Source organism: Roseateles sp. P4_D2 (genome assembly GCF_056401875.1).
In genome coordinates this window covers 1-55449 of the sequence record NZ_JBFUIM010000009.1, presented here as the reverse complement: position 1 = coordinate 55449, position 55449 = coordinate 1, and the positions used below count along the sequence as shown (strand labels likewise).

The following is a 55449-nucleotide window of genomic DNA, read 5'->3' as shown; positions in this document are numbered from 1 at the left end:
CCCATCGGCAAGAGCGGCCGCGGCTACTTCAAGAACACGCGCCCCGACGAGATGCTCGTCAAGGTGATGCAGGCCGTGCTGGCGCAGGCCCCGGGCCTGGACCCGGCGGCCATTGAAGACGCCATCGTCGGCTGCTCCTTCCCCGAAGGCGAGCAGGGCATGAACATCGCCCGCGTCGCCTCGGTGCTGGCGGGCCTGGGCCCCACCATCGGCGGCGTGACGATCAACCGCTACTGCGCCTCCGGCATCACCGCCGTGCAGATGGCCGCCGATCGCATCCGCGTGGGCGAAGCCGACGTGATGTTCGCCGGCGGCGTCGAGTCCATGTCCATGATCCCGATGGGTGGCAACAAGCCCAGCCTGTCGCCGCTGATCTTCGAGAAGGACGAGAACATCGGCATCGCCTACGGCATGGGCCTGACGGCCGAGAAGGTTGCCGCGCAGTGGAAGATCAGCCGCGAAGCGCAGGACGAGTTCTCGGTGGAATCGCACCGCCGTGCCGTGGCCGCCATGGCAGCCGGCCACTTCGACGCCGAGATGACGCCCTTCGACGTCGTCGAGCGCACGCCCAATCTTGCCGACGGTACGGTCAACACCAAGACCCGCACCGTCAAGCTCGACGAAGGCGCTCGCCCCGACACGTCGCTGGAAGGCCTGGCCAAGCTCAAGCCGGTGTTCGCCGCCAAGGGCAGCGTCACCGCCGGCAACAGCTCGCAGACCTCCGACGGCTCGGGTGGTTTGCTGATCGTCAGCGAAGCGGCGCTCAAGCGCTACAACCTGACGCCGCTGGCACGCTTCGTGTCCTTCGCCGTGCGTGGCGTGCCGCCGGAGATCATGGGCATCGGTCCGATCGCCGCCATCCCCGTGGCACTGAAGGCCGCTGGCATCACCGCCGCCGACCTGGACTGGATCGAACTGAACGAGGCCTTCGCCGCGCAGTCGCTGGCCGTGCTGAACGACCTCGACAGCAAGGGTATCGTGCTCGACCGCAGCAAGGTCAACCCGAACGGCGGCGCGATCGCGCTGGGCCACCCGCTGGGCGCCACCGGCGCCATCCGTGCGGCCTCGGTCATCCACAACCTGCGCCGCACCGGTGGCAAGTACGGCATGGTGACAATGTGCGTCGGCGCCGGCCAAGGCGCAGCAGGCATCTTCGAAAGGCTGTAAACCATGGATCGTCGCCGCGCGCTCAAGACCACCACGGTGTTGCTCGCGGCGACCCCGCTGGCCGCCTGCACGGGCAAGTTGAAGACCTTTGCGACGTGGAAGGACGGTCAGCAGGCCGTGCTCGATCTGCTGTTCGCGCCCAAGGTCGTGCAGGACAACCCCTGGAACCTCAGCCAGGTCATGCAGCATCTGGCCCAGAGCATCGAGTTCTCGATGCAGGGCTTCCCGGCGCTCAAGGGCGCCTGGTTCCGCTCGTCCATCGGCTCGGCGGCCTTCGCGGTATTCAATGCGCGCGGTGCGATGAGCCACAGCCTGGACGAGCCCATTCCCGGCGCGCCGGCGCTGGACGCCTCACAGGCGCTGAAGACCTCGGTGCAGCGCCTGTTGGATGCCATGGACGCGTTCACGCAATTCAACGGCACACTGCGGCCTCATTTCGCCTACGGTGAGCTGACCAAGCCGCAGTACGAGCGAGCCCATTTGATGCACCTGGCCAATCACTGGACGCAGTTCCACGCCAAGACCGCAGTTGCGTAAGGACTCCACATGACCATCAAGAGCTACACCGTCAACGGCGTCGCGACCCTCGAGATCGCCCGCCCCGAGAAGAAGAACGCGATCACCCAGGCGATGTACCAGGCCATGGCCGACGCGCTGCGCGCGGCCGATGCCGATCCGGCCGTGCGCGCGGTGCTGATCACCGGCCAGCCGGGCATCTTCACGTCGGGCAATGACCTGGAAGACTTCATGGCCGGCCCGACGCGGGGTGAAGATGCACCGACCTTCCAGTTCATGCATGCACTGGTGGACAGCACCAAGCCCGTGATCGCTGCCGTGACCGGTGCGGCCATCGGCATCGGTACCACCATGCTGCTGCACTGCGACTTCGTCTTCGTCGCCGACGACGCCCGCCTGGCCATGCCCTTCGTGGCCTTGGGCCTGGTGCCCGAATTCGCCTCCAGCGTCGTGCTGCCCCAGCTGATCGGCAACCGTCGCGCGGCCGAGAAGCTGCTGCTGGGCGACCCCTTCACCGGTGAGCAGGCCGTCGAATGCGGCATCGCCAACCGCGTGCTGCCGGGTTCCGAAGTGCTGAACCACGCACGCCGCATCGCCGAACGGTTCAACAACCTCGCGCCGGGAGCGGTGCGCGACAGCAAGAAGCTGATCCGCGATGCCCAGCGCGACGCCGTCAAGGCCGCCATCACGCGTGAAGCCGAGATCTTCGGTGCCCGCTTGCGCAGCCCGGAGGCGATGGAGGCTTTCCAGGCCTTCTTCCAGAAACGCGTGCCGGACTTTTCCAAATTCTCCTGAAGCTTTCAAAGATCGCACTCGGCCCACTGCTGATTTGGCAGGGGCGCCGAGTCCGTGCGACGGCGCTGCGTTTGCCCGAGGCGGCCGGCCCGCGTTGGGCCGAAGGCTCGACGTTGCGACTGCTGATCGTCGGCGACTCGTCCGCCGCTGGAGTCGGTGCAGCGCATCAGGACGAAGCACTGGCCGGCCGGCTCGCTCAGGCTCTGGCAACGCGCCTCGGGCAGCCGGTGGGCTGGCAGCTCATCGCGACCAGCGGCCATCGCAGCGAGCAGGCGCTCGCGGCGTTCGAGGCGGCGGACGTGGTGCAGGCCGATGTGCTGATCACCTCCCTGGGCGTCAACGACGTTGTTGACCAGATCGCGCCTGCGCAGGCGTTGGTGGCGTTGGACCGCATCCACGCCCTTGCGACCGAGCGCGCTGGTGTGCGCCTGAGCGTGCACTGCGCAGCGCCGCCCATGCAGCGATTCCCGCTGCTGCCCCAGCCTCTGCGCTGGTTCTTCGGCCGCCAGGCAGCGCGCTTCAACGTGGCCTTGAGTTCGTCGGTCGAAGGCCAGGCATCACGCCATGTGCTGCATCTGCCCGAGGCCATGCAACGCAATGCCGTCGAGCTGATGGCCGAGGACGGCTTCCACCCCGGCCCGCGCGGCTATGCGCTCTGGGCCGAGGCGCTGGCCGATCGGGTGGTGGCGTCGTTACCTCAGCTATCGATCCACTCACCAAGTTGAGCGTTGCGGCCGCCCGGCCGTTCCTAGACTGCCCCGGCCGCAGCAACGCGGCAGCACCGGCCGCGCGAACCTGCAGACGGCGGGCTCAATAGGAGACAAAACATGCGGATCGATTTCCTCCGCCGGTGCTTGCGCCGGCTGGGCGCGGCAGCGTGCCTGCTTTTGGCGACGGCCACGGCCACGCCAGCATTGGCGGCCTTGAGCCTCACCACGCTCTACGACAGCGGCAGTTCTGCCAAGCTGCAATACCAGGTGGACACCGGCGGCGGCCTGGTGTTCAAGGTGATGGCCTACGACAACGGCGTCAGCACCCAGTCCAAGGGCGACCTTTCCAGCCTACTCTACAACGGCGTGCAGTACGCCGATGCCAGCCGTGGCTCGCAGCTGAACTCCGGCTTCGACTTCCTCTACAGCAACGTCTCGGCCGTCGACGTGCAGGCCCAGATGATCAGCAGCAGTGGTGCGGCCACCTCGGCCTCCACCGCCAACGGCGGCGTGGTCAGCGGCGGCACCTACGTCAAGATCACGGTGACCGTCTTCAGCGCCAACGGCGGCGTGCTCAAGCACTACTACATGGCCAAGAGCGGCGAGCCGCGCATCTACATGGGCACCTATTTCACCGAGGAGCCCGACACGCTGAACCTGGTGCGCTTCATCCTGCGCGTGCCCATCGCGGCGCTCTCCAAGGGAGGGCCGGCCGGCCTGCCCGGCGGCCTGGCTAGCAACGGCAGTTGGCCGCAGGACCTGCGCGGCACGGACACGACGGTCGAAGCGAGCGACGTGTTCGGTTTCTCCAGCAGCACCTCCAGCGCGGGGCAAACGCGCTCCAAGCACTACTCCAACATGCGGCTGAAGGACTGGCAGTACTTCGGCGGCCTCAACAGCGCCGGCAGCGTGGGGCTGTGGTTCTATCGGGACAACAACGAAGGCAATTCCGGCGGGCCCTTCTACCGCAGCCTGCTCAACCAGATCACCGCCACCAACAACGAGCTGACCTATATCGTCAACTATGGCGAGGGCCAGACCGAGGCCTTCCGCATGGGGGTGTTGAACAGCTACACGCTGATGTTCACCGCCGGCGGTGCGCCGTCGGCGCCGGATACGAGCTGGTTCTCGGTGATGGCGCTGGACGGTTATGTGGCTGCGTCCGGCCGCGGCACGGTGGCCGGCGTCGGTCTGTCGGGCACCGATTCGAACTACAGCTACACGGTGGGCATCTCCAGCAGCACGGCGCAGTACTGGGCCAGCGCCAACCTCGCCAACAACGGCTTCTTCAAGAGCACCGGCATGCGGCCGGGCACCTACACGCTCACGGTCTACAAGAACGAGCTGGCGGTCTACACCGGCAGCGTGACCGTCACGGCCGGCGGCACGACGACCTTGAACACGCTGGCGATCAACGCCGACCCTTCAGCCAAGGCGGCGCTGTGGCGCATCGGCAACTGGGACGGCACGCCAGCCGAGTTCCTGAACGGCGGCAGGCTCACGACCATGCACCCGACGGATGCGCGCATGAGCAGTTGGGTGCCGGCCACCTTCGTGGTGGGCACGTCGAGCGCGGCCAGCGGTTTCCCGGCCTGCCAATGGAAGGACGTCAACAACGCGCGCGTCATCCAGTTCACGCTGACCAGCGCCCAGGTGCAGAACCTGACGCTGCGCATTGGAACGACGGAAGACTTCAACGGCGCCCGGCCGCAGATCAGCGTCAACAACGGCAGCTGGACCTCCGCCATCCCGACCGCGCCGCCCAAGGGCTCGCGCAACCTGACGGTGGGCACCTACCGCGGCGTGAACCGGCTCTACAGCTTCGACATTCCGTCGACCGCGCTGGTGGCCGGCACCAACACGGTGACCGTCAATGTCGTCAGCGGTACCTCGGGCACGGCATACCTGAGCCCGGCACTGTCTTACGACGCGGTCGACCTGATCGTGACGCCGTGACCCCTGGATCGGCGCGGGCCGATCAGGGTGCCACCAGCCTCGACTTGCCTTCGCGGTCGATGGCCACGTAGGTCAGGTTGGCCTCGGTCACCTTGACCACGTGCAGGTTCTCCGGGTCGCGCTCGGCCATCACCTCCACGTGCACGGTGACGGAGGTGCGGCCCACCCGGGTGACTGTGGCGTAAAAACTCAGCAGGTCGCCGATGGACACCGGCTGCTTGAAAACGAACTCGTTGACGGCGACGGTGGCGACGCGGCCACGCGAGATGCGGGCCGGCAGCACCGAGCCGGCGATGTCGACCTGGGCCATGATCCAGCCGCCGAAGATGTCGCCGTTGGCGTTGGCGTCGGCCGGCATGGGCATGACGCGCAGGACGAGCTGGCGGTCACCGCCGTGCGGTGTCGATGGGGCGTTTTCAGTCATGGCGGGATTGTCCCGTACAAGCTGCCGTTCAGAAGCGCTACCGGTTGTCGGCGCCCGGCGTGGCGCGAGGCGCCGTGTCACCCCGCTGCGCCTTGCGCAAGTTGGCCGCGTCGGCCTCGGCCAGGCTCCTGTCCTGGTCGCTCAGGCGGAAGACACGGATGGAGTCCCGCACCCGGCTGACCTGGCCGTTCAGCGCTGTGGCCGAAGCGGCCAGCTCCTCCACCATCGCGGCGTTCTGCTGCGTGATGGCATCCATCTGCTGCACGGCCTCGCCGACCTGGGCGACGCCGGTGGCCTGCTCGCTCGCGGCGGTGTCGATCTGCACCAGCACGTCGCTGACGCGTGACACGGCGGAGGCCACCTCGTCCATGCGCAGCTGTGCGTCACCGGCCCGGTGGCTGCCGGTCTCGACGCGCCCGCGCGATTCCTCGATAAGGGCGCGGATCTCCTTGGCTGCCGTGCCGGTGCGCTGAGCGAGGGCGCGCACCTCGGCGGCCACCACCGCGAAACCGCGGCCCTGCTCGCCGGCGCGAGCCGCCTCGACGGCGGCATTCAGGGCCAGGATGTTGGTCTGGAAGGCCACGCCTTCGATGACCTGGATGATGTCGCCGATGCGCTGCGACGAGTCGGTGATCTCCTGCATGGTGTCCGTCACGCCGTGGACGGCTTGCTGGCTGCGCTGGGCCACACCGGCGGTCTCGCGCGCAAAGCGGGCACCGTCGCCGGCCAGCTCCGAGGTCTGCCGCACGGTGCCGCTGATCTCGTCCATCGCGGCGGCGGTCTGCTCCAGGCTGCTGGCTTGGGACTCGGTGCGGGAAGACAGGTCCTGGTTGCCGGCGGCGATCTCCCGGGCACCGTCCTCCAGGTGGATGACCTCCTCGCGCACATCGCGCACGACGGTGCGCACGGACACGGTCAGTTGGGCCAGCGCCAGTTGCAGCTCGCCGATCTCGCCCCGGCCGCTGACCTCGACGTGCCGCGTCAGATCGCCGCCTGCCAGCAGGTTGGCGGTGGCAATCACCTGGCGCAGCGGGGCGATCCCGCTCGCGAGCAGGCCGTAGCTGGCGGCGGCGGTGCTGGCCAGGGCAGCCAGTACCAGGCCCCAGCCTGGCGCGCCGGCCCAGGCTGCGAGCAGCGGTCCGGCCGCGGCCAGCACGGCCAGCAAAACCATCTGGCCGCGCAACTCGGGCCGCAGCCAGTCTGTCAGGCGGCCCACTGTGTCGTTGCGCTTGACCACGCCGCGCCGCAGCACATGAGTCCGGCGGCCTGCGGCCGCCTCAGCGCGCATGGTGGCGTAGAGCTGCTCGAAGCGGCGTACCTCGACGTCGCTGGGCTTGGTGCGCACCGACAGATACCCCACCGTGCGGTCGCCGTTTCGCACCGGCGTCGCGTTGGCTCGCACCCAGTAGTAGTCGCCGTTCTTGCGCCGGTTCTTGACGAGTGCGGTCCAGGGTTGTCCGCCCTCGATGGTGGCCCAGAGGTCGCGGAAGGCCTCCTCCGGCATGTCCGGGTGGCGCACGATGTTGTGCGGCTGGCCCAGCAACTCCGCCTGCGCGTAGCCGCTGACGGCCACGAAGCTGGGGTTGCAGTAGGTGATGCGCCCCTTCAGGTCCGTGATGGAAATGAGGGTCTGGTCGGAGGCCAGGGCGTACCCGTTCGGGGTCACCGGTTGGTTGTTGCGCATATTGGCCTCTCAGGTGGGACGGATAACCAGCCCTGGTTTTCGGCGCCAGGGGCCCAGCGTAGGGGTAGAAAGGTGCACCGCGATTGCGCTGCGTCAAAGGCGCAAGGGGTTCGCCGGCAGTTCCCATGCGGAACACGCCTTCCGGCGCGCGACCGGACAATGCCGGCATGCGTTCTCTTGCCGCCCGCCTCCCTGAACCCGCCTCAGCCAGCGCTCCCCGTGGCGACTGGGGCACCGTCGGCCGCCTGCTGCCCTATCTGTGGCGCTACCGCTGGCGCGTTGCACTGGCGCTGACCTTCATGGTGGGCGCCAAGCTCTGCAATGTCGGCGTGCCCCTGCTGCTCAAGCAGCTGATCGACAGCCTGAACCTCAAGCCTGGCCAGCCCGAGGCCCTGATGGTGGTGCCGCTGGGCCTGCTGCTGGCCTATGGCGCGTTGCGGCTGTCGACGTCGCTGTTCGCCGAGGCGCGTGAGCTGATCTTCGCCAAGGCCACCGAGGGCACGTCGCGCAGCATCTCGCTGCAGGTGTTCCGGCATCTGCACGACCTGTCGCTGCGCTTTCACCTCGAACGCCAGACCGGCGGCATGACGCGCGACATCGAGCGCGGCACGCGCGCTGTGCACTCGCTGATCAGCTATTCGCTCTACAGCATCGTGCCGACGCTGATCGAGGTCGTGCTGGTGCTGACGCTGCTGGGCGTCAAGTTCGACGTCTGGTTCGCCGGCATCACGGTGGCGGCGTTGGTGATCTATATCGGCTTTACCGTCGTCGTCACCGAGTGGCGCACCAAATTCCGCAAGACGCTCAACGAGCTGGACTCGGTGGCCCACAGCAAGGCCATCGACTCGCTGCTGAACTACGAGACGGTCAAGTACTTCAACAACGAGGCCTTCGAGGCCACGCGCTATGACGAGAGCCTGGAGAAGCTGCGCCGCGCGCAGCTGAAAAGCCAGCGCACGTTGTCCATGCTGAACACCGGCCAGCAGCTCATCATCGCGTCGGCGCTGGTGCTGATGCTGTGGCGAGCCACCCAGGGCGTCGTGGCGGGCCACATGAGCCTGGGCGACCTGGTCATGGTCAACGCCTTCATGATCCAGCTCTATATCCCGCTGAACTTCCTCGGCGTGATCTACCGCGAGATCAAGCAGGCGCTGACGGATATCGAGAAGCTCTTCGTGCTGCTGGACCGCGAGCGCGAGATCGCCGATGCGCCGGATGCCGCCGAGCTGGCCGTGGGTGGCGGCAGTGTCGTCTTCGACAACGTCCGCTTCGCCTACGACCCCGTGCGGCCCATCCTGCACGGCGTCAGCTTCGAGATCCCGGCGGGCAAGAAGGTCGCCGTCGTCGGCCCCAGCGGCTCAGGCAAGAGCACGCTGGCGCGGCTGCTCTACCGCTTCTACGACATCGACTCGGGCGCCATCCGCATCGACGGCCAGGACGTCCGTACGGTGACGCAGTCCAGCCTGCGCCGCGCCATCGGCATCGTGCCGCAGGACACCGTGCTCTTCAACGACACCGTGGCCTACAACATCGCCTATGGGCGGCCCGGCGCTGGCCAGGCGGAGGTCGAGGGCGCGGCGCGTGCGGCGCATATCCATGCCTTCATCGCGGCGACACCGCTCGGCTACGACACCATGGTGGGCGAACGTGGCCTGAAGCTGTCGGGTGGCGAGAAGCAGCGCGTGGCCATTGCGCGCACGCTGCTGAAGAACCCGCCCATCCTCATCTTTGATGAAGCCACGTCGGCACTGGATTCGACCAACGAGCGAGCCATCCAGGCCGAACTGGAGTCCGTGGGCCAGAACAAGACCGTGCTGGTCATCGCCCACCGCCTGTCCACCGTCGTCGACGCGCACGAGATCCTCGTGCTGGAGCAGGGCCGCATCATCGAGCGCGGCCGGCACGACACCTTGCTGGCCAGGAACGGCCGCTACGCCGAAATGTGGCGCCTGCAGCAGTCAGCTGACTAGTGTGGCTTCTTGGGCTTGTCGAAGCTCTTGGGCCGATAGACGTTGCCGTCCCACTCGCCGTCCGTGCGACTGTCGCGCGCATCGTGCAGGGCCGACTCGCGGGCGCGGCGGATGACGCGCTCGGCCTCCAGCGCGGCGGCTCGGGTCTGGCGCTGGCGGCGGCGCCAACCGGTCAGTCGGGCGATCTGCAACTCCACCCACGATGCCAGGGCGGCCACGCCGGCATCCACCCGCGCCTGCAGCCGGTAGGGCAGGGCCATGTGGACCGCCATCGCGATGCAGACGGCAAGGCCGGTGGCGGCGAGCAGGGTCTGGAGCATGGCCTGAAGTTAACCTAAACCGACGCTTGCGGCCACCTGCAACCACCCGCGTTGGGGGGATGGTTACGCTTTCTGGTCAGCGTCTTGGCGCAGAGCCCACAACGCCAGCATGGCGTCAGGAATCTTGCGGCTGGCTTCGTCGCGCTCGGCAGCCGAGCCTTCGGCCAGCGCGCCATCCTCACCGCCCAGGGCGGCGATGGGCGCGAGCAGCTCGGCCGTTCCGGCACCGTCGAACAACGGCCCCCAGGCCTCGGGCGCCAGGTCCACGGCCATCAGGAAGCCGGCAGCCCAGTCTTCGGCGTCGGCGTACTCGGTGTCTTCACCTTCGCTGTCCCCCTCCAGTGAGGCAAAGCTGAAGATGGGCTCCCAGGCCTTGGGCGCATGCGTCCAGGCCATGGCGATGGATTGCACATGCCGCAGCATCGCCATGACGACCTTTTTGCGCTGCTTGCCGCTGGCGAAGGGCTTGGGGTCGGGCTCCTGGTCGCCGCCCCAGACCACCGGCAGCCAGGCGTCTCCAGGCAGGTCGGCCAGCTTTTGCGGCGACAGCAGCAGGCCAGTCAGATAGCCGTCCAGCGCCTCGATGTTCATCGCGCTATCGGTGGGCAGCACCGAGAGCAGCTCGTCCAGGTCGTCGAGCTCCTCGTCGGACAGCGGCCGGTTGTCGGAGGCAGGGTTGTATTGGGGGTACTGCATGGGAGTCGTCCTTTGCCTCGCGAGTTCAGCCGTGGCGGCCGTGGCGGCTCTTGGGCTTCTTGTTGTCGATTTCGGCAATCTGTGCCTTCAGCAAGGCCATCAGCACGCGGGCGTTCTGCTCCGTCATGACGATGACGCTGCTGGGCTCGATGCCGTCGATGGGCGTCTTGGGCGTGACCATGGCGTCCACCTTGAACATGATCTGGCCGTGCTGGTTGGCGGACGCGGCCTTGAACTTCTGGATTTCGATTTGATGGGTCTTCATGGGGCGTGCCGGACGAATGAGGAGACCGGCAGGCCGCCATCTTGCCATTCCGGGCGGCGAGACTTAAGGTGGCGCATGGCAAGGCCTGCTCGACTCGAGATCGCTGGCGCCGTCTATCTGATCGGCGCCCACTGCCCGTTCGAGAGCGGGCAGCAGGCTTTTGTCGACGAAGCCGATCGTGCCGAAATGCGTGCCTTGCTGGCCCAGGCCCTGCACCGTTTCGACGCCCAGGCCCTGGCCTACGCCCTGCTGCCCGACCACTACCACCTGCTGCTGTTCACGCGCCGCGCCAATCTGTCGCAGCTGATGCGGCATGTGAACGGCGTCTACACCCAGCATCACCAGCGCCGCCACGGCTTCAGCGGCTCGCTGTTCCAGGGGCGTTTCCATGCCGTGCTGGTCGACCGCGAGCGCCATCTGCTGGATGCCTGCCGCTATGTCGACCTCAACCCGGTGCGCCTGCGCCTGGCGCGTGGCGCGGCGGATTGGGCCGGCTCGAGCTTCCGCGCCCTGGCCGCCATGGAAGCTGCCCCCGAATGGCTGGACGTCGACGGCCTGCACAGCCATCTGCTGGGGCGCCCGGCGACGACGCCGGCCCAGCATCGCCTGGCCGGCGAACGCTATGCCCGCCTGGTCGCCTCCGAGCCTGGCTTGCAGCTGTGGCCCGGGCGTCTGCGTGAACAGATCTTCCTCGGCGACGCCGACTTCGCCGCGCGCATGCGGGCCGCCGCCGTTGCGCCCCGTCGCGTGGCCCGCACGGGCTTTGGCGAGTGGCTGAAGCGCGCCGGCGGCATCCGTGAGCAGGCGCTGTGGCTGGCCCATGCCGAGGGCGGCGTCGCGATGACGGATCTGGCGGGCCAGCTCGGCCTGTCCGTATCGCGCATCAGCCGACTCATCGCTGCCGCCGAGCGAGCCGTCTGATGCTCAGACGCCGGGCATTGCTGCTGGCCGGCCTGCCGGTTCCCGCATGGGCGCAGGCCTATGCCGGCCCGCTGTTCGACGCGCATCTGCATTACAACGACGATGCCCAGGCACCGCATCCACCGGCCGATGTACTGGCCCGCATGGCCCGCGCGGGCGTGCGCGGTGCGTTGGTCAACAGCCGGCCCAACGACGGCACGCTGCGTCTCGTCTCTGAGCCGGGGCCGCAATGGGTGCCCTTCATCCGCCTGTACCGCAACCGGGCCGACTACACCGGCTGGTTCGCCGACGACAGCATTCGGCTGATGGTGCTGGAACTGCTGAAGCGGGGCAGCCCGGCCGGGCCCTTCCGCGGCCTGGGTGAGTTTCATCTCTACGACAGCGCCAATGCCGATGGGCCGACCGCCATCGCACTGATGAGGCTGGCGCGCGAGCGCGGCCTGACCGTGCTGGCTCACGTGGACGATGTGGCGGTCGACAAGCTGCTTGGCCACGCGCCGGGAACGTCGCTGATCTGGGCCCACACCGGCATTTCCGGCGAGCCCTTGCCGCGCGTGAAGGAGCTGCTAGCCAAGCACGCGGGTCTGCGCGGCGAGCTGTCCTACCGGCCGGGCATCACGTTTGACGGCAAGCTTGGCGACGACTGGCGCGCACTGATGACACAGCACCCGGGGCGCTTCCTGATCGGCTCCGACACCTGGGTCCCCCAGCGTCTGCAGCACTACGAGGGCCTGTTCGCCGAGTACCGCGGCTGGCTCGGGCAGTTGCCGTCTGAGGTGGCTCAGCGCATCGCCTGGCGCAACGCGGCCGAGTTGTTCGCCCTCCAAGCTGCTTGAACGGCGCAAGGCCGCCATGACTTCTGACAGCCCCCGTCGTGGCAGCGGAGGGCGCTAAGCTGGCGGCCCTGCCAATCGGCATCACTTCGGGAGACGCCCATGCGCCGCTTCGTCCTGACCGCCTTGCTGCTGGCCAGCTCCGCCTGGGCCGCCGACATGAGCCCACCGCCGGAGATCAAGCCTGCCGCGGCCGATCCACTGGCCACGCCACGCCGCCTCATCGCGGCCAAGGACTGGGCAGGCGCCCTGGCCGCGTTGCGCACCGAGCCCCAGGCCGGCAATGCCGACTGGCACAACCTGATGGGCTATACGCTGCGCAAGCAGGCCACGCCGCAGTTCACCGAGGCCGAGGCCCAGTACCTGCAGGCGCTGCGCATCGACCCCAACCACCGCGGCGCCAACGAATACCTGGGCGAGCTCTATGTGATGAAGGGCGAGCTGCCCAAGGCACGTGAGCGCCTGGCCGTGCTGGAGAAGGTCTGCCCGGCCGGTTGCGAGCAACGCGAGGACCTGCAGCGTGCCATCGCGGCGGCCAAGTAACAGCTTGCAGCCCGCGCCAGAGCCAGGTGGCCACCCCCTAGGATGCGCGCCATGCTGAAGTTCCTTCTCCAACGCCCCTGGCTCGCCGCCCTCGTGGGCGTGCCGTTGGCGATCCTGCTGCTGGGTGCCATCGCGGCGGCGCTGATCTGGGCGCAGCTGCCGGCCCTTGATGCGCTGACCGACTACCAGCCCCACCAGCCGCTGCGCGTGCTCAGCGAGGACGGCCAGTTGCTCGGCGAATTCGGCGCCGAGCGGCGGCGCTTCGTGCCGCTGAAGGACATCCCAAAAGCCCTGCAGGACGCGTTGCTGGCCGTCGAAGACAGCGACTTCTACGTGCACTCCGGCATCGACTACAGCGGCATCGGCCGCGCCATGCTGCACAACATCCTGCACCCGACGCGGCTGCAGGGCGCGTCCACCATCACGCAGCAGCTGGCCCGCAACATCTTCCTGAGCAACCGGCAGACCTTTGCGCGCAAGGCCCAGGAGGGACTGCTGGCCATCAAGATCGAGAGAAACCTGAGCAAGGATCAGATCCTCGAGATCTACATGAACCAGATCTCGCTGGGCAACAAGGCCTATGGCTTTGGCGCCGCGGCCGAGCGCTATTTCGGCAAGCCGCTGGACAAGCTCAACACCGGCGAGATTGCCGTGCTCGTCGGCCTGCCCAAGGACCCCAACCGCCTCAACCCGGTTCTCTACCCTGAGCGCACCAAGCGTCGCCAGGCTGTCGTGCTGGGACGCCTCGTGGCGGTGGGCCAGATCACGCAGGCCCAGGCCGACACCGCGCGCGAGAAGCCGCTGGACGTGCGCCGGCCCAAGCGCCTCTCCGGCGTCGCCGACCATGCCGCCGAGCAGGTGCGTGCCGAGATGGTGACGCGCTTTGGCGAGGAGGCCTACACGCGCGGCCTGACCGTCTACACGACGCTGCGCTATGCCGAGCAGGCGGCTGCGCAAGAGGCGCTGCGCCATGCGCTGTTCGAGCTGGAGCGCCGCCAGCCTTTCCGCGGCCCCGAGGCGACCGTCGAGCTGCCTGAAGGCGAAGACTTCGACGAGGCCCTGGAGGCCGCCTTCGACGCCCACCCCGACCTCGGCGAGCTGCGCACCGCCGTGCTGCTCAAGGTCGACAAGAGCGCGGCCGAGCTGGTGATGGCCGACGGCGAGAAGATCAGCTTGAAGGGTCAGGCGCTGCGCCCGCTGCAGAGCCTCAAGCGCGGTGCCGTGCTGCGGGTGATGGAGTCCGGCAAGCAGTGGCAGCTCAGCCAGACACCGCAGGCCGAAGGCGCCGTCGTCACGCTGGACCCGGCCACCGGCGCCATCCGCGCCCTGGTGGGCGGCTTCGACTTCGCCCGCAACCAGTTCAACTCCGCCACCCAGGCCTGGCGCCAGCCGGGCTCGGCCTTCAAGCCTTTCATCTACTCGGCCATCATCGACCAGGGGGCCTGGGCCGGCACCCTGGTCAGCGACCAGCCCGTCGAGGTCGGCGACTGGTCGCCACGCAACTACGACGGCCAGTACGAGGAGGCGCTGACGCTGCGCCAGGGCCTGGCCCGCTCCAAGAACATGGTCACCATCCACCTGGTGCAGGCCCTGGGCCCGCAGCGCGCCCGCGCCTGGGCGGCGCGCTTCGGCCTGGACGAGGACAAGCAGCCGCTGAACCTGACCATCGCCCTGGGCACCGGCTCCGTGACGCCGCTGCAGATGGCCCAGGGTTACGCCGCCTTCGCCAACGCCGGCCAGCTGCCGACGGCCTGGCTCATCGACCGCGTGCAGGACGCGCAAGGCGCCGTGCTGTGGAAGGCCGAGCCGCCAAAGATGAGGACGGCTGTCAGCCCGCGCAATGCCTTCATGACCTCGCAACTGCTCGCCGCCGTCGCGCGCGAAGGCACCGGCGCGCGGGCCAGCAGCCTGCTCGGCCGCTGGGACCTCTATGGCAAGACCGGCACGACCAATGACGCTGTCGACGCCTGGTTCTGCGGTTTCCAGGCTACGCGGGCCGGTGCCGTCTGGATCGGCTATCCCCAGCCCAAGTCCCTGGGTGAGCGCGAAACCGGCGGCGGCCTGGCCCTGCCCGTCTGGGTCGCGACCATGGCCGTGGCCTTGAAGGGCCAACCCAACACCCAGCTGGCACCGCCGGACGAGGGTCTGGTGCAGCAAGACGGCAACTGGTTCTACTCGGAATTCGCCGGCGACATGGCGATCGCGCGCATCGGCCTGCCACCGGCCCCGCCTCGCGTCGATGAGGCCGCGTCCGAGCCCGCGCCGTCGACGCCGCCGATCAACCAGTAGCGACCAGCGGGCTCATTGCCCGGCCGGCGGCTCCCAGAGCTCGACCTTGTTGCCATCGGGGTCCATCACCCAGCCGAACTTGCCGTACTCCGAGTCCTGCGGTTCGCCGACGACGTTGCAGCCTTCCACGCGCAGGGCCGCGAGCAGGCCGTGCAGGTCGGCGACGCGGAAATTGATCATGAAAGCCGCTGCGCTCGGCGCAAAGTAGCCGGTGTCGGCCTTGAAGGGGCACCAGTTGGTGCCGCCCGCGCCGCCCGGGTTGTCGGCCGTGGCCCAGGGAAAGGTGACGCCGCCCCAGGCCTCGACGGGCAGGCCGAGGTGCTTGCCGTACCACTCGGCCAGGGCCTTGGGGTCGGGCGATTTGAAGAAGATGCCGCCGATGCCGATCACGCGTTTCATGCGAGCTCCTGAAGTGGCACGATTTCAGCACGCGATGGGGTGCTTGCGCATCAGCCCTGATACGGCCCCTTGACCTCGCCCCAACCCCATTTGGGCATGGTCGCGTCGGCGTCCACCGTCACGCCAGGTTGCGAATTGAGAACGGCCAGACGCGAGCCCCATTCAAGGTAGCCCACCAGCGCGGAGCGGAACTCGGGGTCATCGGGCATGCCGAGCTGATCGGCCGTGTCCAGCAGCAGTGCGACCCAGGCGCGGCGCTGTTCCTGGCTCAGATGGCGGTCGAGATGCTGGCGCACCATGTGCGGATGGCCACCATGCTCGGCGGAATAGGTGGCCGGCCCGCCCAGCACCTCAGCGAGGAAGGCGGCCACATGAGCCGGATGCTCGCCGTTCATGTGGGCGAAGACGGGCGCGAGCAATGCGTCGTCCTTGACGCGCTGGTAGAAGCGCTCGGTCAGCCGTTGCAGCGCGGGCAGGCCGCCCAGCCAGTCGTAAAGGGTGGGGATCGCGGGATCGCTCATGGGGGTGAGGGCAGTGTGGATGCGCTGGACGTGGGGTTGGCCGTGACCTTCACAAGTCGGTGTTTGCCCGCGGTCAGCCACAGCGCAAACGCCAGCTCGCCCACCAGGACCGGCAGCATGACGGCCGGGAACAGCAGCCTGGCGAACGCCGGCGCCAGCAGCAGCGCGAAGCTGTTGAGCAGATAGGCCAGGCCCGCGAGTGCGAGCAGCCAGCCCAGCACGCGTGGCAGCACGCCGCTGTGAGCGATCAGCGCACCGCAGATGACGCAGGAGAAGCCGAAGAACACCAAGCCGATGGCAAAGCCCTGGCCGTGCAACTGAACCGCCAGCATCGCCAGCGCCTCGCGCTGGGCTGGCGGGAAGGCGGTGCCCATGGCGGGGCCGGTCAGCAGGTCCAGCGCCGCGAGCAACTGCACGCGGTTGGCGACGAGCATGGCCGTCTGCACGAGGTTCAGGCCAGCCGCAGTCAGTGCCAGCGGCTCGTTCACGGGCCGCAGCAGCCGCCACATCATGACGATGATCGGTAGGTCCAGCACCTGCATCAACAGGTCTGCGCCCAGGCCCAGGCGCCACAACTGCGGGTTGGCGGCGATGCGCTCGGCCGTCGCGGCGGCATCACCGGCAACGACGAGGCTGCCGCGCACGAAGGCTTCGCTCCACAGCCCGAGCGCAATGATGGCGAGGTAGCAAAGCCCGGAGATGCGCAGTTCGCGCGAGCTCACGCTGGTCATGCCGGCCTCACGGCATGCCAGGCCCAGCGGGCCGTGCCGCGCACCAGCCAAGACAGGCCGGCGATGATGCCGCCGACCAGCGTTGGCAGCACAGCGCCAAACGTCCAGCTCATGCCGAGCGCGAAGCCGAACAGGCTTTCCGGCCGATGGGCCGGCAGCAGCACCGCAAGCAGCAGCAGGCCGAAGAAGATCGCCTCGGTCAGCGCCTGGAGCTGGAGGCTGAAGGCCAGCGACAGTGCTGCGCCGGTCAGCAGGGGCAGCGCGAAACCCAGCGCGATTGGCGCCCAGTCCTGCATCGTTGCCGGGCGGCGCGGCAATCGACCAGCCGCCCAGGCGGCCAGGGCCGGCAGCAGCAGCAAGCCCCAGGCGTTGGACAGGCCCGGCAGATCGGGACGCTGCAGCAGATGGTGACTGACGATACCGCCATGAAGGGCCTCCCAGCCAAGATGCAGGATTTCGGCGAGGCCGGCGAGGGCGGCGAGCGCCAGGCGCGGTGGGGTGATGTAACGCATCCGCCGGAGTGTGGCCGAGGAGATGCGTGGCGGCGGCACGGGCTGCGACCGGCGGCAGGGGCGGGGCGGTCAGCTGCAATGCCGGCCGACAGTCGGCAGGGTGATTAACGGAAGCAACGCCGGGTAACAGCTGTCGGGCTCACCCGGCTCTAGAGTCGAGGCCTTGCCACGACCGAAGTCCCAGCCCATGCGCCATCGCCTTTTGAGCGTTTCCGTTCCGACTCTGCTGGCCTTGCTGCTCGCGGGCTGTGCCGCGGTGCGCGACGGGCGTGAGGCACGCGGGCGGGACGGGCGTGACGCGCACATGGCTCAGGCGCCGTCGGTGGCGGGCGTGGCGGAGGAGAGCTTCGGCAAGCCGGCCTGGGGACGCAAGGGCGAGTTCTCGCTGAGCGGCCAGCGCGTGCGCTACGAGCGCGGCGCCGAGCGGCTGGCCTTGTTCGAACCTTTGCCCGCCAATCTGCGCACGCCGCTGAACTTCAGCTGGCAGGGGCCGGGGGGCGAAAGCTCGACCGTCTGCGAGGCCTGGACATCGGAGTCCAGCGCCAATGGCCGCCTGACGGACAGCAAGCCCTGGGTGCTGAGCTGCCGCTGGGGCAGCGCGCCAGCCGCCATGCTGCAGATCGGCGAAGGCCAGATGCGCCGCGGCAAGCTCAGCCGCGAAGGTGCCTACCGCCGCGGCGAGCTGACGGTGGGGCTGCGCTCAGTGCATCTCCACGAAGGCAGCGCGCAGCCGCAAACAGTGGCCACGGGCTACGAGATGCTGCATCAGGGCACCGTCGTCGGCAGCCTGGACCTGAGCGGCAGCCAGCCGCGGCTGCGCCGCCCCGACCCGGCCACACCGTTGGGGCGGGCCGTCACGGAGGCGGCTCTGGCCCTTGCGCTGGCCTGGGAGCCGAGCTGAGCTGAACTGAACTGAACTGAACTGACGCCAGGAGCGTCAGGTTTCCAGCTTCAACGGCGGCACGCGCCGGCGCAGGGGCTGGGCCTTGACGATGCTGGAGCTGGTCTGGGCGCAATCGGCCAGCCTGTCCAGGGCCTGGTCGAGGTGCTCGATGTCGCGCAGCGCCAGGCGCAGCACGAAGCAGTCGTCGCCGGTGACCTTGTCGCACTCCAGCGCCTCGGGCATGTCCTCGATGCGCTGCTGCACCTGGGCCAGCGCACCGGGCATGGGTCGCACGCGCACGATGGCCTGCAGCGTGAAGCCCAGGGCCAGCGGGTCGATGTCGATGGTGAAGGCGCGGATCACGCCGCGTTCGCGCAGGCGCGCCAGCCGCTCCGAGGTGGCGGGCGGCGACAGCCCAATCGCCTCGGCCAGGTCCTTCAGCGGCGCACGGGCGTCGGCGGCCAGGGCGGCCAGCAGCAGGCGGTCGATGTCGTCGATCATGATTAGGTTCGAATGGATAAGTGCCGTCGTTGATTCTGCCGAAGCATCGGATTGCCGTCTTTAATGCATATATCGGCCGGGCTGACCTTGAAACAATGGCATTCCTCGTCATTGCAAGGAAGCACCGTGTCCCCCACTACCCGTGGCGCCCTCGAGATGGGCAGCGCGATGAGCCTGCTGGGCTCGATTGGCTATTTCGTGTTGCTGTCCGGCCTGGCGCCGCTGGACGTCGTGTTCTGGCGCTGCGGCTTCGGGTTGCTGACGCTGGCGCTGATCTGCACGGTGCTGGGCCTGTGGCGCCGGCCGAGCGCGCGGGAGCTCGGGCTGGCCGTGCTGGGGGGCGTGGCCATCGTGCTGAACTGGGTGCTGCTGTTCGGCGCCTACGGCCGGGCCTCGGTGGCCGTGGCCACGGCGGTCTACAACCTGCAGCCCTTTCTGCTGATGGGCCTGGGCGTGGTGTTCTTCGGCGAGCGGCTGAGCGTGGCGCGGCTGGCCTGGGTAGCCCTGGCCTTCGCGGGCATGGTGCTCATCGTGCAGGCACGGCCGAGCGCCGGCTATGTCGGCGGCAACTTCGGGCTGGGCGTGGCGATGGCCCTGGGTGCCGCGGCGCTGTGGGCGGTGGCGGCCGTCGTCGCCAAGCGCCTGAGCGGCATGCCCGCCCCGCTGATCGCCATGATCCAGGTCGCTGTCGGCCTGCTGATGCTGGCGCCCTTTGCCGACCTCGGCCACCTGCCGCAGACGGCACTGGGCTGGATGCCGCTGGTGGTGCTGGGCGTCGTGCACACCGGGCTGATGTACGCGCTGATGTATGCCGGCGTGCAGCGCCTGCCGACGGCGCTGCAGGGCGGCCTGTCCTTCCTCTACCCGGTGGTCGCCATCCTCGTGGACTGGCTGGCCCTGGGGCACGAACTGGCGCCGCTGCAATGGCTGGGCGCGGCGGCCATCCTGCTGGGGGCCGCGGGATTGTTCGTTGGGCCTGTTAGCCCTGCGGAGATGGGTCGCGTTGTGGCCAGAAGGGCCGCAGGCACGACAGCAAACCGCAAGCTGGGTTGATACCCAGCGAGGATTTGCAACACAGCATGCGGCCCTTCTGGCCACAACCCTTCGGGAAGGCCCGCCGCAAGTGGCCACTCGTTGTTGCAGCCCTTGCCCGCACATGAGTGCGGGCTGCACGCTGCGTCTAGATTGGCCCCTTGCGGCGGGCCTTCGCGGCCCATCGCCGCAGGGCTAACAGGCCCTACTTCTCGGCCAGCGCCTTCAGGTTCGCCAGCCCCGCGTCGAAATCCGGCCCGACCATCTTGTCCATGAACAGGCCCATCCAGCGGTAGACCGGGTTGCTGCCCATGTCGCCGTCCATCGACCACGTCACCTGGGTGGCACCACCGTTGGTCTCGAGGCGGAAATCGCCGGTCGAGGTGGTGCCGAAGTCGGGGAAATAGAGCTCATAGCCCAGGCGCTTGGGCGCCTCGGCCGTCGTGAAGGTCATGCGGCCATCGCCCTGGCTCTTGCTCTTCCAGGCCCAGACGGCGCCGGCGCCCGAGGCGGGGCCGCTGTATTCGATGGCCATGGCCGGATCGCGCTGGTTCCAGGCGCTCCAGGCTTTCCAGCTGCGCGGATCGGCGACGAGGGCGTAGATCTTGTCCGGCGCGGCGTTGATCTTCACCGTACGCGAGAGCGTGTACTTCGGCGACAGCATCAGCCCGCCGCCCACGCACAACACCAGCAGCGCGACGATGGCGATCAGCAGGACCTTGAGCACTTTCATCGGGAGTCTCCCGGGGTGTTGACGTGGCCGCACTGTGGGCGCCCCGCACTGGTCACACAATCCGCACAACTCCTTCCTACAAGCTCATGACGAACTCCGCCGACCTCGCCTCCGTGTACGCCGAACAAGGCTATCTCGTCATCCCCGGCTTCAAGACGGCCGCCGACATCGCCGCGCTGCGCCAGCGCGCCCTTGACATCGTCGATGCCTTCGATCCCGGCGAGCAGCGCCCCGTCTTCACCACCGAAGAGCAGCAGCGCCATGTCGACGATTACTTTCTCGACAGCGGCGACCAGATGCGCTGCTTCTTCGAGGAGGAGGCCTTCGATGCCGAGGGCCGGCTGCGCGTCGACAAGGCCCTTGCCATCAACAAGATCGGTCATGCGATGCACGACCTCGACCCGGTCTTCAGCGCCTTTTCCAAAGGCCAGGCGCTGCGCGGCGTGGCGGCCGAGCTCGGGCTGAAGCAGCCGCAGGTCTGGCAGAGCATGTTCATCTTCAAGCAGCCCGGCATCGGCGGTGAGGTGCGCTGGCACCAGGATGCCAGCTTCTTCGAGAGCGACCCCATCACGGTGACCACCTTCTGGTTCGCGCTGGAGGATGCGACGCTGCACAACGGCTGCCTGTGGACCGAGCCCGGCGGCCACAAGGGCGAGCGCGGCGTGCTGCGCGAGCGCTTTGTGCGCGAGGGCCGCAAGGCCTGGATGGAGCAGATCGACGCGACGCCCTGGCCCGCGGCGGACTCCCGGCAAGCCATTCCGCTGGAGGTCGAGGCGGGCTCGCTGGTCGTCTTCCATGGCCTGTTGCCGCATTACTCGGCGGCCAACCGCTCCGATAAATCGCGCCATGCCTACACGCTGCATGTGACGGACGCGGCCAGCCGCTATTCACCGCGCAACTGGCTGCAGCGTGACGGCACGTTGCCGGTGCGGGGTTTTTAAGCCGCGCCCTCACAGCGGTCACAAGTACATACACCCCAAGCCCTTTGTCCTACAAGGCGAAGGAGCTTGCACCGGCATGGCGTGCCGCCAGGTCACCTCACAGTCGGCTCCATCGCAAACGTCGACAACGACGACCGGAGGCCGACATGAAATTCCCGAAATCGATGCACGCCGAGGGCTGGGCCAACCACCTGGAGGAGACCAAGCCCGAGCATCTGCCCGACGCGCTGAAGGCCGGTGGCTCCGCGCCTCTGCACGCCGCCAAGGTCCCCCCCGTCGGCGCGGCGCGATTCAAGCCGACCGGCGTTGGGGCCAAGGTGTCGGCGACGACGCCGCTTCATGCCGAAACGCCGCGTGTCGAGCCGGTTCACGCCCGACCCCAGCCCGCCACCGCATCGCTGCAGCGTGACCGGCAGATGAACTGGATGATCCCCGCCGGTGCCGGCGCCGCCCTCATCGCCGCTGTGGCCATCTGGGCCATGAACCGGCCGAGCGAGGCACCTGTCACGCCGCCCGCCATCGTGGTTGGCAGCGCCGAGCCACAGACCGAAGTTGCCGCCGCCACCCCGGCGCCGGAGACACCGGCCGCGTCACAGGCAGAGGACAGCACGACGACCACCGTCGCTGCTGCGCCAGCGCCTGCTGAGCCTGCAGCGACCACTCGTCTGGGCCCGCCGGTGACGACGACCCGGCCGGCCGCTGACGCCCCCGCTGTGGTGGCTCAGGCGCCGGCGCCCGCGGCGCGACCCGACATGGTGTTGCGCGGCGCGCCGACCAGCCCGGCTGCAACCCTGCCGCCACCGACGACCGTGGCCGCCGCGCCAGCGAACGCCCAGCCGCTTAGCGTACCGCCTGGCTCGGCGCCCATCGTGATGCCGCCCACCGCGGCCGGCCCGGCCACGGCGACGACGCCCCAAACCATGCCGCCCGCTACGCCGCCACTGGCCTCGGCAACGCCTGCTGTGCCTGACACGGTCGCCGGCTCGATGGCGCCTGGCACGTCGCCTCAAGCCCAGGCTCAAGCGCAGCCGCAACCTCCGCAGCAGCTCCTGCCGACAGCCGAGGACAGCGGCATCACGGCCAAGGTGCGCATAGCTCTCTCCGCCGATTCAACGCTGGCCGCTGTGCCCATCGTTGTCAGCACCGACCATGGCGTCGTGAAGCTGGAAGGCCAGGCACCCGACACCCAGACCCGTGAGCGGGCCACTGTCGTCGCGTCCTCAACGGGTGGCGTGAAGGCCGTCGACAACCGCTTGACGGTGCCGCCGGCAGCGGTGGTGAGCCAGGCGCCGACAAGCCAGCAATAAGCGATCCGCGCCAATGACAAAGGCGCCCTTCGGGGCGCCTTTTGCGTTTGCGTTGTGGGGCTGGGTTCAGTGGCAGTGCTGGCTGCGGGCGGGCGCCAGTTCGGCATCAATCAGCGCTTCCTCGGTCAACTCGCGGGCGGCCTCGAGCTGCTGGCAGAGTTCGCTGATGCCGTCGTCCCGGCCGCCAGTGACTGCTGGCAGCGGCGCCGCGGCAATCTCGGTGGGCAGGTCAGCCAGGGCGCCGATGAGCTGGAACAGCAGTTCCAGGCTGGCTTCACCGTCCTGCGGCAGGTCGCGCGCGGCACCCAGGCTGCGGGCCAGATACCAGCAGGCTTCGGCCGCGTTGTCGCAGGCCTGGGCCTTGAGTTCAAGGGCGCGATTCCGAGCTTCAGCCTCATCGCGTTCACGATAGGCCTGGGCGATCTCATAGGCACCCAGATCCGCCGGGACGGCATCGTCAAGCGAGAGCGCGGCAAAGTCGAGTTCGTGGGCCATGGGTACTGCGGTGTTCGTGAGACAGGGCCATCCTAACGGCGGGCCGGCCCGGCAAGTGCCCCCTCACCTCGAGCGGCGTGAAGCAATCGCCGGAACTAAGTCACTATTCAACGCTTCTTCGTGGGACGGGTCCAGCCAGTCAATGCAACTTGTTTGCCGCGGGCGACAGCGAGGTCACCGGGAGTAACGTCCTTGGTGATGGTGGAACCACCGCCAATGGTGGCGCCATTGCCGATCTTGATGGGCGCCACCAGCACGCAGTTGGAGCCGACATGAACGTCATCGCCGATCGTTGTGCGGTGCTTGTTGGCGCCGTCGTAGTTGGCCGTGATCGAACCCGCGCCATAGTTGACACGCTCGCCCACGGTGGCGTCGCCCAGATAGGCCAGGTGGTTGGCCTTGGCGCCCTTGGCCAGCGTCGAGTTCTTGACCTCGACGAAGTTGCCGATGTGCACCTCGGCGCCCAGTTGTGCGCCGGGCCGCAGGCGGGCGAAGGGGCCGATCAGCGCACCCTCGCCAACGCTGGCGCCCGCTGCTTCACCGTCGATGTGGGTGAACTCGTGGATGCGTGCGCCGGCGGCGATGGTCACGTTGCGGATCACGCAGTTGGCGCCAACGCGCACGCCATCGCCCAGGCTCACCTCGCCCTCGAAGACGCAGTTCACGTCGATCTCGACGTCCTGGCCGTGCGTCAGCGTGCCGCGCAGGTCGAAGCGGGCCGGGTCGGCCAGGCGCACGCCGGCGCGCATCAGGCCTTCCGCCTGGCGGACCTGGAAGGCGCGTTCGAGCTGGGAGAGCTGCACGGGGTCGTTGACGCCCAGCACCTCGATCTCGCTGTGGGCCTTGATGCCCAGCACGGGCAGGCCCTCGGCGACGGCCATCGCGACGATGTCGGTCAGGTAGTACTCGCCCTGGGCATTGTTGTTGGTCAGCTGGCCGACCCAGCGCTTGAGCGCTGCAGTGGGCGCGGCCATCATGCCGCTGTAGCCCTCGTGGACGAGGCGCTGCTCAGGCGTGGCGTCCTTGTGCTCGACGATGGCGAGCACGCCGCCGTCATCGGGGTCGCGGATGATGCGGCCGTAGCCGGTGGGATCGGCGAGGTCGACCGTCAGCAGCACCAGGGCGTGGCCGGCGCAGGCGTCGATGAGAGCCTTGGCCGTGGTGGTTTCGATCAGGGGCACGTCGCCGTTCAGGATCAGCGTGGTGCCTTCACCCAACAGCGCCGGCACGACCTGCTGGATGGCGTGGCCGGTGCCGAGCTGGGGCATCTGGCGCACGAAGGAGATGCCGTCAGCCGAGACGGCCGCCTCGACCTGGTCGGCGCCGTGCCCGGTGATGACGATGCGCGCGCTGGCGGCCAGGGGCTCGCAGCTCTTCAGCACATGGGCCAGCAGCGAGCGGCCGGCGAGCTTGTGCAACACCTTGGGCGTTGCGGACTTCATGCGGGTGCCCTTGCCCGCCGCCATGATCACGATGTTGAGCGCCATGCCTGCCTTGCGACTGCGTTTGAACGAAGCCGCGATTATGGGCAGGCGGGGCGCTGTTCCCTGCTGTCCTCGCCGCTAGCGGACGGCTTGCACGGAGACGCGATGCGATTTCGGGTTGACCTTGGGGAACTCGGCCATGGCCGCGTCGAACAACGGCGTCAGCAGGGCGTCGCTGCCCATGGTCACGCCCTCGTTGCTGGCATGGGTCTCGAACAGGGCCTCGCCGCTGGCGCGGTCACGCATCAGCAGGGCCACGGCGCGGTCGTAGCGGCGATCGAAGAACGGATCGTGACGCCAGCCAAAGCCGCTCCAGCCTGGCACATAGCCATAGCGCGGCGAAATGAGGCGGCCGCGCCAGCGCCACCACAGCGGGTCATCCCAGGGCACGGGGTCGTAGGCGGTGACGCGGGCGCCCAGCGTGACGAGCACGTCAGCGCTCTTCGCATCGGCGGCAGGCCTGAAGCCGGCCTTTTCCAACGCGGCCTTGGCGGCGTCTTCCAGCGTGGCCTGGCGCTTGGCGGCTTCCTCACTCTGCTGCTGCGAGGGCAGGCGGTCGAAGGCATAGCTGCCGGGCTTGCGGTCGGCCGGCCAATTGCCATAACTGGAGACGTCAGCGGAGACCGTGTACGGGCCGGCGCAGCCGGTGAAGGCAGCGACCGAGGCAGCGGCAAGGGTGGCGAGGATCAGGCGGCGGTTCATGACGGCACCTCCATCAACGAGATGCCGTCATTCTGACCCGCTCAGATTGCCCGCGTGTAAATCAGCGTTGCAGCGTGATGACTGAAGCCTGCGCGGGTGTCGCGCAGCTTTCATCGTCGTCGAAGGCGATGTCGCCGTCGGGCTCGGCCCGGCCCGTGGCCTTCATGGTCTCGAACGGGAAGAGCTTCTTGTCCATCATGTGCGAGGGCACGACGTTGCCCATGGCCGTGAAGATGTTGTCGATACGGCCGGGGTAGCGCTTTTCCCACTCGTTGATCATGGCCTTGACCTGCACGCGCTGCAGGTTGTCCTGGCTTCCGCACAGGTTGCACGGAATGATGGGGAACTCGCGGTGTTCGGCCCAGCGCACGAGGTCGGGCTCCTTCACATAGGCCAGCGGGCGGATGACGACGTTCTTGCCGTCGTCGCTGACCAGCTTGGCCGGCATGCCCTTCATGCGGCTGCCGAAGAACATGTTCAGGAACAGCGTCGTGACCATGTCGTCGCGGTGATGGCCCAGCGCGATCTTGGTGGCGCCCAGTTCGCCGGCCACGCGGTACAGGATGCCGCGGCGCAGGCGCGAGCACAGGCTGCACGTCGTCTTGCCCTCGGGGATGAGCTTCTTGACGATGGAATAGGTGTCCTGGTTCTCGATGTGGAAGTCCACGCCGCGCGAACGCAGGTAGTTGGGCAGCACCTCCTCGGGGAAGCCGGGCTGCTTCTGGTCGAGGTTGACGGCGACGAGGCTGAACTTGATCGGCGCGCGCTGCTGCAGGTTCAGCAGGATGTCCAGCATGGCGTAGCTGTCCTTGCCGCCTGACAGGCAGACCATGACCTTGTCGCCGTCTTCGATCATGTTGAAGTCGGTGACGGCCTGGCCGACCTGGCGGTGCAGGCGCTTGGACAGCTTGTTGATCTCAAACGCGGCCTTCTTGTCGGCAGCGGCTTGTTCGGCGAAATCGAGGACGTCAGCGGTGCCCGGCCGCCCGAAACCGCTGACAGCCCCCTCGGGGGGCAGCTCGCCGTGCGAGCGTGGGGGCAAATCAAGTTCAGACATGTTGTTCACCATGCACCCAGTTCGGTGCTGATTGCGACTTCGCAGTCGGGAAAGATTTCGAGCTTGGTCAGCTTCAGGCGCACGCCGACGACGCCGGGCAGGCTCATCAGGCGGTTGCAGAGCTTGCCGAGCAGGGCTTCGACGAGGTCGGTGTGCTCGGCCGTGCACTCGTCGATGATGGCCGTGCGCACGCGGCGGTAGTCCAGCACATGGCCGATGTCGGCGTCGCGCGCGACGACAGGCATGGCACCGAGGTTGACCTCGGCATCGACCTGGATGGGCTGGGGCCCGGTGCGTTCGAAATCGAGCACGCCGAGGTTGGCGCGAAAACGCAGGCCCTGCAGATGGATGACCTGGCGGTTGTTGTAGCGCTGCGGCGCGGCGGCGACCTGCGGGCGCAGCGCCAGTTCGATCTGCTTGGCCGCCTGCACGCCATCGGCCAGTGCCGTCTGCACGCAGGGATGCCAGCGACGGCTGGCGTCACCGGCGACGAAGGCGCGTTGGCGCGAGGCCTCATCCAGCAGCGCAAAGGCGGAAGGCTCGGGCTCGAAGCCCAGCAGTGCGGCGACAAAGTCGAAACGTTCGGCGCCGACAGTGACGCTGCGGTCGTCCGGCAGCAGGGCCTCGGGCAGTGGCGTGGCCAGTTGCACCGTAATGCGGGGGTGGGCGGTCGCCCGCTCGGCCAGGTGGATCTGGGCGCGCCAGCTGCCGCGCGACCAGACAGTCACCTCATGGCCGCGCTCGGCCAGGAAAAGGGCGTTCTCTGCGGCGTTGTCGCCGGCGCCCAGCAGCAGCACGCGCCCTGGCGACAGGGCCTCGCGGCGGGCGGTCAATTGGGAGGCGTCCAGCACGCGCTCATGCGGCACGGCGAAGTAGCGCGCCGGGCGCAACAGGCGCAGGCCGGTGGCGACGAGCAGGGCGCGGGCCTGCACATGCTCGCCGGTGGCCAGTTGCAGGGTCCAGCCTGCGGGCGTGTGGCGGGCGGACTCGGCCCGCGTGCCCAGGCGCAGCGTCATCCCCGGCGTGGCCTGGGCCTGGGCGGCGTAGTGCTCGCCCAAAGCAGCCAGGCGGGCGGCGGGCTCGCCCAGCACCCAGTCCTGGGCGAAGTTCAGGCCGGCCAGCGCGGCGCACAGGCGGGATTCGCGCTCGACGAGCAGGGCCGTCATGCCCATCTGGCCCAGCCAGGACGCGGCGCTGCAGCCGGCGGGGCCGCCGCCGAGGATGGCGACGTCAATGGAGGTGGGGTTGGGCATGGGGTGGTTCGGGCAGAACCGCGAATTATCCCAGTCGCGCCTTTTTCGTGTTCAGGCGTTTGAAGAGGCGCCACCCCAGCAGCGCGGCAAGGATCACGCCGTAGACGGCCGGCTCGGCGAAGTTGTGCTTGCCGGCGCGCATCCAGATGAAGTGCAGCAGCGCGATGACGGAGATGGCGTAGATCGTCTTGTGCAGCGCCTGCCAGCGCTTGGCGCCGAGGGCCTTGATGGCCTTGTTGAAGCTCGTTGCCGCCAGCGGCGTCATCAGCAGCCAGGCGGTGAAGCCCATCAGGATGAAGGGCCGCTTGGCGATGTCGCGGGCGATGTCGGAGAAATCCAGCCCCATGTCCAGCCAGCCATAGGCCAGCAGGTGCAGTGAGGCATAGCTGAAGGTGAACACGCCCAGCGTGCGCCGAAAGCGCGCCAGTGCGGCCAGGCCCGTCAGCTCGCGCAGCGGCGTGATGGCCAGCGTCAGCCACAGGCCGCGCAACGTCCAGTCGCCCAGGCCGCGGATGATGGCTTCGGCCGGGTTGGCACCGAGCCGGTTGGCTACGGCGCCGAAGACCAGCCACGCCAGCGGCGTAAGGCACAGCAGGAAAAGCGCCGGTTTGGCGCCGCGGCTGAGCAGCGCCGCCGTCAACGCACGCCGCATCAGAAATTGCGCTTCAGATCCATGCCCGCATAGAGCTGGCCCACTTGCGCTTCATAGCCGTTGAACATCAAGGACGGCCGCTTCTTGGCGAACAGGCCGTCTTCGCCAATGCGGCGCTCGCTGAGCTGGCTCCAGCGCGGATGGGCCACGGTGGGATTCACGTTGGAATAGAAGCCGTATTCCTGGGGTGCGCTCTCTTCCCAGCTGCTGCGCGGCTGCTTCTCGACGAAGCGGATCTTGACGATGCTCTTGGCCGATTTGAAGCCGTACTTCCAGGGCAGCACGATGCGCACCGGCGCGCCATTCTGGTTGGGCAGCACCTCGCCATACATGCCGAAGGTCAGCAGCGCCAGCGGGTGCATGGCTTCATCCATGCGCAGGCCTTCGAGGTAGGGCCAGTCCAGCACCGACGAGCGCAGCCCGGGCATCTGCGCGCGATCGGCCAGCGTCGTGAATTCGACGAACTTCGCCTTGCCGGTGGGCTCTGCTTTCTTGATGAGCTCTGACAGCGAGTAGCCCACCCACGGGATCACCATGCTCCAACCTTCGACGCAGCGCAGCCGGTAGATGCGCTCTTCCATGGCGCTGAGCTTGAGCAGCGCGTCGAGGTCGTAGCGGCCGGGCTTGGCGCATTCGCCTTCGACGCTGACCGTCCATGGCCGGGGCTTGAGCGTGTGGGCGCGCTCGGCGGGGTCGGCCTTGTCGGTGCCGAATTCGTAGAAGTTGTTGTACGAGGTTGCATCGGCGTAGCTGGTGACTTTCTCCATCACCATCGCACCGGCCACGGCCGAGCGGGCGCCCGGCAGCTTGGGCAGCTTGCCGCCACCTGGCGCGGCCTGGGCCTGGGCCAGAGCCAGCGGTGACGCGGTTGCCAGGCCGAGGCCGGCCAGGGCCGTGCGGCGGTTCAGGTAGACCCGGCGGGGCGTGATCTCGCTGGACAGGGGCTCGTGAAGGGCGGTCGTTCGAATCAGCATGAGGGGCTCTCGGGTCTGTGGGCTGAGGCTGGGTCGGGCCAGGACGGGCGCAACTTACACCGACCGCGTTCTACTTGCTTGAGCGTTGAGCGCATGGCGGCATGTGCGGACCTTGGGCCAGGCATTTGTCGGTATCGCCATTTAGCGCGCGGATCCCGTAGGTACGTTCACGGGAACCTCCAGGATGAACGACGCACCTTGCCCAGGGCCATCGCTATGGACGCTCAAGCTGCCGCCCATCTCCTGTGCGGCCAGAACGCAGCTGTGCAAACCAAAGCCATGCCCGTTCTTGCGCGTGGTGAAACCATGAGAGAAAACGCGGGTCAGATTCTCCGGCGCGATGCCTTCGCCGTTATCGGTCACCGTGATGCGCAGCACTGGCCCTTCCATCAAAACAGCACCGAGCGTAATGAAGGCGCGTTTGTCCGCGGTCGCGCTCAACGCTTGTTTGGCGTTGCTGATCAAGTTCACCAGCACCTGCAACACGCGATGCCGATCCAGTAGGAGAGCGGGCAAGGTCGGGTAGTTTTTTACAACATCCACTTTGTGACGCGTCAGCGCAACCGTGTGCATGCGCAGCGCGTCGTCCAGCAGTTCGTCCACCTTGGCGGATTCGACAACACGCGGCGTGCCTGCATATGACTGCTGGGTTGCGATGACCTGTTTGATATGTTCCACGCTGCCGCACAGCGCGCCCAGTTCAGTCGTTATGGCTTCGTGCTCACCCTCGAGTGTTCGAGCCAGTTCACGCAAATAGGTGGGCAGCAGCTTGCCTTTGCTGTCCTGCGTCAGGAACTGCCCCAAATCCTCGGTATGCGCATCCATCAAAGCCACGGAGCGGGCGAGTCCCTTGAGCTTGGATGCCCGCAACTGGGCGCCAATCAAGTCGGCCGATACGTTGACGCTGTTGAGAACGTTGCCCACGTTGTGCAAGACGTTGGTTGCGATCTCTGCCATGCCTGCGAGGCGTGCCGCAGTCAGCAGTTGGGCCTGCACCTCTTCAATTTTTCGCTCGGCTTCCTTCAGTTCGGATATGTTTTTTGACGTTCCGAAGGTCCCGATCAGTTGACCATGCCGGTCTCTCCAGGGGCTTTTGGTGGTGAGATACCAAACAACGCGCCCATCGGGATGGACGGTTTTCTCGCTCTTTTCGACGATGGGTTTTCCGGTCCGGAGGATCTCTTCTTCATCATGGCTGAATTCACTCGCTCTATCCTGGCCATAAAGGTCTGCGTCGGTTTTGCCGATCACATATTTTTCAAACTCGTCCACGTTGGCCAAATGCGGCGGGAGTGCGTCTTCATCCGTGCCGGGATGTACTGCGCGGTAGCGGCTGATCGATAGTCGCAGCAGGTTATGCAGCTCTGAACGGCTTATTTTGACGAAGCGTGATTTCAGATCCTTGAAGAAGATGGAATCAGGCGAATTCTCCATCAGCGTGCTCAGCAAATCGTGGTGATATGCCAGCGCTGCTTCCGTCTGCTTCAGCGCAGTAATGTCCTTGGAGATGCCGAAGGTGCCGATGATGACTCCTGCACTGTTGCGCAGCGGCATTTTGGTACTCAGCGTCCAGGACTCGGCGCGGCCATCCTTCCAGGTTTCCTTCTCCGCCTTGCCAATCATCGGTTGGCCTGTGCGCAGTATTTCCTGTTCATCCTCATAGGCGGGGCGCGCATGCTCTTCGGAAAAAAAATCAAAATCTGTCTTGCCTACCAATGCCGCCGGCGACGCGGCCCCGAATTGCAACGCCTGGGCTTTGCTGCATTTGAGAAAGCGGGACTGCATATCTTTGAAGTAAATATGATCGGGAGAGTTGTCCAGGAGTGTGCGCAGCAAATCTTGCTCATTGATCTGGGACGCATCCACTGGGCTCTCTGCCGCTGTCGTCTCTGCCGCTGAGTTCACGCCTTGATGCGCCTCGGCAAACTGTTGCAAATGCCACTTCTCTGTCAGGGAATGTGACAACTGGATGACTTCAACGCGGTCAAGAGGCATTTGAAGCGTCAGCCACCTGCTATTCGTTGCTCCCATGGCTTCGAATAACGAGTCAGAAGAAGAATCGAGCCGCTCCGCGCAAAGCACGATCTGAACGCTGGGATCAATTGCCCAAATTTGGGGGGCTATTTCGACCGCTGTCCATGCCTTGGTTTGAGAGGCGCCTATGAATACCAAGGTATAAGGTTGCGAAGCCAGCAGGGACTGTTGCATCAGGGCAAGGCTGTCGCGGGTGTCGCGGGCGCAGTCCAGCTGGAATTTCCCTTGCGCATGGGTATCTTCGACCAACATGTTGCGAAAGGCGCCGTGAGTGTCGGGATTGCTGTCCACGACGAGAATACGGCCCTTGTTTGGGGCAGGCCATGTTTTCATGATGGGTTGCCTTGCATGAAGTGGCTTCAGATATCGGACACTGGCACTTCGGCTTGCGTTTTTGTCTGTCGCACCGGCAGCGTGACGCGAAACGTGGTGCCTTGACCCACGACACTTTCCACGTCGATGCGGCCGTGGTGTTTCTGCACGATGCCGTAGGACACCGATAGCCCGAGCCCCGTGCCTTTGCCAACGGGCTTGGTGGTGAAGAAGGGCTCGAAAATATGCTTGAGCGTGTCGGGTGGTATGCCAGTGCCCGTGTCGGCCACCTCCATCCACACGTGCGCCCCTTCGGCTCCCGTTCGAATGGTGATGCGGCCACGTTTTTCACCAATGGCGTGAGTCGCATTGACCACAAGGTTCATCACCACCTGATTGATCTGTGAAGGCAGGCATTCAATATTGGGAATGGCGCCATATTCTTTGACCAGATCGGCCTTGTACTTGATTTCGCTGGCGACGATGTTCAGCGTCGAATCGATGCCCTGGTGCAGATCGGCTGATTCCCAGTCTTGCGACGAATCAATGCGGGAAAAGTCCTTCAGATCCTGGACGATCTGGCGCACCCGCACAATGCCTTGCTTGGATTCTCGTATGAGCACTGGAATGTCTTCTTTCAAGAAGTCCAACTCCACACGTTCACGCAGTGCGCGCAGATTTGCAATCACCTCGGGTGCCGTGATGCTGGTTTCTGCGTGTTCATAGGCGGCAATCAGCTCGAACAGTTTTCCGATATATCCGTCCAAGGTGCCATGGTTTGAGAAAATATAGCCGATCGGATTGTTTATCTCATGCGCGACACCTGCCGCAAGCTGACCGATGGAGGCCAGCTTTTCTGATTGGATCAATTGCCCTTCCAGATGCTTGCGCTCCCTCATCTCGTTCTGTAAAACTTCGTTGACGGTGAGCAGCTCGCTGGTGCGTTCCCGTACCGCGTCTTCCAAAAGGGTGCGATGCGCCGCCGCATCCTGCATCATTTGCCATTTGGTGGTGAGCGCCGTGGCCAGTTGGAGGACCTCGATGGAATCAAAGGGCTTTTTGAGGATCAGCAGGCGATCGGATACGTCCAGGCGCGCCAAGATATCGGCCCACGAACCGTCGGCATATGCCGTGCAAATAACAACCTGCAAACGTGGGTCGCGCTGCCATAGATGTTCAATGGTTTGCACACCATCCCAGCCGGGCGGCATGCGCATATCCACGAAGGCCATGGCATAGGGCCTGTTTTCGTGGAGGGCGGCTTCTAATTTTGAAAGCCCCTCCTGCCCTTGATAGGCAGAATCGAGTTCAAAGGCGATTTGGGGGAGCGCGCTGTCCTCTTCGCCAAACAAAGCTGCTTCCACGGCGCTGAGTTGCGCGTGTTCCGGCGCTTGCGGCATGAGGATCTTTCGAAAATCCTCGTGGATTGCAGGCATGTCATCCACCAACAGGATGCGACGGTTTTGCGGGGTCTTCATCGCTGGCCCTCCGGATTGGGGACTGATTTTTCAGAATAATTAGAGCAGATTTCCGTAAGGGTATGTCGCGAATGAGATACTGGCTGTGCGCCCGTCTTATGGGAGTGGATTGAAATTTCTGACCGATTGGGCCCATTAGGACGCAGGGCTTCGCTCCTCCGCTCATTACTGGCTGCTGCATCCAGTGCGCAGTGCGCACTTGGCAGCGGCCCGAAGTGGCGGTCATGGTGGGCCCATGTGCGGCCCGGTGTTCGGAAGCGGGACTTGCCGGGTTTAGCTCACTTGAAGTCCCGACTCTCCGTCGGCAACCGGCCCAGCAGCGGGTTGAGGTTGGTGAAGCCCTGCGCCAGCAGGTGGCGCACATCGCCGTCGCCGCGCTGCCAGACGCCTTCCACGGCCAGCAGCCGTGCGCCGAGGATGGTGTTGCGGTGCTCTTCATAGACCTTGGGCCAGACGATGACCTGCACGTTGCCGGTCTCGTCCTCCAGCGTGACGAACAGGGTGCCCTTGGCCGTCTGCGGCTTCTGCCGCCCGGTGACGATGCCGCAGGCCTTGGCGCGGCGGCCGCTCTTGACGGCGTCGAGCTGCTGGGCGCTGAGCAGCCCTTGCTTGGACAGGCGTGGGCGCAGCAGGGCCAGCGGGTGGCGGCGTAGCGTCAGGCCCGTGGCGGCGTAGTCCCACAGCACCTCCTCGCCCTCGGCGGCGGCGGGTAGTTCGAGATCATCCTCGGGCAGCAGGCTGCCCTGCAGCAGCTCCGGCATGGCATGCAGGGCCGAGGCCTGCCAGACCTGCTGGCGGCGATGGCCGGCCAGCGACGTCAGTGCATCGGCGGCGGCGAGCTGTTGCATGTCTTGCTGCGTCAGGCGGGCTCGGAAGGCCAGGTCCTGCGGGTGGGCGAATTCGCCGTCGCGAGCGCGAGCCTGCTCGATGCGCTCGGCCGCCTCGTCGCCCAGGCCGCCGACGAGGCGCAGGCCCAGCCGCACGGCGGGTTGGTGCTCGCCCGGTCGGGGCTCCAGCGTGCTGTCCTTGTTGCTGTGGTTCACGTCGATGGCGCGCACCTCGACCTCGTGCCGGCGCGCGTCCTGAATGAGCTGGCTGGGCGTGTAGAAGCCCAGCGGTTGCGAGTTCAGCAGCGCGCACAGGAAGGCCGCGGGCTCGTGGCATTTGAGCCAGGAGCTGACATAGGTCAGCAGCGCGAAGCTGGCGGCATGGGACTCGGGGAAGCCGTAGGAGGAGAAGCCCTTGATCTGGCTGAAGATGCGCTCGGCAAACGCGTCCTCATAACCTCGTTCTCGCATGCCCTTGACGACCTTGTCGTAGTACTTCTCCAGCACGCCGGGGCGCTTCCACGCGGCCATGGCACGGCGCAGCTGGTCAGCCTCCCCGGCGCTGAAGCCCGCGGCAATCATGGCCACCTGCATGACCTGCTCCTGGAAGATGGGCACACCACGGGTACGCCACAGGGCTTCCTTCAGCGCCTCGCTGGGGTACTCCACCTGGTCTGCCGGCAATGCGCGGTTCTTCAGATAGGGGTGCACCATGCCACCCTCGATCGGCCCGGGGCGGACGATGGCGACTTCCACGACCAGGTCGTAGTAGTCGCGCGGCTTCAGCCGCGGCAGCATCGACATCTGGGCTCGCGATTCGATCTGGAACACGCCGATGGTGTCGGCCTTGCAGATCATGTCGTAGGTGGCGGTGTCGTTGTCGGGGATGGTCAGGTCGATGGCCGTGCCGCGCATCGGGTTGACGAGATCGAAGCAACGCCGGATGGCGCTGAGCATGCCCAGGGCGAGCACATCGACCTTCATCATCTTCAGCTCGTCGATGTCGTCCTTGTCCCACTCGATGACGCTGCGGTCCTTCATCGTCGCGTTCTCGATGGGCACGAGGCGCTCCAGCGAGCCTTGCGTCAGCACGAAGCCGCCCACGTGCTGGGAGAGGTGGCGGGGCAGCCCGTTGAGCTGGCGGCCCAGAGTGATGAGTTGCTGAAGCCGCGGATCGTCGTCCGGCAAGCCAAGCTGCTGCAGCAGCTCGATCCGATGTTCTTCGGGCAGCACCTGGGTGGACCAGCCGCTGTGGTCATTGCTCATCACTTCGAGCTGCGCCTCGCTGAAGCCCAGCGCCTTGCCGACATCCCGGATCGCGCTCTTGGGCCGGTAGCAGATGACGACGGCCGTCAGCGCGGCACGGTCGCGGCCGTATTTCTTGTAGAGGTGCTGGATGACCTCCTCGCGGCGCTCATGCTCGAAGTCGACGTCGATGTCGGGCGGTTCGTTGCGCTCGCGGCTGATGAAGCGCTCGAACAGCAGCGTGCTGCGGTCGGGGTCCACCGATGTGACGTGCAGGCAGTAGCAGACGACGCTGTTGGCGGCTGAGCCGCGACCCTGGCAGAGGATGCCGATGCTGCGCGCGAAGTCGACCACATCGGCAACGGTCAGGAAGTAGTGTTCGTACGCCAGCTCCTCGATCAGTTCCAGTTCGTCCTCGATGCGGCGCTTGAATTTGTCGGGCACACCGCCCTTGGCTTCTGGCCAGCGCTTGTAAGCACCGGCATAGGTCAGATCGCGCAGGTGCTGGCGCGGCGTGCGACCGGCAGGCACGACCTCGCTGGGGTAGCGGTAGCTGATCTCGTTGAGGCTGAACGTGCAGCGAGCCGCCACCTGCGTCGTCTCTCGCATCAACGCTTGCGGATAGATCTGCGAGATCCGGTAGCGGCTGCGCAGATGGCGCTCGGCGTTGGGCTGCAGGTCGAAACCGCACTCGGCCACCGTGCGGCCCAGGCACGTGGCCGTCATCACGTCCTGCAGCGCCTTGCGCGAGCGCACGTGGAAGTGCACGTCACCGGCTGCAACCAGCGGCAGTGCCGTCTCCTCGGACAGCGCCTGCAGCCGCTGCAGCCACAGCGCATCGCTGGCCTCGCGCAGCAGCTCGACGGCGATCCAGGCGCGGCCGGCGAAATGGCGCAGCACCCAATGCGCCGCCGGCGCCAGCTCGGCATCTGGGGCCTCGCGCGGCAGCACGAGCAGGGCCAGGCAGTCGGCAAGCTTCTCGGGCGCGATCTGGCGCCAGTGCAGCGTGTACTCGCCTTTGACCGGGCTGGCACGCCGCAGCCGGGTGATGAACTGGCTGAGATTGCCGTAGCCGTTGAGGTTCTGCGCCAGCAGCACGAGCTTGAAGCGCGGCGTGCCGGTGTCGTCGCGCACAAGGAACTCGCTGCCGATCAGCAACTGCATCAGCTGCGGTTGCGCAATGTCGTCTTCGGTCTGGCCCGCCTCGCGTGCAACCTCTTTCAGGGCGTGGTGCGCTGCCTCGCGCATCTCCCGCAATTGCTTGTGCGCGCGCACGACGCCCGCCAGCGAGCATTCGTCGGTGATGGCCAGCGCTTCGTAGCCCAGGTCGCAGGCACGCTCCACCAGTTCGGCCGGCTCGGACGCGCCACGCAGGAAGCTGAAGGCCGACAGGCAGTGCAGCTCGGCATACCGCGGCACGTCGGTGCGCGAGCCGGGCTGGGCCCGTTGCCACCCATCGGCGGCGCGGCGCAGGTCGGCTTCCGAGGCGATTCCCTGCTCGCGCAGCATCGCCAGCCGCTCGTCGCGGTCCGACATCGGCGGCGTCATGCGAAGACCCCATGCAGGAACCATCCCGATGTGGCCGTTGCCGCGTCCGGCAGGCGCTCGTGATAGACCCACAGCAACCCGCGCGCGGCGCTGCGGTAGACGAAGTAGTCGCGCGTCTGCAGGCCGCCGCGGCCCTCCCACCACCCGGCCTCGATGCGGTGCGGGCCGCTGATTCGCGCCAGCGGCCCGGCGTACAGCGGTTGTTCCTGCGCATCGCAGCGCAGTGGCTGTGGTGGCTCGACGAGCCAGGTCGGCTGCGGCCCTGGTGGAGAGCGCACAGCTACGGAAGGCGGTGCTGGCCAAGGCTGCCAGCGCTGCATTTCGGCCAGCCGATGGTCTTCGCGCAGCCGGCCTTCGCGCACATGGTCGGCGCCCAGGCGCACCGACAACCGCTCCAGCAGCGCATTCGTCGTCGTGCGCTCCTGCGGATCGGCGGGGCCGGGCAACAGGCTGCTGCTGCCTTCCTCCAGCGGCAGCACGGTATCGGCGCTGAGGCGGATTTCGCCGGCTGGCGCGGCCAGTGTCATGCGGCCCAGGTGTTCGGACAGCAGCCTTGTAAGCCGCCTCAGATCGCGCGTCGTGTCCGCCGTGGCCACGGTCAGCTCGCCGCTGTCGGCCACGTCGCGGGGGCGCATCGCGTCGTGCTGCCAGGCCAGTCGCAGCGCACGCACACCGGCATGGCGGGCGGCGAGGAAGGCGCAGAGCTGGCGCAGCAGGGTTTCAGCAAAGTGCAGCAGCACGGGCGCGTGCTCGACGCGGTAGGGCAGCTCCAGCCGGGCGTCGAAGCGATCGGGCAGGGTCAGCCAGCTGTGTATCTCGGGCAGGTCGCCATAGGCCTGGTCCAGCGCCGTCAGCAGCGCCGGGCCAAAGCGCTTGGCCAGTGCCGGGCGAGGCAGCCGGCGCAGCTCGCCCAGGCGCGTGCAGCCCAGGCGGGCCAGCATGGCGTGATGGGCTTGGGCGGCGCTCAGTGCCGATAACGGCAGCGCGTCCAGGCGCTCGCTCAGGCGGCCAGGATTGATGTCGCTGCAACGCGCCAGTGCCAAGGCGCCCAGCGCTGTCGGCGCCCAGGCCATGTCGCCCAGGGCCAAGCCGGCTTGTGTTGCCTGCGTCTGCAGCCGCTGCCGCAGAGCCCGTGCGCCGCGGAACAGCCGCAGGCTGGCCGACACCTCGGCCACCACCGCTTCCTCCAGCCGCGCAACGCGCGGCGTGAAGCTCAGCGCCAGCCAGCCGAGGGCGTCAACATCGCCAATATGACCTGTTGACCCCCAGGGCAGGGCTGCGCCCTGCCCGCCCCCCGAGGGGGTCAAGGCAACTTGGGGCGGCCCGGCGTTGCCTTGGGCATCAGGCCTGCAGCACAGGGCGAGCCAGCGCATGAGGGCGCTCCATCGGAGGGCTGGCCGGAGCCGGCGCGGGCTCCGGCATGGGGGCAGGCAGGGGCTTGCGCTTGGCCGCCGTCAGCAGCGGCTCCACGGCGCCCGGCACGGCGGACAGTTCAAGCCAGCCCTCGTGCGCGGGCCCGCGGCGCTTGAGCAGGTGCACGGCCAGGTCCCAGCCCTCGCCCGGCTGCACGATCAGGCGCAGCGGCGCGGCCGAGGACTGCTGCTGCACGCGCTCCGGCCGCATCAGGAAGGCCGGCGCATCGGAACTCAGCGCATTGACCTGCAGGCGCCGGATCTGCTCCGGCCGCGCCTCGGGCAGCCAGGCCAGCACGGCCACGCGCGACTTGATGGCCTGCTCGGCGGCCCAGAGCGCTTGAGCCGGCGTGCTGGCCTCCACCCAGATCAGTGCCGAGGGTGGCAGGCCCAGGGCCTGCAGGCCCGGCAGATGGGGCGTGTGGGGCGGGTTGATGAGCAGCAGCGAACGCAGCGCCGACGTGACCACGCGTCCGCGACGGCCGGGAGCGGCCGCCGGCAGGGCCTGGGCCGCCCACCAGCCGCTCAGCGCCGGCGCCAGCAGCCGCCACTCCAGCACGCCGGGCTGCGGCGTCAGCAGCTCGGTGACGGCTCGCAGCGGCCAGCCGCCGCCGGGCAGCTCGGCGTCCAGCGCCGCAAAGCCACTGGCCAGCGTCGGGTCGGCGGCGGTGCTCAGGCTGCTGCCGCGCCACAGCCGCCCCTGCAGCCGGGCGTCGTCCAGCGGCAGGGGGACGAGCGGGGGCCGCAAGGCAGCGCAAGGGACGCAGGAGGCGAGAGAAGCGGACAACATGGCCAGGAAACAGGCAGGTCGGGGGAAGAATCCGGAGCTTGAATGAGATCACAAGACTGTATGGATATCCAGTATTTTCTGGCAATCGACCCCACCTTGGCGCTAGCATTTCACGGCGTTCCTGGAGAGCCGCCATGCAACTCGTCCCGCTGATCTGCGTCCATGACGTGCCCGCCAGCAGTCGCTGGTATCAGCGCTTGCTGGGGTGCCACAGCGGCCACGGCGGCGACGAATACGAACGCCTGAACGCGCCCGACGGCCATTTGCTGCTGCAGTTGCACCGCTGGGAGGTCGATCACGATCATGGGCCTCTTGGCGACGTCGAGTTGCGCCCCTATGGCAACGGCGTGCTGCTGTGGTTCGAGCTGGCTGACTTCGACGCCGCCGTGGAGCGGGCGACAGCGCTGGATGTCGACGTCGTCAGGCCGAAGCGCTGGAGCCAGAACGGCAACTGGGAGTTCTGGCTGCGCGACCCCGATGGCTATGCCGTGGTGTTGACGAGCCCACTGCCCTGAGCGAATCAGGCGAAGCCGTCGCCATCGAAGTTGACCTCGTCCTCGTCACGGGCCAGCGTCGGGGTGCTGCCCTTGGGCCGCATCGCTTCCAGCTGTTCCCTCAGCTTGGCCACTTGGTCCAGCCAATAGTTGGGCGTGCCAAACCAGGGGAAGGCGAGAGGGAAGGCCGGGTCGCCCCAGCGGCGAGCCAGCCAGGCGCTGTGGTGGATCATGCGCATTGTTCGCAACGGTTCGATCAGGCGCAGTTCGCGATCATCGAATTCGGCGATCTGCTCGTAGCCATCGAGCACGGCGTTGAGCAGGCTGCGTGCAGCATCGGGCTCGCCGGGCAACAGCATCCACAGGTCCTGCACCACCGGGCCATTGACGGCGTCGTCGAGGTCGACGAAGTGCGGCCCGCGGTCAGGCGTCCAGAGGATGTTGCCGGGATGGCAGTCGCCATGCAGGCGCGTTAACTGCAGGTCGGGCAGGCTGTCAAAGGCGGCCTGGATGGCATCAATGCAGCGGCGTGCGGCCTCGTCCCAGGCGGGTGCGATCTCGGGCGGGATGGCGTCGTTGCCCATCAGCCAATCGCGTGCGGCCTGGGCGGGCGCGGCGCTGGCCCAAGCCAGGCGTTCGGCAAAGGGCTTTTGGCGGCCGACGCCGTGCAGGCGAGCCAGCAGCCGGCCGATCCAGCGCAGCACTTCGGGGTCTTCCAGCTCCGGCCCGCGCCCACCCTGGCGCGGCGTGACGGCCAGGCGCTGGCCCTGATAGTGGAAAAGGGTGGAACCGCCCTCCAGCGTCCACGGCGCCGCGACGGGCACCTCGGCGGCGGCGAGCTCGGTGGCGAAATCGTGTTCTTCCAGGATCTGCGCATCGCTCCAGCGCGCCGGGCGGTAGAACTTGGCGACAGCCGCGCCGCCGTCCTCCAGGTGCAGCATCAGCACGCGGTTCTCGAAGGAGTTGAGCTGCAGCAGCCGGCCGTCGGCACGCAGGCCGGCGGCGTCCAGGGCGTCGAGCATGAACTCCGGCGTCAGGTCGCCGAAACTGAGATCAGGGGTCGTGTCATGCATCCGGCGAGTGTCGCCGGTTGCAATCAACTCCGACGGGGACGCTGGGTGGCGTAGCGCGGCGCATCGACGACGACGCCGACGATGTCGTCCATCATGGCCTCCTCGTCGGCGTCATCGAGCACCGGCAGGTTGCGCGGGTTGTAGCGCGCCGGGTCGAGGTTGCGTGAGGACAGGCGGCGCTGTGGATGCGGCGTGGCGGGCTGGGCCGGCATGCGCGGATGGCGGTCGCGCTCTCGGTCCCCATAGCCGTCATTGCCGCCGCTGAAGACGCCAGCGTCCTGCCACAGCGGCAGAGGCTGGGAGAACTGGCCCCAGTCGCTGCCGAATTCGTCCTCGCTGCTGCCCATGCGGCGGCGCGACGGCGTCGATGTGGCTGCCGGTGCGGGGAGCGGGCCGCGTGAATTGCTGCTCTGGGGCACCAAAAGCTGCAGCTCGGCGACGCTGGGCAGCTGGTCCATCGCGCAGCGCAAATAACGCACGCGGCAGGCGGAGAGCACGGCATGCTTGATCTGCAGGCTGCGCGGCGTAACGCCGCGCTCGCCCTCGAGGTCGATGGCGGCCAGCACGCGACCATTGGGGCTGCAGACCGCGAAGGTCACATGCGAGGCGCCGAGCAGGTCGAACCAGTAGCGCACTTCCTTGGCCTCGGTCGGCTGGCAAAACCGCACCAGCGGCAGCTTGGACAGCACGACGTGGTGGGGCAGGGCCTCGCGCAGCAGCCGGAAGACACGGCGCTCGTCGGTCGTGAATACAGGCCGCGCCGTGAGTGACCACTCCGCCGGCAAGCCTTTATTGGCGTACGCAGGTCGGCGCAGCGCCCAGATCAGGCTGATGGCCAGACCCAGGACGCAAACAGCCAGCGCGGCGATCCAATAGATGGCGTACGGCATACCCTGAAGGGATTTCGGCGGATGACGCCGACCTTGTTTTCTCGCGGCGCAATGGTCGGGCAATGTAGCGCAACGTCCCTAAAAGGAATTACTCGCTAGTCCCGATTCCCCCGGGCCTGAGGGGGAGCATGCCTGGGAAAACGGCCGTTAGCCCGTCATTTATTCCTTGGCGGCGCGGCCGGGAGATTCGAAATGGGCTTTGACCTCGGCAACGCTGTCGACAAATCCACTCAGCACTTGAGCCTGGCGCTTGAACTGGAAATCCAGCTCGCCCAGATGCCGCTCCAGTGCCTGCTCGACCTGGGAGCTGAATGATTCGGGTGGCAGGCGCAGATAGGCCGCGGATTCGCTGCCGTCGCGCTCGACGATGGCGCCAGCCGCTGCCGCAATGCGCAGCATGGGACGGTTTTCGCTCAGTGCGTGGATGAACAGGGTGTCGATACCCCGGTTGCGGGCATGCAAGCCCGCGGCGTCGAAAAGCCGCCGTCCCAGGCCCCGGCCGCGCGACTGCGGCAGCACGGAGACGCCGAACTCGGCCATCGTGCGGCTGGGCTCATCCGGCATCGGTTGCCCATAGGCCAGATGGGCCAGGGCGATCAGGTGCAGGCGGCGGTTGAAGATGCCCAGCACCTCGTCGCGGGCAAAGTCGATGCTGAGGGCGTATTTGCGAATCTGCTCGTCCGAAGCCGGGTACCCGAAGCGCAAGTAACGGTCCTGCGGCTCCAGCGCCAGCAGGTGGTCAATGATGCGATGGCGGTGGCGGCGCGCGAGCGAGCGAATTGGCACCCAGGTGGAAAGGAGCTCCAATGCAGCCCGGGCCTTGGCCAGCGGGCCTGCCGGTTCGGCCGGGGCGGCTGCCGGCGCAATCGGGTCGAGGCCGAAGGCCGACAGCTCATGGCCCTCGCCCGCCGCGGCTTCGGCGAGGGGAGGAGAGTCGGCGGACGGGGGCTTGGGCATGGCGGGCACTGCAAAGGTATGGCAAGGTTAACGCCTCGGTCCTTTTCAAACCATCGGCCGCACTGCTACACTCGTGGGCTTTTCCGTCAAAAGGCTGCGGGAAAGAGCCGTGTTGAGAGGCTGTGCATCAGACACAAGCACCGAGACCGGTCGAAGTTCAGCCATCTATTGCCGGTTTCAGCAGTTTGAAGCCGGCGCAGCGAAAGCACTCTCATGAAGACCTTCAGCGCCAAGCCGGCCGAAGTGACGCACGAGTGGTTTGTGATTGACGCCACCGACAAGGTGCTCGGACGTGTTGCCAGCGAAGTGGCACTCCGTTTGCGCGGCAAGCACAAGGCCATTTACACGCCTCACGTGGATACCGGTGATTTCATCGTCATCGTCAATGCCGAAAAGCTCCGTGTCACGGGCAACAAGGCCACCGACAAGGTGTACTACCGTCACAGCGGCTTCCCCGGCGGCATCTACGCCACGAAGTTCAAGGACATGCAAGCCAAGCACCCCGGCCGCGCGCTGGAAAAGGCCGTCAAGGGCATGCTGCCCAAGGGCCCGCTCGGTTACGCCATGGTCAAGAAGCTGAAGGTCTACGCAGGCCCGACGCACCCGCATACCGCCCAGCAGCCCAAGGCTCTCGAGATCTAAGGAACGGCCATGATCGGAAACTGGAATTACGGTACGGGCCGTCGCAAGTCGTCGGTCGCTCGCGTCTTCATGAAGAAGGGCACGGGCCAGATCATCGTCAATGGCAAGGCCATCGACGCTTACTTTGGTCGTCAGACGTCCATCATGATCGCCAAGCAGCCCCTGCTGCTGACGAACAATGGTGAAGCCTTCGACATCAAGGTGAACGTGCACGGTGGTGGCGAATCGGGTCAAGCCGGCGCCCTGCGCCTGGGCATCACCCGCGCGCTGATCGACTACGACGCAGCCCTGAAGCCCGAACTGAGCCGCGCCGGCTTCGTCACGCGTGACGCGCGTGAAGTCGAGCGTAAGAAGGTCGGTCTGCACGGCGCCCGTCGCAGGAAGCAGTTCAGCAAGCGTTAATTTCTGCGCTTGGACACAAAAGGCCGCTTCGAGCGGCCTTTTGTTTTTGCGCGGACAATCCCGATATTCGTCTCTGGACAGATTCACAGGAGCCTCGCCATGAGCGCCGTGCTTGATACCCCCGTCACTGACATTCCCGTGCCCCTGGTGTTCACCGACAGCGCCGCCGACAAGGTGCGCGACTTGGTGGCCGAGGAAGGCAACCCGGACCTGAAGCTGCGCGTTTTCGTGCAGGGTGGTGGTTGCTCCGGCTTCCAGTACGGCTTCACCTTCGACGAGGCCGTCAACGACGACGACACGCAGATGCAGAAGAATGGCGTCACGCTGCTGATCGACTCGATGAGCCTGCAATACCTGATGGGTGCCGAGATCGACTACAAGGAAGACCTGCAGGGCGCCCAGTTCGTCATCAAGAACCCGAACGCCACGACGACCTGCGGCTGCGGCTCCTCCTTCTCGGTCTGAGCCTTCGCTCAACCCTCGCTGACAAGCCGCCTCCGGGCGGCTTTTTCATTGCCGACCCATGGCACCTCCCTTGCCGTCTCCCGACATGGATCAGGAACGCAAGCAGCGCATGCTGCTGTGGCTGGTGGCCCTCGGCTTCTTCATGCAGACGCTGGACGCCACCATCGTCAACACGGCGCTGCCGGCAATGGCGCGCAGCCTGGGCGAAAGCCCGCTGCGCATGCAGTCCGTCGTCGTCGCCTATTCGCTGACGATGGCCATGCTGATCCCGGCCACGGGCTGGGTGGCGGACCGCTTCGGCACGCGCCGCATCTACGTCGGCGCAATCGTCCTCTTCGTGATCGGCTCGGTGCTGTGCGCGTTGGCGCCCAGCCTGGACGCCCTGGTCGCCGCGCGTGTCGTGCAAGGCGCTGGTGGCGCGCTGCTGCTGCCGGTCGGACGCCTGGTCGTGCTGCGCACCTTCCCGCGCGAGCGCTTCCTGCAGGCGATGAGCTTCGTTGCCATTCCCGGCTTGGTCGGCCCGCTGATCGGCCCAACGCTGGGCGGCTGGCTGGTGCAGGCGGCGTCCTGGCACTGGATCTTTCTGATCAACCTGCCGGTCGGCCTCATCGGCGCCTTGGCCACGTTGCGCTACATGCCAGCACCTGCGCCGGTCGCGGTCGGGCGCTTTGATCTGACGGGCTATCTGCTGCTGGCCTTCGGCATGGCCGCGGTCTCGCTGGCGCTGGACGGCCTGTCGGGCCTGGGCTTGCGCCAGGCTTCGGTACTGATGTTGATGATCTTCGGGCTGGCCAGCCTGACGACCTACTGGCTGCATGCCCTGCGCCGGCCCGACCCGCTGTTTTCGCCCCGGCTGTTTCGCATCGGTGCGCTGCGCATCGGCCTGCTCGGCAATCTGTTCTCGCGCCTGGGCAGCTCCTGCATGCCCTTCCTGATCCCGCTGCTGCTGCAGGTGACCATGGGCTATTCGCCCGCCCAGGCCGGCATGATGATGTTGCCCGTGGCCCTGGCCAGCATGTCGATGAAGCGCGTGACGACACCGCTCATCCGGCGCCACGGCTACCGGCGTGTGCTGGTCGTCAACACCTTGCTGGTCGGGCTGACGATGGCGAGCTTCGGCTTCGCCACGCCTGGGCAGCCGCTGGTGGTGACTGTCGTGCAACTGGCACTCTTTGGCGCCGTCAACTCGATGCAGTTCACCGCGATGAACACGCTGACGCTGAAGGATCTCGAGCCCGACAACGCGAGCAGCGGCAACAGCCTGCTGTCCATGGTGCAGATGCTGGCCATGGGCATGGGTGTGGCCGCGGCGGGCGCGGTGCTGGCGGCCTTCACAGCGCACTTCGGCATGGACGGTGTGCAGACGCTGCAGGCCTTTCGCGCCACCTTTGTCTGCATGGCCCTGATCACGATGGCCTCGGCTGGCATCTTCGGCCAGCTCGAATCGGGCGACAGCCACGTGGCGCTGGCGATCAAGCAGCAGGACCCGCCCGAACCGGGCTGAGCCAGCGCTGTCAGGCGGGGTAGAGCGCCCCCAGCAGGCGCGTGCCTGCCGCGCCTGTGACGGCGGGCAGATTGCCCGGCCGGCGCTCGACAAAGCACCGGGCCAGCCAGGCGAAGGCCGCCGCTTCGACCTGGTCGACCGGCAGGCCGTGCGCGGCGCTGGTCTGCACGACCACGCCGGGCAGCAGCGCCGCCAGGCGGCCCATCAGCACGCCGTTCAAGGCGCCACCGCCGCAGGCGGTCAAAGTACTAGCCTGCGGCATGGTGGTGTGCAGGGCGTCGGCCACGCAACGGGCGCTGAGCTCCAGCAGCGTCGCCTGCACATCTTCCGGCGCGAGACCCGGCGCCAGCTTCGCGTCCAGCCAACGCAGATGAAAAAGATCCCGCCCCGTGCTCTTGGGCGGCGGCAACGCGAACCAGGGTTCGGCCAGCAGCGCTTCAAGCAGTTCGGGCAGCACGCGGCCTGTCGCGGCCCAGGCGCCGTCGGCGTCATAGGCCAGGCTGCGGTGGCGGGCGATCCAGCCATCCATCAGGCAGTTGGCCGGACCGCAGTCGAAGCCGCCGGTGCGGCCGTCGGCATGCAGCAGGCTGAGGTTGCTGATGCCGCCGAGATTGAGCACTGCCACGTCCGCCTGCGCTGCACCGAAGACGGCGCGGTGGAAGGCCGGCACCAGGGGTGCGCCCTGGCCGCCCGCGGCCACATCGCGGCTGCGCAGGTCGCAGATGACGTCAATGCCGGCCTGCTCGGCCAGCAGGGCGCCGTTCAGCAGTTGCGTCGTGTAGCCGTCGAAGCCGTCCGGGCGGTGGCGCACCGTCTGGCCGTGAGCGCCCAGCGCCGCAATCTGCTTGCGTGGAACGCCCGTGGCTTCAAGCAACTGCGAGACGACGTCGGCATAGGCACGGGCTACCGCATTGGCAGCCAAGGCGGCGCGATGCAGCTCGTTACCGCCAGGTGCGTTCAGTGCCAACAACTCGTCGCGCAGCGCGTGGGAGAAGGGGGCATGCACATGGCCGGTGACGGCCAGCGCATCGGCGTCGAAGAGGACGCCATCAATGCCGTCGAGCGAGGTGCCCGACATCAGCCCGATATAGAGCTGACGGAGCTCAGTCGGCGGCTGAGACGCCATCCATGGTCTCGGCCACGGCCAGTTGGGTCTTGACGCTGGCGACGGTCTGCAGGAACTGCGACTTGGCGTAGTTCGGCAGCGTGATCGCCTCGGAGGCGCGAGCGATGGTGCGTGGGTCCATGTGGCGGCCGCCGACGCGGAACTCGAAGTGCAGGTGCGGGCCGGTGGCCCAGCCGGTCGAGCCGACGGCACCGAGCTTCATGCCCTGTTCGATGCGCTGGCCCTTCTTGACGTCAATGCGGCTCAGGTGAGCGTAGACCGTGCTGCGGTCGCCGGCGTGGCGCACCTGCACGACATTGCCAAAGCCGTTCTGCCAGCCGGCCATTTCGACCGTGCCATCGCCCACCGACCGCACGGCCGTGCCGGTCGGCGCACCGTAGTCGACACCGTTGTGCTGGCGCCAGGTCTGCATGATGGGATGGAAGCGCATCGCGAAGCCGCTGGTGATGCGCGAGAACTCCATCGGGCTGGCCAGGAAGGCGCGACGCTTGCTCGTGCCGTCAAAGCCGAAGAAGCTGCTCTTGCCGGTGGCGTTGTCCTTGAAATAGACGGCCGAATAAGTGCGGCCGTTGTTCGTGAACTCGCCGGCCAGCAGGCGGCCGACGCCGCCGTCCCACGGGACCGGCTCGCCGTCGGCGGTCAGCGTCTCGTAGACGATGCTGAAGCGGTCGCCCTTGCGCAGCTCGCGGTGGAAGTCGATGTCGCCCGAGAACATGTCGGCCATCTGCGAAGCGATGGCGTCGGGGATGTTGGCGTCGTCGGTAGCGGCGAACAGCGAGGTGCGGATGGTGCCGCTGCCCAAGGCCACCTGGGCCTGCAGCGGTGCCGTTTCGGTGCGGGCGGTGAAGCGGGCGCCGACGCGCTCGATCGTCAACCGGGTGAAATGACTTGCTTGCTGCTCGACCTTTTCGGCCGGGAAGCGCATGACGATCTTCTGCACCTGGCCGGAGGCGTCGGCTGTCAGGTGGACCATCTTGCCGGCGCGGCCCTGCAGCACGCGCCGGCCCAGCGGGTCGGTGCGCAGGAAGGCCGCGGCGGCCGGGTCGAAGGCGCCGGCACGCTTGAGCAGGCTGTCAGGGGTATCGCTGGAGCGAGTGGCTTCGGCGCGGGTCAGGCCGACGGCGTGCGTGGCCAGCTCCTCGAGCTGACTCTCCACATCGGGCGTGGCCAGCGTCTCGACCAACGTGCGCTTGGGCAGCTCGGCGGCGTCAGGGGCCAGCGGCGCGATGCCGAAGGCGGTCACGGCGAAGCAACTCAGCAGGCCGACGACGGTGGCCGTCAGCGCACGCGGATGCCGGGCGGCAAAGGCCTCGGCATGCTGCAGGCTGGCTTGGACTTGCTTCAGGCGGTTCTTAACAGTCACTCTCGCTGTCACTCTCGGTATTCCCGGGGTTGTCGCTGGGGCAATCCCGGCCGAGCCGGTTCAGCGCTGAGGCCGCTCGTGGGCGGCCCTTAAAATCCCTGGATTGGTTGTGTTGAAACAACACCCCCAAACGAAGGGTGAATTCTAACGGCTTTGTCCTACCTGGCATGCCGGTTAACCCCGATGGATCAATAACTTAACGTTTCGCCCGGTTTGCTGCCGGGCGCCGATGCGCCATGTCCGACGCTCCGCAATTCCCCATCACCGATGCTGTCCTCGAAGCCCTGGCCGTCACGCGCCGCGGCGTGGACGAGCTGCTGCCGGAGGCCGAGTGGACGAAGAAGCTGGCCCGCTCCGCCGCCACGGGCGTGCCGCTGCGTATCAAGCTGGGCCTGGACCCGACGGCGCCCGACATCCACGTCGGTCACACGGTTGTCTTGAACAAGATGCGCCAATTGCAGGACCTGGGTCACCAGGTCATCTTCCTGATCGGCGACTTCACCTCGCTGATTGGCGATCCGTCCGGCCGCAACGCCACTCGCCCGCCGCTGACCAAGGAACAGATCCAGGCCAACGCCGAGACCTATTACGCCCAGGCCAGGCTGGTGCTGGACCCGGCGCGCACCGAGATTCGCTACAACTCCGAGTGGAGCGAGCCGCTGGGCGCGGCCGGCATGATCCAGCTGGCGAGCAAGTACACGGTCGCCCGCATGATGGAGCGCGACGACTTCACCAAGCGCTTCGCGGCCCAGACGCCGATCTCGGTGCACGAGTTCCTCTACCCGCTGATGCAGGGCTACGACTCGGTGGCGCTGAAGAGCGACCTGGAGCTGGGTGGCACCGACCAGAAGTTCAACCTGCTGATGGGCCGCCACCTGCAGCAGGAATACGGCCAGGAGCCGCAGTGCATCCTGACCATGCCGCTGCTGGAGGGCCTGGACGGCGTCGAGAAGATGTCCAAGTCAAAGAATAACTACATCGGCATCACGGAGGCGCCGAACACCATGTTCGCCAAGATCCTGTCGATCAGCGACGTACAGATGTGGAAGTGGTTCGAGCTGCTGTCCTTCAAGTCCCTGGCCGAGATCGCCGCGCTGAAAGCTGAGGTCGAGGGTGGCCGCAACCCGAAGGACGCCAAGGTCATGCTGGCCAAGGAGATCACGGCGCGCTTCCACAGCGCGGCGGCGGCGGACGCGGCCGAAGCCGACTTCAACAATCGCGCCCGCGGTGGCATTCCTGACGAGATTCCTGAAGTTCAGTTGAGCGGCGCGCCCATGGGCATCGCCCAGGTGTTGAAGGGGGCCGGCCTTGTCGCATCGACAGGCGAAGGCCTGCGCATGGTCGAGCAGGGCGGCGTGCGCCGGGCCGGCGAAGTCATCGCCGACAAGGGGCTGAAGCTTGACGCCGGCGAGCATGTGCTGCAGGTGGGCAAGCGCAAGTTCGCGAGGGTCGTGCTGAGCTGAGCGCCCGGCGGGCGGCCGTTCGCCACCGTTCGCTGGCGATTCCCGCCGCGCGCTGTCCATTCGTCGCAAGCCGTTGGCCCCAAGGGCGAGGCATCCGCACAGTCCAGGCATCGCAACACCCACCGGATGCCGCCAATGACTGCTTCTTCCATCCCCTTCTGGCCCTTCGCCGTCCTGGCCGGCCTCGTCATGCTGGGCTACCGCCAGTCGCGTGACCGTGTCGTCCAGCCCGGCATGCTCGCCAAGGTCGCCCTGGCCATGCTGGCCCTGTCGCTGTATGGCGTCACGACGGCCTTCGGCGCACACATGGTTCCCGTGCTGGCCTGGGCGACGGCCTTTGCAGCTGCCGTCCTCATCGGTGGCCCGCTGTTTGCACCGCGCGGCCTGGCCAAGGAAGGCGCCGCCGTGCGCATGCCCGGCAGCTGGGTGCCGCTGGGCCTGATGCTCGGCATCTTCATGACCAAGTTCGGCCTGGGCTTCGCCACCGGCATGGGCGCCCATGTGCTGCAGGAGCTCTGGTTCATCGCCGCGGTGAGCGCGATCCTGGGCCTGTTAAGCGGTGCCTTCGCGGCCCGGGCCACGGCGGTGCATCGCTTCGTCCGCACCGCTTGATCTCTCAAACCCATGAAAAAGGGAGGCCGTAGCCTCCCTTTGCTTTCACGGCTTGACCGGCCGCAGATACGGTCCCGACTTCACCACCTGGACCGGCTGCTCGGCAATCCGGCGCTTCAGCTCGGCCAGCGCCGCATCCAGCTGCGCGTCCTGGCCCATGGCCGTTGCGCGCGGCGGGTTGTCGACCTCGATGTCCGGCGTCACGCCGATGCCCTCGATCAGGAAGCGGCCCTCGGCGTCGATCTGCCCCGTCTCGGCGGCCCGCATGATGCCGTTGTCGATCAGGCGGTTCTGGTCCGACAGCCACACGCCCGCCCCCGAGCTGCGCTTGCCAATGACGGGGCCCAGCTTGAGGCGCTTGAAGCCCTCGGCGAAGGTCTCGCCGTCGCTGTAGGTGTCTTCGTTCATCAACACCACCGTGTGGCCGCGGTAGACGTTCTGCATATTGGCGTAGACCGGCGCGCCGCCTGGCGAGCGCGGTTGCCAGAAGGCCCAGGCGCGGCGCAGCAGCTTTTCCAGGATCCAGCTGTCGATGTTGCCGCCATTGTTGTAGCGCACGTCGATGATGAGGCCGTCGCGGTCGCTGGCAGCGTAGAACTCGCGCACGAAATCGGCGATGTCGGCCGCGCCCATCGCGCGCAGATGCACGTAGCCTATGCGGCCCTGGGCCGACTGCTCCACGGCGCGGGCGCGGCTGACGCGCCAGTCGTTGTAGCGCAGCTGGTTTTCGCGCGTCTGCGCCACCGGCGTGACGATGCGCTGCACCGTCTTGCCGCTGGCCTGTTTCACCTCCAGCAGCACCTGGCGGCCGGCCTGGCCGCGCAGCAGCTCCAGGATGTGTGGCGCGCTGGTGCTGGGGCGGCCATTGACGGTCGTGATGACGTCACCCACTTGCAGGTTGAGACCGGGCGCGGCCAGCGGCGGTGCCTCGGATGGCAACTCCTGCTCATGCGCATAGATCGCATCGATGCGCCAGCCCTCCGGTGCGCGCGAGAAGCGCCCACCGAGGCCCGCGAGGCCAGGCTCGTCGGGCGCGAGCCGCGTGTCGCCGGCGCCGATCTGGCTGTGCAGGGCGCCCAGTTCGCTGACCATCTGCGCCATCAGCTCGGCGAGCTCGAAGCGGTCGGTCACACGGTCCACCAGTGGCTCGTATTTGGCGCGCACCGCCACCCAGTCCACGCCGTGCATCTTGACGTCGTAGAAATGGTCGCGGTGCATGCGCCAGGCGTCGGCAAACATCTGCTTCCACTCGGCGCGCGGCTGCGTGGCGATCTGCCAGTCGCTCCAGCGCACTTGCAGCTTGGCGAGTTCAGTCGGCAGCTTGGGCGCCGCGTCGACGACGAGGATTTCCGGCGCCGCACCCGCGGGCTGGTTGCGCACCAGCATCAGCTTCTTGCCGTCGGCGCTGATGTCGTAGTTGCGCACGTCGCTGGCCAGGATCTCGGCCGGGCCGCCCTGGTTGTCGATGCCAACCGACTTGAGCTGGCTTTTTCCGTCCAGATCACGATCCAGGAACCACAGGCGCTTGCCATCCGCGCGCAGCGCGCGGTAGCTGCCGGCGGTCACGGGCAGCTCGTGGAGGCGCTCGGCCAGGCCTTCGAAAACGATGGCGGGCTTGCCCTTCTTCTCGGCGGCTGGCTTCTTGTCGTCCTTTGGATCAGGCTTGCGCTCGGTCGGCTCCTTGTCGGTGGCCTTCTTGTCCTCGGCGCGCTGCTCGTCGGCCTTCTTCTCGGTGACCGACTCCAGCTCGTCCTTGGCCGCGAACGGCGAGCGCAGGCCCGGCTGCAGGGCCAGCGCGTAGAGCTTGGCGCGGAAGCCGAAGAACGGCCCGGTGTTGCGGTCGCCCCATGTGCTGCCATTGCCCGTCGTCGCGAAGTTGCGGTTGGACGCGAAGTACAGCCATTGCCCGTCCGGGCTGAAGGTGGCGCTGTCGCTGTCGTAGCGGTCGCTGGTCAGCGTGTGGGTGCGGCCATCGGCCGTGCTGTAGAGCTGCAGCTGGCTGCGGTCGGCATGGCGCAGCGACAGCGTCCAGGCCAGGGCCTGGCCATCGGGACTCCAGCCCTGCAGCTGCGGCGCGTCACCAAGGGCGCTGCGAGCGATCTCGCGTGTTGTCTTGGCCTTCAGGTCGGTCAGCCAGATGCCGCCTTCCTTGTCGGTATGCGCCAGCCAGCGGCCGTCGGGCGAAGGGAGCAGGTCGCGGCGCTGCGTCGTTGCGCCGCTGGTGATGCGTTCGGGTTGACCCGTGCCATTGGCCGCGAAGCGCCAGATCTCGGTCTCGCCGCTGAAGTCGCAGACGGCAAAGACGCTCTTGCTGTCGCTGCTGAATTCACCCTTCTTGCAGCTGCCGTCGGCCGGCAGCGGCAGCTCAGCGCGGCGCAGCTGCTGCACGCCCTGCGTCGCGAGGTGACCGCGCGCGGCCAGCAGCACGCGCTCGCCATTGGGGGCGAAGGACGTGTCGGTCAGGAAGTCCTGCGGCTTCTTGATCCAGCGCTCGCGCTGCTGGTCGAAGTCGCCGCCCAGGCTGATGTCGAGCTTCTTCGCGCCCGCGCTCTGCGCGAGGTCGACGAGGTAGAGGTCCGCGCCCACCGCATAGACGACGCGGCTGCCGTCGATGGATGCGTGGCGGATGTCCCAGCCCTTGTGCGTGGTGTGCTGGCGCATGTCACCGCCTTGGGCATTGACCGACCAGATGTTGACCGTGCCTTCGCGATCCGACAGGAAGGCGACGCGCTCCGCGCCACCGTTGCGGTAGGGCAGGGGACGGCGATCGTTGTTGCCCTCGGCGATCAGCGGTTTTGCTTCGGCCTTGTCCGTCAAGTCCAGCGACCACAGCCGCGCGATGGCGCCGCCGCGGTACTGTCGGGCGTTGTCGCTGCGCAGGCCGCTCCGCGTGAAATAGAGCGTCTTGCCATCGGCGCTCAGCGCGGCGTCGCTGGCCTGGCCGACGGGCAGTTGGCGGCGCTGGCCAGTCTTCACGTCGATGGCGAAAAGCTGACTGCCGGGACGGGCGTCCAAGCCGGTGTAGAGGACTTCGCCGGCGGCCGTGAAGCCCCAGACGCGCATGCCGCCGCCTTCCCAGGTCAGGCGCTTCGGCGGGCCGCCGGCCACCGGCATCAGGTAGATCTCGGTGCCGCCGTCGTACTGCGCCGTGAAGGCCAGCCATTGCCCATCGGGCGACACGGCGGGCTGGGTCTCCTGGCCGTTGTGCGTGGTCAGCCGCTGGGCTTCGCCGCCCTGCGTGCCGACGCGCCAGAGGTCGCCCTCGGCGACGAGATAGACGGCATCGCCACTCAGTGTGGGCTGGCGATAGAAACCGCTGGTGCCGGCCCAGGCGCTCGTGGCGCACAGGACCGCAGCGAGCGCGGCGAGACGGAAGCGGGGCATGGGGCTCTCCTGATGAGGGTCGCCATTGTGTTGTTAGGGGAATGGAGGGCGATTCGTCACATCGGGTGAATCCGTAGAGCGCTGGAGCGCGTAACAGCGCTCAGATGCCAAGACGGCATTGCCATACAGGATGCCCCCGATGAAAGCTCGTCTCACCCGCAGCGCCGTGGGCGCAGCGCTGTTCTGCCTGGCCGCAGGCGCTCAGGCTTCCAGCCACCGCGAAGCGCCCTTCATCACGACCGTGCCCAAGGTCGACGCGACGGACTTCTACATGTTCAACAGCTACGAGACCGGCCGCGCCGGCTACGTCGCGCTGATCGCCAACTACCAGCCGCTGCAGGACGGCTATGGCGGCCCGAACTACTTCTCGATGGACCCGAATGCGCTCTACGAGATCCACGTCGACAACGTCGGTGATGCCAAGGAACACCTGACCTTCCAGTTCCGCTTCAAGAACACGCTGTCCAACAGCGGTGCCGGCACGTCTTTAAGCGTCGGCGGCAAGATGGTCGGCATCCCGTTGATCCAGTCGGGCGCGGTGGCCAACGTCAAGGACGCCAACCTGCAGGTCAACGAGAGCTACACGCTGACCGTGGTGCGCGGCGACCGCCGCAGCGGCACGGCCCAGGCGGTGGTCCATGCCACCAGCGGTGCGACCAGCTTCGACAAGCCGGTCGACAACATCGGCAAGAAGACCATCGCCGACTATGCGAGCTATGCGGCCAAGCATGTCTACCCCATCACCATCCCCGGCTGCAGCACGCCGGCCAAGGTCTTCGTCGGCCAGCGCCAGGACCCGTTTGCCGTCAACCTCGGCACCATCTTCGACCTGGTCAACGCGCCGGTCTCCGTCATCACCGACCCGTCGCTGATCAATGCCGCGCCCAACACCATCGACGACAAGAACGTCACCACGCTGGCGCTGGAGGTGCACAAGGACTGCCTGAAATCCGCGACCGACGATGTCATCGGCGGCTGGACCACGGCCAGCCTGCGCCAGGGCCGCCTGCTCGATCCCAAGCCGGGCTCGGGCCATCAGGCCAGCGAGARGGCCGGCGGCGCCTGGGTGCAGGTCTCGCGCCTGGGCATGCCCCTGGTCAACGAGGTCGTCATCGGCCTGAGGGACAAGGACAAGTTCAACTCGTCCCGCCCCAAGGACGACGGCCAATTCGCCGACTACGTGACCAACCCGACGCTGCCGGCCTTGCTGGAGATCGCGCTGGCCCTGCCCAACACCGCGCCGACCAACTTCCCGCGCAACGACCTGGTCACCACCTTCCTGACCGGCATCAAGGGTGTTAACCAGCAGAAGACGGTCACGGCCTCCGAGATGCTGCGGCTCAATACGGCAATAGCTGCCGTGCCCTTCGCTCAACAAAACCGTTTGGGCATCGTCGGCAACATCCTCGCCGCAGGCAACGACAACGCCGGCTACCCCAACGGCCGCCGGCCCAAGGACGACGTCGTCGACATCTCGCTGGTGGCCGTCATGGGCGGCCTGTGCGTGGCCAACGGCGACACCGACAAGCTCGGCTTCGGCGCGGCCTGCAAGCCCAGCATGGTGCCCCTGGGTGCCACGACTTTCAAGCTGCATGACGCGGTGGACCAGGCTGTCGTGCCCCTGCTGAGCGGCTTCCCCTACCTCAACACGCCCATCCCGGGCACCAAGTGAAAGGGGCCGCCATGTTGACCCGCAAGACTGCCGCGGTCGCCGCCGGCGCCGTGCTCGTGCTGGCCGCCTGCGGCGGCAGTGACAGCGACACTGAAATCATCAGCCCGCCGCCCCCACCGCCGCCGGCCCCCACCGCGGTGCCCGACAGCGCCGTGGCCTCGTCCGCCGCCCTGGTGAGCTACCTGAAGGCGCAGAAGACCGACGACGAGACCACGGAGGCGCTGACGCTGCCGACAGTGGCGGTGTCGGTCAGCGAGACCGAAGAGCCGCAGACGCTGTGAAGCACCTGCTCGTGCTGCTGCTGGCAATCCCGCTGGCGGTCTTGGCTGAACCTTTCGTCCCGAAGGACGACGCCGAGATCGTGCAGCGCCTGCCTTACCGCATCGACGCGGCCGAGCGCCAGCGCCGTGCGGCCTTGGCGCGCGACCCGGCACAGCTGCAGCTCGCCGTAGCCGCCGCCCGCGCGGCGCTGCAGCGCGCCCGCGTGCAT

52 protein-coding genes and 2 pseudogenes (1 of these 54 only partly in view) are annotated in these 55449 nt (G+C 67.2%); 24 read left to right on the top strand and 30 right to left on the bottom strand.

From position 1 onward, the window contains the following. The 5 genes from AC1DW0_RS17230 to AC1DW0_RS17210 form a co-directional block, all read left to right on the top strand. Window positions 1–1167 carry the 3' portion of an acetyl-CoA C-acyltransferase gene (locus tag AC1DW0_RS17230; protein ID WP_477947045.1) on the top strand. It extends 48 nt beyond the left edge of the window, so the window shows 1167 of its 1215 coding nt (coding positions 49–1215); its start codon lies beyond the left edge, outside the window; the stop codon is at window positions 1165–1167. Window positions 1168–1170: 3 nt separating this feature from the next. Beyond that, window positions 1171–1704: a DUF1569 domain-containing protein gene (locus AC1DW0_RS17225; protein WP_457442969.1), complete on the top strand. Its 534-nt coding sequence runs from the start codon at window positions 1171–1173 to the stop codon at window positions 1702–1704. A gap of 9 nt (window positions 1705–1713) precedes the next feature. Further along, entirely contained in the window at window positions 1714–2478 is a 765-nt protein-coding gene (locus AC1DW0_RS17220; protein ID WP_457325565.1) for an enoyl-CoA hydratase, read from the top strand. Window positions 2479–2591: 113 nt separating this feature from the next. Then, window positions 2592–3203, top strand: a complete 612-nt coding sequence (locus AC1DW0_RS17215; RefSeq protein WP_457350137.1) for an SGNH/GDSL hydrolase family protein — start codon at window positions 2592–2594, stop codon at window positions 3201–3203. Window positions 3204–3305: 102 nt separating this feature from the next. Next, window positions 3306–5144 carry a rhamnogalacturonan lyase B N-terminal domain-containing protein gene (locus AC1DW0_RS17210; protein WP_477947043.1) on the top strand — a complete coding sequence of 613 codons (1839 nt, stop codon included), beginning with the start codon at window positions 3306–3308 and terminating at the stop codon, window positions 5142–5144. 22 nt (window positions 5145–5166) lie between these two features. On the opposite strand, the gene AC1DW0_RS17205 is transcribed toward AC1DW0_RS17210, so the two are convergent. Beyond that, window positions 5167–5568 (bottom strand): acyl-CoA thioesterase, encoded by a 402-nt coding sequence (locus AC1DW0_RS17205; protein WP_056203053.1) that lies wholly within the window; start codon window positions 5566–5568, stop codon window positions 5167–5169. 37 nt (window positions 5569–5605) lie between these two features. Then, window positions 5606–7252, bottom strand: coding sequence for a methyl-accepting chemotaxis protein (locus AC1DW0_RS17200; protein ID WP_457324418.1), 1647 nt, complete (start codon window positions 7250–7252; stop codon window positions 5606–5608). A 167-nt stretch (window positions 7253–7419) separates the two neighbouring features. Here AC1DW0_RS17200 and AC1DW0_RS17195 point away from each other — a divergent pair, with 167 nt between their 5' ends. After that, window positions 7420–9222, top strand: coding sequence for an ABCB family ABC transporter ATP-binding protein/permease (locus AC1DW0_RS17195; RefSeq protein WP_477947040.1), 1803 nt, complete (start codon window positions 7420–7422; stop codon window positions 9220–9222). On the opposite strand, the gene AC1DW0_RS17190 is transcribed toward AC1DW0_RS17195, so the two are convergent. The 3 genes from AC1DW0_RS17190 to AC1DW0_RS17180 all read right to left on the bottom strand — a co-directional run bounded on the left by AC1DW0_RS17190 (window position 9219) and on the right by AC1DW0_RS17180 (window position 10503). Further along, on the bottom strand, window positions 9219–9542 hold the full coding sequence (locus tag AC1DW0_RS17190; protein WP_477947038.1) for a hypothetical protein: 324 nt from the start codon (window positions 9540–9542) through the stop codon (window positions 9219–9221). The genes AC1DW0_RS17195 and AC1DW0_RS17190 overlap by 4 nt on opposite strands. Window positions 9543–9605: 63 nt before the next feature. Further along, window positions 9606–10238 (bottom strand): UPF0149 family protein, encoded by a 633-nt coding sequence (locus AC1DW0_RS17185; RefSeq protein ID WP_477858843.1) that lies wholly within the window; start codon window positions 10236–10238, stop codon window positions 9606–9608. A gap of 25 nt (window positions 10239–10263) precedes the next feature. Next, window positions 10264–10503 (bottom strand): hypothetical protein, encoded by a 240-nt coding sequence (locus AC1DW0_RS17180; protein WP_056203067.1) that lies wholly within the window; start codon window positions 10501–10503, stop codon window positions 10264–10266. 75 nt (window positions 10504–10578) lie between these two features. On the opposite strand from AC1DW0_RS17180, the gene AC1DW0_RS17175 reads away from it, so the two are divergent. The 4 genes from AC1DW0_RS17175 (at window position 10579) to AC1DW0_RS17160 (ending at window position 15089) form a co-directional block, all read left to right on the top strand. Beyond that, window positions 10579–11424 carry a transposase gene (locus tag AC1DW0_RS17175; RefSeq protein WP_457324633.1) on the top strand — a complete coding sequence of 282 codons (846 nt, stop codon included), beginning with the start codon at window positions 10579–10581 and terminating at the stop codon, window positions 11422–11424. After that, window positions 11424–12260 (top strand): amidohydrolase, encoded by an 837-nt coding sequence (locus AC1DW0_RS17170; RefSeq protein ID WP_477947036.1) that lies wholly within the window; start codon window positions 11424–11426, stop codon window positions 12258–12260. The genes AC1DW0_RS17175 and AC1DW0_RS17170 overlap by 1 nt, the downstream gene beginning before the upstream one ends. Window positions 12261–12359: 99 nt before the next feature. Continuing rightward, window positions 12360–12800, top strand: coding sequence for a tetratricopeptide repeat protein (locus tag AC1DW0_RS17165; protein ID WP_477947034.1), 441 nt, complete (start codon window positions 12360–12362; stop codon window positions 12798–12800). Between the two features lie 51 nt (window positions 12801–12851). Further along, window positions 12852–15089: a penicillin-binding protein 1A gene (locus tag AC1DW0_RS17160; protein WP_477947032.1), complete on the top strand. Its 2238-nt coding sequence runs from the start codon at window positions 12852–12854 to the stop codon at window positions 15087–15089. A 12-nt stretch (window positions 15090–15101) separates the two neighbouring features. On the opposite strand, the gene AC1DW0_RS17155 is transcribed toward AC1DW0_RS17160, so the two are convergent. The 4 genes from AC1DW0_RS17155 to AC1DW0_RS17140 are packed head-to-tail and all read right to left on the bottom strand — an operon-like array spanning window position 15102 to window position 17252. Further along, on the bottom strand, window positions 15102–15488 hold the full coding sequence (locus AC1DW0_RS17155; protein WP_477947030.1) for a VOC family protein: 387 nt from the start codon (window positions 15486–15488) through the stop codon (window positions 15102–15104). Between the two features lie 50 nt (window positions 15489–15538). Next, on the bottom strand, window positions 15539–16009 hold the full coding sequence (locus tag AC1DW0_RS17150) for a group II truncated hemoglobin (protein WP_056203082.1): 471 nt from the start codon (window positions 16007–16009) through the stop codon (window positions 15539–15541). Then, window positions 16006–16740 (bottom strand): DUF4386 domain-containing protein, encoded by a 735-nt coding sequence (locus AC1DW0_RS17145; RefSeq protein WP_477947028.1) that lies wholly within the window; start codon window positions 16738–16740, stop codon window positions 16006–16008. Before AC1DW0_RS17145 ends, AC1DW0_RS17150 begins: the two co-directional genes overlap by 4 nt. Beyond that, window positions 16737–17252: a hypothetical protein gene (locus AC1DW0_RS17140; RefSeq protein WP_457350121.1), complete on the bottom strand. Its 516-nt coding sequence runs from the start codon at window positions 17250–17252 to the stop codon at window positions 16737–16739. Before AC1DW0_RS17140 ends, AC1DW0_RS17145 begins: the two co-directional genes overlap by 4 nt. Window positions 17253–17439: 187 nt before the next feature. Here AC1DW0_RS17140 and AC1DW0_RS17135 point away from each other — a divergent pair, with 187 nt between their 5' ends. Continuing rightward, the gene (locus AC1DW0_RS17135) at window positions 17440–18153 is read left to right on the top strand and encodes a hypothetical protein (RefSeq protein ID WP_477947026.1); all 714 of its coding nucleotides are present in this window, start codon (window positions 17440–17442) and stop codon (window positions 18151–18153) included. Window positions 18154–18189: 36 nt separating this feature from the next. Here AC1DW0_RS17135 and AC1DW0_RS17130 read toward each other — a convergent pair whose 3' ends face one another. Then, complete coding sequence (locus tag AC1DW0_RS17130) at window positions 18190–18636, bottom strand: Lrp/AsnC family transcriptional regulator (protein ID WP_477947024.1); 447 nt, start codon at window positions 18634–18636, stop codon at window positions 18190–18192. Between the two features lie 126 nt (window positions 18637–18762). Here AC1DW0_RS17130 and AC1DW0_RS17125 point away from each other — a divergent pair, with 126 nt between their 5' ends. Beyond that, the gene (locus tag AC1DW0_RS17125; protein ID WP_082532987.1) at window positions 18763–19689 is read left to right on the top strand and encodes a DMT family transporter; all 927 of its coding nucleotides are present in this window, start codon (window positions 18763–18765) and stop codon (window positions 19687–19689) included. 184 nt (window positions 19690–19873) lie between these two features. On the opposite strand, the gene AC1DW0_RS17120 is transcribed toward AC1DW0_RS17125, so the two are convergent. After that, window positions 19874–20401, bottom strand: a complete 528-nt coding sequence (locus AC1DW0_RS17120) for an SRPBCC family protein (RefSeq protein WP_457389133.1) — start codon at window positions 20399–20401, stop codon at window positions 19874–19876. Window positions 20402–20487: 86 nt separating this feature from the next. On the opposite strand from AC1DW0_RS17120, the gene AC1DW0_RS17115 reads away from it, so the two are divergent. Then, the gene (locus AC1DW0_RS17115; RefSeq protein WP_457389132.1) at window positions 20488–21342 is read left to right on the top strand and encodes a phytanoyl-CoA dioxygenase family protein; all 855 of its coding nucleotides are present in this window, start codon (window positions 20488–20490) and stop codon (window positions 21340–21342) included. Window positions 21343–21488: 146 nt separating this feature from the next. After that, window positions 21489–22649: a BON domain-containing protein gene (locus tag AC1DW0_RS17110; protein ID WP_457350112.1), complete on the top strand. Its 1161-nt coding sequence runs from the start codon at window positions 21489–21491 to the stop codon at window positions 22647–22649. Between the two features lie 66 nt (window positions 22650–22715). Here the strand turns inward: AC1DW0_RS17110 and AC1DW0_RS17105 are convergent, their stop codons facing one another. From AC1DW0_RS17105 to AC1DW0_RS17045, 13 genes and pseudogenes are all read right to left on the bottom strand, one after another. Next, on the bottom strand, window positions 22716–23144 hold the full coding sequence (locus AC1DW0_RS17105; RefSeq protein WP_457350110.1) for a hypothetical protein: 429 nt from the start codon (window positions 23142–23144) through the stop codon (window positions 22716–22718). 107 nt (window positions 23145–23251) lie between these two features. Continuing rightward, entirely contained in the window at window positions 23252–24631 is a 1380-nt protein-coding gene (gene glmU, locus AC1DW0_RS17100) for a bifunctional UDP-N-acetylglucosamine diphosphorylase/glucosamine-1-phosphate N-acetyltransferase GlmU (protein ID WP_457323499.1), read from the bottom strand. A gap of 75 nt (window positions 24632–24706) precedes the next feature. After that, window positions 24707–25330: a DUF4136 domain-containing protein gene (locus tag AC1DW0_RS17095; protein WP_056203113.1), complete on the bottom strand. Its 624-nt coding sequence runs from the start codon at window positions 25328–25330 to the stop codon at window positions 24707–24709. A 61-nt stretch (window positions 25331–25391) separates the two neighbouring features. After that, window positions 25392–26387 (bottom strand): tRNA 2-thiocytidine(32) synthetase TtcA, encoded by a 996-nt coding sequence (ttcA, locus tag AC1DW0_RS17090; RefSeq protein WP_082532988.1) that lies wholly within the window; start codon window positions 26385–26387, stop codon window positions 25392–25394. Window positions 26388–26392: 5 nt separating this feature from the next. After that, window positions 26393–26788: a dihydroneopterin aldolase gene (locus tag AC1DW0_RS17085; RefSeq protein ID WP_056203616.1), complete on the bottom strand. Its 396-nt coding sequence runs from the start codon at window positions 26786–26788 to the stop codon at window positions 26393–26395. A gap of 312 nt (window positions 26789–27100) precedes the next feature. After that, window positions 27101–27640, bottom strand: a pseudogene (locus AC1DW0_RS17080) (FAD-dependent oxidoreductase); the annotation flags it as partial. A 25-nt stretch (window positions 27641–27665) separates the two neighbouring features. After that, window positions 27666–28292 carry a protein-methionine-sulfoxide reductase heme-binding subunit MsrQ gene (locus AC1DW0_RS17075; RefSeq protein WP_477947019.1) on the bottom strand — a complete coding sequence of 209 codons (627 nt, stop codon included), beginning with the start codon at window positions 28290–28292 and terminating at the stop codon, window positions 27666–27668. Then, a complete protein-coding gene (gene msrP, locus AC1DW0_RS17070; protein WP_457350104.1) occupies window positions 28292–29266 on the bottom strand; it encodes a protein-methionine-sulfoxide reductase catalytic subunit MsrP in 975 nt (324 codons plus the stop codon). The genes AC1DW0_RS17075 and msrP overlap by 1 nt, the downstream gene beginning before the upstream one ends. A gap of 141 nt (window positions 29267–29407) precedes the next feature. Continuing rightward, window positions 29408–31633, bottom strand: coding sequence for a PAS domain-containing protein (locus AC1DW0_RS17065; RefSeq protein WP_477947017.1), 2226 nt, complete (start codon window positions 31631–31633; stop codon window positions 29408–29410). Window positions 31634–31659: 26 nt separating this feature from the next. Next, window positions 31660–33090: an ATP-binding protein gene (locus AC1DW0_RS17060; protein WP_477947015.1), complete on the bottom strand. Its 1431-nt coding sequence runs from the start codon at window positions 33088–33090 to the stop codon at window positions 31660–31662. Window positions 33091–33368: 278 nt separating this feature from the next. Then, window positions 33369–36710: an error-prone DNA polymerase gene (locus AC1DW0_RS17055; protein ID WP_477947013.1), complete on the bottom strand. Its 3342-nt coding sequence runs from the start codon at window positions 36708–36710 to the stop codon at window positions 33369–33371. Then, window positions 36707–38083 (bottom strand): Y-family DNA polymerase, encoded by a 1377-nt coding sequence (locus tag AC1DW0_RS17050; RefSeq protein WP_457350097.1) that lies wholly within the window; start codon window positions 38081–38083, stop codon window positions 36707–36709. Before AC1DW0_RS17050 ends, AC1DW0_RS17055 begins: the two co-directional genes overlap by 4 nt. After that, window positions 38052–38870: a translesion DNA synthesis-associated protein ImuA gene (locus AC1DW0_RS17045; protein ID WP_477947011.1), complete on the bottom strand. Its 819-nt coding sequence runs from the start codon at window positions 38868–38870 to the stop codon at window positions 38052–38054. The genes AC1DW0_RS17050 and AC1DW0_RS17045 overlap by 32 nt, the downstream gene beginning before the upstream one ends. Before the next feature lie 176 nt (window positions 38871–39046). Here AC1DW0_RS17045 and AC1DW0_RS17040 point away from each other — a divergent pair, with 176 nt between their 5' ends. Then, window positions 39047–39427: a VOC family protein gene (locus tag AC1DW0_RS17040; protein ID WP_457350093.1), complete on the top strand. Its 381-nt coding sequence runs from the start codon at window positions 39047–39049 to the stop codon at window positions 39425–39427. A gap of 5 nt (window positions 39428–39432) precedes the next feature. Here the strand turns inward: AC1DW0_RS17040 and AC1DW0_RS17035 are convergent, their stop codons facing one another. The 3 genes from AC1DW0_RS17035 to AC1DW0_RS17025 all read right to left on the bottom strand — a co-directional run bounded on the left by AC1DW0_RS17035 (window position 39433) and on the right by AC1DW0_RS17025 (window position 42326). Then, window positions 39433–40479, bottom strand: a complete 1047-nt coding sequence (locus tag AC1DW0_RS17035; protein ID WP_457350091.1) for a serine/threonine protein kinase — start codon at window positions 40477–40479, stop codon at window positions 39433–39435. A gap of 23 nt (window positions 40480–40502) precedes the next feature. Next, complete coding sequence (locus tag AC1DW0_RS17030) at window positions 40503–41369, bottom strand: DUF2726 domain-containing protein (RefSeq protein WP_457350089.1); 867 nt, start codon at window positions 41367–41369, stop codon at window positions 40503–40505. 159 nt (window positions 41370–41528) lie between these two features. Continuing rightward, on the bottom strand, window positions 41529–42326 hold the full coding sequence (locus AC1DW0_RS17025; protein WP_457350087.1) for a GNAT family N-acetyltransferase: 798 nt from the start codon (window positions 42324–42326) through the stop codon (window positions 41529–41531). Window positions 42327–42539: 213 nt separating this feature from the next. Here AC1DW0_RS17025 and rplM point away from each other — a divergent pair, with 213 nt between their 5' ends. The 4 genes from rplM to mdtD all read left to right on the top strand — a co-directional run bounded on the left by rplM (window position 42540) and on the right by mdtD (window position 45339). Then, on the top strand, window positions 42540–42968 hold the full coding sequence (rplM, locus tag AC1DW0_RS17020) for a 50S ribosomal protein L13 (RefSeq protein ID WP_056203159.1): 429 nt from the start codon (window positions 42540–42542) through the stop codon (window positions 42966–42968). 9 nt (window positions 42969–42977) lie between these two features. Beyond that, entirely contained in the window at window positions 42978–43370 is a 393-nt protein-coding gene (gene rpsI, locus AC1DW0_RS17015; protein ID WP_056203161.1) for a 30S ribosomal protein S9, read from the top strand. Between the two features lie 99 nt (window positions 43371–43469). Continuing rightward, window positions 43470–43835: an iron-sulfur cluster insertion protein ErpA gene (gene erpA / locus AC1DW0_RS17010; protein ID WP_056203164.1), complete on the top strand. Its 366-nt coding sequence runs from the start codon at window positions 43470–43472 to the stop codon at window positions 43833–43835. Window positions 43836–43893: 58 nt separating this feature from the next. After that, window positions 43894–45339, top strand: a complete 1446-nt coding sequence (gene mdtD, locus AC1DW0_RS17005; RefSeq protein ID WP_056203167.1) for a multidrug transporter subunit MdtD — start codon at window positions 43894–43896, stop codon at window positions 45337–45339. Window positions 45340–45349: 10 nt separating this feature from the next. Here mdtD and AC1DW0_RS17000 read toward each other — a convergent pair whose 3' ends face one another. Continuing rightward, window positions 45350–46465 carry an anhydro-N-acetylmuramic acid kinase gene (locus tag AC1DW0_RS17000; RefSeq protein ID WP_457350085.1) on the bottom strand — a complete coding sequence of 372 codons (1116 nt, stop codon included), beginning with the start codon at window positions 46463–46465 and terminating at the stop codon, window positions 45350–45352. Further along, window positions 46443–47828: a M23 family metallopeptidase gene (locus tag AC1DW0_RS16995; RefSeq protein WP_457350083.1), complete on the bottom strand. Its 1386-nt coding sequence runs from the start codon at window positions 47826–47828 to the stop codon at window positions 46443–46445. The genes AC1DW0_RS17000 and AC1DW0_RS16995 overlap by 23 nt, the downstream gene beginning before the upstream one ends. Window positions 47829–48064: 236 nt before the next feature. Here AC1DW0_RS16995 and tyrS point away from each other — a divergent pair, with 236 nt between their 5' ends. Continuing rightward, a complete protein-coding gene (gene tyrS / locus AC1DW0_RS16990) occupies window positions 48065–49291 on the top strand; it encodes a tyrosine--tRNA ligase (RefSeq protein WP_056203175.1) in 1227 nt (408 codons plus the stop codon). A gap of 135 nt (window positions 49292–49426) precedes the next feature. Beyond that, entirely contained in the window at window positions 49427–49903 is a 477-nt protein-coding gene (locus tag AC1DW0_RS16985) for a DUF6622 family protein (protein WP_457350082.1), read from the top strand. Window positions 49904–49948: 45 nt separating this feature from the next. Here AC1DW0_RS16985 and AC1DW0_RS16980 read toward each other — a convergent pair whose 3' ends face one another. Beyond that, a complete protein-coding gene (locus tag AC1DW0_RS16980) occupies window positions 49949–53287 on the bottom strand; it encodes a S41 family peptidase (protein WP_477947006.1) in 3339 nt (1112 codons plus the stop codon). A 139-nt stretch (window positions 53288–53426) separates the two neighbouring features. Here AC1DW0_RS16980 and AC1DW0_RS16975 point away from each other — a divergent pair, with 139 nt between their 5' ends. The 3 genes and pseudogenes from AC1DW0_RS16975 to AC1DW0_RS16965 form a co-directional block, all read left to right on the top strand. Then, window positions 53427–54959, top strand: a complete 1533-nt coding sequence (locus tag AC1DW0_RS16975; protein ID WP_477947005.1) for a DUF4331 domain-containing protein — start codon at window positions 53427–53429, stop codon at window positions 54957–54959. 11 nt (window positions 54960–54970) lie between these two features. Further along, on the top strand, window positions 54971–55240 hold the full coding sequence (locus AC1DW0_RS16970) for a hypothetical protein (protein ID WP_457326087.1): 270 nt from the start codon (window positions 54971–54973) through the stop codon (window positions 55238–55240). Then, window positions 55237–55449 (top strand): annotated as a pseudogene (locus tag AC1DW0_RS16965) (hypothetical protein); the annotation flags it as partial. The gene AC1DW0_RS16970 and the pseudogene AC1DW0_RS16965, both read left to right, overlap by 4 nt.

Bases quoted from the DNA above. Each gene is read 5' to 3' on its own strand.
- AC1DW0_RS17225 (WP_457442969.1), top strand. From the start codon at position 1,171: ATGGATCGTCGCCGCGCGCTCAAGACCACCACGGTGTTGCTCGCGGCG.
- AC1DW0_RS17220 (WP_457325565.1), top strand. From the start codon at position 1,714: ATGACCATCAAGAGCTACACCGTCAACGGCGTCGCGACCCTCGAGATC.
- AC1DW0_RS17210 (WP_477947043.1), top strand. From the start codon at position 3,306: ATGCGGATCGATTTCCTCCGCCGGTGCTTGCGCCGGCTGGGCGCGGCA.
- AC1DW0_RS17205 (WP_056203053.1), bottom strand. From the start codon at position 5,568: ATGACTGAAAACGCCCCATCGACACCGCACGGCGGTGACCGCCAGCTC.
- AC1DW0_RS17200 (WP_457324418.1), bottom strand. From the start codon at position 7,252: ATGCGCAACAACCAACCGGTGACCCCGAACGGGTACGCCCTGGCCTCC.
- AC1DW0_RS17195 (WP_477947040.1), top strand. From the start codon at position 7,420: ATGCGTTCTCTTGCCGCCCGCCTCCCTGAACCCGCCTCAGCCAGCGCT.
- AC1DW0_RS17190 (WP_477947038.1), bottom strand. From the start codon at position 9,542: ATGCTCCAGACCCTGCTCGCCGCCACCGGCCTTGCCGTCTGCATCGCG.
- AC1DW0_RS17185 (WP_477858843.1), bottom strand. From the start codon at position 10,238: ATGCAGTACCCCCAATACAACCCTGCCTCCGACAACCGGCCGCTGTCC.
- AC1DW0_RS17180 (WP_056203067.1), bottom strand. From the start codon at position 10,503: ATGAAGACCCATCAAATCGAAATCCAGAAGTTCAAGGCCGCGTCCGCC.
- AC1DW0_RS17175 (WP_457324633.1), top strand. From the start codon at position 10,579: ATGGCAAGGCCTGCTCGACTCGAGATCGCTGGCGCCGTCTATCTGATC.
- AC1DW0_RS17170 (WP_477947036.1), top strand. From the start codon at position 11,424: ATGCTCAGACGCCGGGCATTGCTGCTGGCCGGCCTGCCGGTTCCCGCA.
- AC1DW0_RS17165 (WP_477947034.1), top strand. From the start codon at position 12,360: ATGCGCCGCTTCGTCCTGACCGCCTTGCTGCTGGCCAGCTCCGCCTGG.
- AC1DW0_RS17160 (WP_477947032.1), top strand. From the start codon at position 12,852: ATGCTGAAGTTCCTTCTCCAACGCCCCTGGCTCGCCGCCCTCGTGGGC.
- AC1DW0_RS17155 (WP_477947030.1), bottom strand. From the start codon at position 15,488: ATGAAACGCGTGATCGGCATCGGCGGCATCTTCTTCAAATCGCCCGAC.
- AC1DW0_RS17150 (WP_056203082.1), bottom strand. From the start codon at position 16,009: ATGAGCGATCCCGCGATCCCCACCCTTTACGACTGGCTGGGCGGCCTG.
- AC1DW0_RS17145 (WP_477947028.1), bottom strand. From the start codon at position 16,740: ATGACCAGCGTGAGCTCGCGCGAACTGCGCATCTCCGGGCTTTGCTAC.
- AC1DW0_RS17140 (WP_457350121.1), bottom strand. From the start codon at position 17,252: ATGCGTTACATCACCCCACCGCGCCTGGCGCTCGCCGCCCTCGCCGGC.
- AC1DW0_RS17135 (WP_477947026.1), top strand. From the start codon at position 17,440: ATGCGCCATCGCCTTTTGAGCGTTTCCGTTCCGACTCTGCTGGCCTTG.
- AC1DW0_RS17130 (WP_477947024.1), bottom strand. From the start codon at position 18,636: ATGATCGACGACATCGACCGCCTGCTGCTGGCCGCCCTGGCCGCCGAC.
- AC1DW0_RS17120 (WP_457389133.1), bottom strand. From the start codon at position 20,401: ATGAAAGTGCTCAAGGTCCTGCTGATCGCCATCGTCGCGCTGCTGGTG.
- AC1DW0_RS17115 (WP_457389132.1), top strand. From the start codon at position 20,488: ATGACGAACTCCGCCGACCTCGCCTCCGTGTACGCCGAACAAGGCTAT.
- AC1DW0_RS17110 (WP_457350112.1), top strand. From the start codon at position 21,489: ATGAAATTCCCGAAATCGATGCACGCCGAGGGCTGGGCCAACCACCTG.
- AC1DW0_RS17105 (WP_457350110.1), bottom strand. From the start codon at position 23,144: ATGGCCCACGAACTCGACTTTGCCGCGCTCTCGCTTGACGATGCCGTC.
- glmU (WP_457323499.1), bottom strand. From the start codon at position 24,631: ATGGCGCTCAACATCGTGATCATGGCGGCGGGCAAGGGCACCCGCATG.
- AC1DW0_RS17095 (WP_056203113.1), bottom strand. From the start codon at position 25,330: ATGAACCGCCGCCTGATCCTCGCCACCCTTGCCGCTGCCTCGGTCGCT.
- ttcA (WP_082532988.1), bottom strand. From the start codon at position 26,387: ATGTCTGAACTTGATTTGCCCCCACGCTCGCACGGCGAGCTGCCCCCC.
- AC1DW0_RS17075 (WP_477947019.1), bottom strand. From the start codon at position 28,292: ATGCGGCGTGCGTTGACGGCGGCGCTGCTCAGCCGCGGCGCCAAACCG.
- msrP (WP_457350104.1), bottom strand. From the start codon at position 29,266: ATGCTGATTCGAACGACCGCCCTTCACGAGCCCCTGTCCAGCGAGATC.
- AC1DW0_RS17065 (WP_477947017.1), bottom strand. From the start codon at position 31,633: ATGAAAACATGGCCTGCCCCAAACAAGGGCCGTATTCTCGTCGTGGAC.
- AC1DW0_RS17060 (WP_477947015.1), bottom strand. From the start codon at position 33,090: ATGAAGACCCCGCAAAACCGTCGCATCCTGTTGGTGGATGACATGCCT.
- AC1DW0_RS17055 (WP_477947013.1), bottom strand. From the start codon at position 36,710: ATGACGCCGCCGATGTCGGACCGCGACGAGCGGCTGGCGATGCTGCGC.
- AC1DW0_RS17050 (WP_457350097.1), bottom strand. From the start codon at position 38,083: ATGCGCTGGCTCGCCCTGTGCTGCAGGCCTGATGCCCAAGGCAACGCC.
- AC1DW0_RS17040 (WP_457350093.1), top strand. From the start codon at position 39,047: ATGCAACTCGTCCCGCTGATCTGCGTCCATGACGTGCCCGCCAGCAGT.
- AC1DW0_RS17035 (WP_457350091.1), bottom strand. From the start codon at position 40,479: ATGCATGACACGACCCCTGATCTCAGTTTCGGCGACCTGACGCCGGAG.
- AC1DW0_RS17030 (WP_457350089.1), bottom strand. From the start codon at position 41,369: ATGCCGTACGCCATCTATTGGATCGCCGCGCTGGCTGTTTGCGTCCTG.
- AC1DW0_RS17025 (WP_457350087.1), bottom strand. From the start codon at position 42,326: ATGCCCAAGCCCCCGTCCGCCGACTCTCCTCCCCTCGCCGAAGCCGCG.
- rplM (WP_056203159.1), top strand. From the start codon at position 42,540: ATGAAGACCTTCAGCGCCAAGCCGGCCGAAGTGACGCACGAGTGGTTT.
- rpsI (WP_056203161.1), top strand. From the start codon at position 42,978: ATGATCGGAAACTGGAATTACGGTACGGGCCGTCGCAAGTCGTCGGTC.
- erpA (WP_056203164.1), top strand. From the start codon at position 43,470: ATGAGCGCCGTGCTTGATACCCCCGTCACTGACATTCCCGTGCCCCTG.
- mdtD (WP_056203167.1), top strand. From the start codon at position 43,894: ATGGCACCTCCCTTGCCGTCTCCCGACATGGATCAGGAACGCAAGCAG.
- AC1DW0_RS17000 (WP_457350085.1), bottom strand. From the start codon at position 46,465: ATGGCGTCTCAGCCGCCGACTGAGCTCCGTCAGCTCTATATCGGGCTG.
- tyrS (WP_056203175.1), top strand. From the start codon at position 48,065: ATGTCCGACGCTCCGCAATTCCCCATCACCGATGCTGTCCTCGAAGCC.
- AC1DW0_RS16985 (WP_457350082.1), top strand. From the start codon at position 49,427: ATGACTGCTTCTTCCATCCCCTTCTGGCCCTTCGCCGTCCTGGCCGGC.
- AC1DW0_RS16980 (WP_477947006.1), bottom strand. From the start codon at position 53,287: ATGCCCCGCTTCCGTCTCGCCGCGCTCGCTGCGGTCCTGTGCGCCACG.
- AC1DW0_RS16970 (WP_457326087.1), top strand. From the start codon at position 54,971: ATGTTGACCCGCAAGACTGCCGCGGTCGCCGCCGGCGCCGTGCTCGTG.